At 49.8% G+C, this 54,985-nt stretch carries 71 protein-coding genes and 1 other annotated feature; of the genes, 69 read left to right on the top strand and 2 right to left on the bottom strand.

Going from position 1 to position 54,985, the window contains the following annotated elements:
* Positions 1–72: 72 nt before the first annotated feature.
* The 66 genes from FHT67_RS28455 (at position 73) to FHT67_RS28130 (ending at position 51,246) form a co-directional block, all read left to right on the top strand.
* Positions 73–1,164, top strand: a complete 1,092-nt coding sequence (locus FHT67_RS28455) for a PIN/TRAM domain-containing protein (RefSeq protein ID WP_167202044.1) — start codon at positions 73–75, stop codon at positions 1,162–1,164.
* Positions 1,165–1,213: 49 nt separating this feature from the next.
* Positions 1,214–1,924 carry a 2-C-methyl-D-erythritol 4-phosphate cytidylyltransferase gene (gene ispD, locus FHT67_RS28450; RefSeq protein WP_167202043.1) on the top strand — a complete coding sequence of 237 codons (711 nt, stop codon included), beginning with the start codon at positions 1,214–1,216 and terminating at the stop codon, positions 1,922–1,924.
* Entirely contained in the window at positions 1,921–2,409 is a 489-nt protein-coding gene (ispF, locus tag FHT67_RS28445) for a 2-C-methyl-D-erythritol 2,4-cyclodiphosphate synthase (protein ID WP_015847249.1), read from the top strand. Before ispD ends, ispF begins: the two co-directional genes overlap by 4 nt.
* 31 nt (positions 2,410–2,440) lie before the next feature.
* On the top strand, positions 2,441–3,904 hold the full coding sequence (gltX, locus tag FHT67_RS28440) for a glutamate--tRNA ligase (RefSeq protein WP_167202042.1): 1,464 nt from the start codon (positions 2,441–2,443) through the stop codon (positions 3,902–3,904).
* 551 nt (positions 3,905–4,455) lie between these two features.
* Positions 4,456–5,118 carry a serine O-acetyltransferase gene (gene cysE, locus FHT67_RS28435; RefSeq protein WP_132313304.1) on the top strand — a complete coding sequence of 221 codons (663 nt, stop codon included), beginning with the start codon at positions 4,456–4,458 and terminating at the stop codon, positions 5,116–5,118.
* Complete coding sequence (cysS, locus tag FHT67_RS28430) at positions 5,115–6,527, top strand: cysteine--tRNA ligase (protein ID WP_167202041.1); 1,413 nt, start codon at positions 5,115–5,117, stop codon at positions 6,525–6,527. The genes cysE and cysS overlap by 4 nt, the downstream gene beginning before the upstream one ends.
* 36 nt (positions 6,528–6,563) lie before the next feature.
* Positions 6,564–7,061, top strand: coding sequence for a Mini-ribonuclease 3 (locus tag FHT67_RS28425; protein WP_243711833.1), 498 nt, complete (start codon positions 6,564–6,566; stop codon positions 7,059–7,061).
* 23 nt (positions 7,062–7,084) lie between these two features.
* Positions 7,085–7,813 (top strand): 23S rRNA (guanosine(2251)-2'-O)-methyltransferase RlmB, encoded by a 729-nt coding sequence (rlmB, locus tag FHT67_RS28420; protein ID WP_041614742.1) that lies wholly within the window; start codon positions 7,085–7,087, stop codon positions 7,811–7,813.
* A gap of 3 nt (positions 7,814–7,816) precedes the next feature.
* On the top strand, positions 7,817–8,341 hold the full coding sequence (locus tag FHT67_RS28415) for an NYN domain-containing protein (RefSeq protein WP_132313308.1): 525 nt from the start codon (positions 7,817–7,819) through the stop codon (positions 8,339–8,341).
* A 231-nt stretch (positions 8,342–8,572) separates the two neighbouring features.
* On the top strand, positions 8,573–9,223 hold the full coding sequence (gene sigH, locus FHT67_RS28410) for an RNA polymerase sporulation sigma factor SigH (RefSeq protein WP_015847243.1): 651 nt from the start codon (positions 8,573–8,575) through the stop codon (positions 9,221–9,223).
* A 325-nt stretch (positions 9,224–9,548) separates the two neighbouring features.
* Positions 9,549–9,698, top strand: a complete 150-nt coding sequence (gene rpmG, locus FHT67_RS28405) for a 50S ribosomal protein L33 (protein WP_015847242.1) — start codon at positions 9,549–9,551, stop codon at positions 9,696–9,698.
* Between the two features lie 17 nt (positions 9,699–9,715).
* Positions 9,716–9,925 (top strand): preprotein translocase subunit SecE, encoded by a 210-nt coding sequence (gene secE / locus FHT67_RS28400; RefSeq protein WP_091190672.1) that lies wholly within the window; start codon positions 9,716–9,718, stop codon positions 9,923–9,925.
* Between the two features lie 23 nt (positions 9,926–9,948).
* On the top strand, positions 9,949–10,482 hold the full coding sequence (nusG, locus tag FHT67_RS28395) for a transcription termination/antitermination protein NusG (protein WP_015847240.1): 534 nt from the start codon (positions 9,949–9,951) through the stop codon (positions 10,480–10,482).
* 51 nt (positions 10,483–10,533) lie between these two features.
* Positions 10,534–10,959: a 50S ribosomal protein L11 gene (gene rplK / locus FHT67_RS28390; RefSeq protein ID WP_015847239.1), complete on the top strand. Its 426-nt coding sequence runs from the start codon at positions 10,534–10,536 to the stop codon at positions 10,957–10,959.
* A gap of 140 nt (positions 10,960–11,099) precedes the next feature.
* Positions 11,100–11,792: a 50S ribosomal protein L1 gene (gene rplA, locus FHT67_RS28385; protein ID WP_132313310.1), complete on the top strand. Its 693-nt coding sequence runs from the start codon at positions 11,100–11,102 to the stop codon at positions 11,790–11,792.
* A gap of 19 nt (positions 11,793–11,811) precedes the next feature.
* Positions 11,812–11,964 (top strand) — a sequence feature (ribosomal protein L10 leader region).
* A gap of 60 nt (positions 11,965–12,024) precedes the next feature.
* On the top strand, positions 12,025–12,528 hold the full coding sequence (rplJ, locus tag FHT67_RS28380; RefSeq protein ID WP_167202040.1) for a 50S ribosomal protein L10: 504 nt from the start codon (positions 12,025–12,027) through the stop codon (positions 12,526–12,528).
* A gap of 91 nt (positions 12,529–12,619) precedes the next feature.
* Positions 12,620–12,979, top strand: a complete 360-nt coding sequence (gene rplL / locus FHT67_RS28375; protein ID WP_127497473.1) for a 50S ribosomal protein L7/L12 — start codon at positions 12,620–12,622, stop codon at positions 12,977–12,979.
* A 101-nt stretch (positions 12,980–13,080) separates the two neighbouring features.
* Positions 13,081–13,686 carry a class I SAM-dependent methyltransferase gene (locus tag FHT67_RS28370; protein WP_132313312.1) on the top strand — a complete coding sequence of 202 codons (606 nt, stop codon included), beginning with the start codon at positions 13,081–13,083 and terminating at the stop codon, positions 13,684–13,686.
* A gap of 293 nt (positions 13,687–13,979) precedes the next feature.
* The gene (gene rpoB / locus FHT67_RS28365; RefSeq protein WP_127497477.1) at positions 13,980–17,543 is read left to right on the top strand and encodes a DNA-directed RNA polymerase subunit beta; all 3,564 of its coding nucleotides are present in this window, start codon (positions 13,980–13,982) and stop codon (positions 17,541–17,543) included.
* Between the two features lie 74 nt (positions 17,544–17,617).
* Positions 17,618–21,265, top strand: a complete 3,648-nt coding sequence (gene rpoC / locus FHT67_RS28360; protein WP_481856740.1) for a DNA-directed RNA polymerase subunit beta' — start codon at positions 17,618–17,620, stop codon at positions 21,263–21,265.
* A 251-nt stretch (positions 21,266–21,516) separates the two neighbouring features.
* Positions 21,517–21,747 (top strand): ribosomal L7Ae/L30e/S12e/Gadd45 family protein, encoded by a 231-nt coding sequence (locus FHT67_RS28355; RefSeq protein WP_132313316.1) that lies wholly within the window; start codon positions 21,517–21,519, stop codon positions 21,745–21,747.
* Positions 21,748–21,903: 156 nt separating this feature from the next.
* Positions 21,904–22,323, top strand: coding sequence for a 30S ribosomal protein S12 (rpsL, locus tag FHT67_RS28350; protein ID WP_132313318.1), 420 nt, complete (start codon positions 21,904–21,906; stop codon positions 22,321–22,323).
* A gap of 64 nt (positions 22,324–22,387) precedes the next feature.
* Entirely contained in the window at positions 22,388–22,858 is a 471-nt protein-coding gene (rpsG, locus tag FHT67_RS28345) for a 30S ribosomal protein S7 (RefSeq protein ID WP_132313320.1), read from the top strand.
* Positions 22,859–22,911: 53 nt separating this feature from the next.
* Positions 22,912–24,987 (top strand): elongation factor G, encoded by a 2,076-nt coding sequence (fusA, locus tag FHT67_RS28340; RefSeq protein ID WP_132313322.1) that lies wholly within the window; start codon positions 22,912–22,914, stop codon positions 24,985–24,987.
* A gap of 115 nt (positions 24,988–25,102) precedes the next feature.
* Positions 25,103–26,293: an elongation factor Tu gene (gene tuf, locus FHT67_RS28335; protein ID WP_127497486.1), complete on the top strand. Its 1,191-nt coding sequence runs from the start codon at positions 25,103–25,105 to the stop codon at positions 26,291–26,293.
* Positions 26,294–26,474: 181 nt separating this feature from the next.
* Positions 26,475–27,533 (top strand): ABC transporter substrate-binding protein, encoded by a 1,059-nt coding sequence (locus FHT67_RS28330; protein WP_132313324.1) that lies wholly within the window; start codon positions 26,475–26,477, stop codon positions 27,531–27,533.
* A gap of 121 nt (positions 27,534–27,654) precedes the next feature.
* The gene (locus FHT67_RS28325) at positions 27,655–28,518 is read left to right on the top strand and encodes an ABC transporter permease (RefSeq protein ID WP_208403675.1); all 864 of its coding nucleotides are present in this window, start codon (positions 27,655–27,657) and stop codon (positions 28,516–28,518) included.
* On the top strand, positions 28,518–29,312 hold the full coding sequence (locus FHT67_RS28320) for an ABC transporter ATP-binding protein (RefSeq protein WP_167202039.1): 795 nt from the start codon (positions 28,518–28,520) through the stop codon (positions 29,310–29,312). The genes FHT67_RS28325 and FHT67_RS28320 overlap by 1 nt, the downstream gene beginning before the upstream one ends.
* Before the next feature lie 388 nt (positions 29,313–29,700).
* Complete coding sequence (gene rpsJ / locus FHT67_RS28315) at positions 29,701–30,009, top strand: 30S ribosomal protein S10 (protein WP_006676490.1); 309 nt, start codon at positions 29,701–29,703, stop codon at positions 30,007–30,009.
* Between the two features lie 39 nt (positions 30,010–30,048).
* Entirely contained in the window at positions 30,049–30,672 is a 624-nt protein-coding gene (gene rplC, locus FHT67_RS28310) for a 50S ribosomal protein L3 (protein WP_132313328.1), read from the top strand.
* 27 nt (positions 30,673–30,699) lie between these two features.
* Entirely contained in the window at positions 30,700–31,323 is a 624-nt protein-coding gene (gene rplD, locus FHT67_RS28305; protein ID WP_132313330.1) for a 50S ribosomal protein L4, read from the top strand.
* Positions 31,323–31,616, top strand: a complete 294-nt coding sequence (gene rplW / locus FHT67_RS28300) for a 50S ribosomal protein L23 (RefSeq protein WP_127497493.1) — start codon at positions 31,323–31,325, stop codon at positions 31,614–31,616. The genes rplD and rplW overlap by 1 nt, the downstream gene beginning before the upstream one ends.
* 17 nt (positions 31,617–31,633) lie before the next feature.
* Positions 31,634–32,464, top strand: coding sequence for a 50S ribosomal protein L2 (rplB, locus tag FHT67_RS28295; RefSeq protein WP_132313332.1), 831 nt, complete (start codon positions 31,634–31,636; stop codon positions 32,462–32,464).
* A 66-nt stretch (positions 32,465–32,530) separates the two neighbouring features.
* Positions 32,531–32,809 carry a 30S ribosomal protein S19 gene (gene rpsS, locus FHT67_RS28290; protein WP_127497498.1) on the top strand — a complete coding sequence of 93 codons (279 nt, stop codon included), beginning with the start codon at positions 32,531–32,533 and terminating at the stop codon, positions 32,807–32,809.
* 42 nt (positions 32,810–32,851) lie between these two features.
* Entirely contained in the window at positions 32,852–33,187 is a 336-nt protein-coding gene (gene rplV, locus FHT67_RS28285) for a 50S ribosomal protein L22 (RefSeq protein WP_015847219.1), read from the top strand.
* Positions 33,188–33,200: 13 nt separating this feature from the next.
* A complete protein-coding gene (rpsC, locus tag FHT67_RS28280; RefSeq protein WP_015847218.1) occupies positions 33,201–33,863 on the top strand; it encodes a 30S ribosomal protein S3 in 663 nt (220 codons plus the stop codon).
* Between the two features lie 2 nt (positions 33,864–33,865).
* A complete protein-coding gene (rplP, locus tag FHT67_RS28275; protein WP_015847217.1) occupies positions 33,866–34,300 on the top strand; it encodes a 50S ribosomal protein L16 in 435 nt (144 codons plus the stop codon).
* Positions 34,290–34,490, top strand: a complete 201-nt coding sequence (gene rpmC, locus FHT67_RS28270) for a 50S ribosomal protein L29 (protein ID WP_091190718.1) — start codon at positions 34,290–34,292, stop codon at positions 34,488–34,490. The genes rplP and rpmC overlap by 11 nt, the downstream gene beginning before the upstream one ends.
* Before the next feature lie 58 nt (positions 34,491–34,548).
* The gene (gene rpsQ / locus FHT67_RS28265; protein WP_015847215.1) at positions 34,549–34,812 is read left to right on the top strand and encodes a 30S ribosomal protein S17; all 264 of its coding nucleotides are present in this window, start codon (positions 34,549–34,551) and stop codon (positions 34,810–34,812) included.
* Between the two features lie 48 nt (positions 34,813–34,860).
* Positions 34,861–35,229: a 50S ribosomal protein L14 gene (gene rplN, locus FHT67_RS28260; RefSeq protein ID WP_015847214.1), complete on the top strand. Its 369-nt coding sequence runs from the start codon at positions 34,861–34,863 to the stop codon at positions 35,227–35,229.
* A 68-nt stretch (positions 35,230–35,297) separates the two neighbouring features.
* Positions 35,298–35,651 carry a 50S ribosomal protein L24 gene (rplX, locus tag FHT67_RS28255; RefSeq protein WP_208403667.1) on the top strand — a complete coding sequence of 118 codons (354 nt, stop codon included), beginning with the start codon at positions 35,298–35,300 and terminating at the stop codon, positions 35,649–35,651.
* A gap of 31 nt (positions 35,652–35,682) precedes the next feature.
* A complete protein-coding gene (gene rplE, locus FHT67_RS28250; protein ID WP_091190722.1) occupies positions 35,683–36,225 on the top strand; it encodes a 50S ribosomal protein L5 in 543 nt (180 codons plus the stop codon).
* Positions 36,226–36,251: 26 nt separating this feature from the next.
* Positions 36,252–36,437: a type Z 30S ribosomal protein S14 gene (locus tag FHT67_RS28245; protein WP_015847211.1), complete on the top strand. Its 186-nt coding sequence runs from the start codon at positions 36,252–36,254 to the stop codon at positions 36,435–36,437.
* 31 nt (positions 36,438–36,468) lie between these two features.
* Entirely contained in the window at positions 36,469–36,867 is a 399-nt protein-coding gene (rpsH, locus tag FHT67_RS28240) for a 30S ribosomal protein S8 (RefSeq protein WP_015847210.1), read from the top strand.
* 30 nt (positions 36,868–36,897) lie between these two features.
* Positions 36,898–37,440, top strand: coding sequence for a 50S ribosomal protein L6 (rplF, locus tag FHT67_RS28235; protein WP_132313334.1), 543 nt, complete (start codon positions 36,898–36,900; stop codon positions 37,438–37,440).
* A 61-nt stretch (positions 37,441–37,501) separates the two neighbouring features.
* Complete coding sequence (gene rplR, locus FHT67_RS28230; RefSeq protein ID WP_132313336.1) at positions 37,502–37,870, top strand: 50S ribosomal protein L18; 369 nt, start codon at positions 37,502–37,504, stop codon at positions 37,868–37,870.
* Between the two features lie 30 nt (positions 37,871–37,900).
* A complete protein-coding gene (gene rpsE, locus FHT67_RS28225; RefSeq protein WP_015847207.1) occupies positions 37,901–38,398 on the top strand; it encodes a 30S ribosomal protein S5 in 498 nt (165 codons plus the stop codon).
* 13 nt (positions 38,399–38,411) lie between these two features.
* Entirely contained in the window at positions 38,412–38,591 is a 180-nt protein-coding gene (gene rpmD / locus FHT67_RS28220) for a 50S ribosomal protein L30 (protein ID WP_015847206.1), read from the top strand.
* A 44-nt stretch (positions 38,592–38,635) separates the two neighbouring features.
* Complete coding sequence (gene rplO, locus FHT67_RS28215; protein WP_015847205.1) at positions 38,636–39,076, top strand: 50S ribosomal protein L15; 441 nt, start codon at positions 38,636–38,638, stop codon at positions 39,074–39,076.
* Positions 39,077–40,378, top strand: a complete 1,302-nt coding sequence (gene secY, locus FHT67_RS28210) for a preprotein translocase subunit SecY (protein ID WP_167202038.1) — start codon at positions 39,077–39,079, stop codon at positions 40,376–40,378.
* An 89-nt stretch (positions 40,379–40,467) separates the two neighbouring features.
* A complete protein-coding gene (locus tag FHT67_RS28205; protein ID WP_167202037.1) occupies positions 40,468–41,118 on the top strand; it encodes an adenylate kinase in 651 nt (216 codons plus the stop codon).
* Entirely contained in the window at positions 41,118–41,876 is a 759-nt protein-coding gene (gene map, locus FHT67_RS28200; protein WP_132313342.1) for a type I methionyl aminopeptidase, read from the top strand. Before FHT67_RS28205 ends, map begins: the two co-directional genes overlap by 1 nt.
* Positions 41,877–41,882: 6 nt before the next feature.
* On the top strand, positions 41,883–42,164 hold the full coding sequence (locus FHT67_RS28195) for a KOW domain-containing RNA-binding protein (RefSeq protein WP_015847201.1): 282 nt from the start codon (positions 41,883–41,885) through the stop codon (positions 42,162–42,164).
* Between the two features lie 2 nt (positions 42,165–42,166).
* Positions 42,167–42,382 (top strand): translation initiation factor IF-1, encoded by a 216-nt coding sequence (gene infA, locus FHT67_RS28190; protein WP_015847200.1) that lies wholly within the window; start codon positions 42,167–42,169, stop codon positions 42,380–42,382.
* Positions 42,383–42,427: 45 nt separating this feature from the next.
* Complete coding sequence (rpmJ, locus tag FHT67_RS28185; RefSeq protein ID WP_003333770.1) at positions 42,428–42,541, top strand: 50S ribosomal protein L36; 114 nt, start codon at positions 42,428–42,430, stop codon at positions 42,539–42,541.
* Between the two features lie 18 nt (positions 42,542–42,559).
* A complete protein-coding gene (gene rpsM, locus FHT67_RS28180; RefSeq protein ID WP_015847199.1) occupies positions 42,560–42,928 on the top strand; it encodes a 30S ribosomal protein S13 in 369 nt (122 codons plus the stop codon).
* A 20-nt stretch (positions 42,929–42,948) separates the two neighbouring features.
* Positions 42,949–43,344, top strand: coding sequence for a 30S ribosomal protein S11 (gene rpsK, locus FHT67_RS28175; protein WP_015847198.1), 396 nt, complete (start codon positions 42,949–42,951; stop codon positions 43,342–43,344).
* Positions 43,345–43,470: 126 nt separating this feature from the next.
* Positions 43,471–44,415, top strand: a complete 945-nt coding sequence (locus FHT67_RS28170) for a DNA-directed RNA polymerase subunit alpha (protein WP_015847197.1) — start codon at positions 43,471–43,473, stop codon at positions 44,413–44,415.
* 48 nt (positions 44,416–44,463) lie between these two features.
* Positions 44,464–44,829 (top strand): 50S ribosomal protein L17, encoded by a 366-nt coding sequence (gene rplQ, locus FHT67_RS28165; protein WP_091190749.1) that lies wholly within the window; start codon positions 44,464–44,466, stop codon positions 44,827–44,829.
* A gap of 389 nt (positions 44,830–45,218) precedes the next feature.
* A complete protein-coding gene (truA, locus tag FHT67_RS28160; RefSeq protein ID WP_167202036.1) occupies positions 45,219–45,965 on the top strand; it encodes a tRNA pseudouridine(38-40) synthase TruA in 747 nt (248 codons plus the stop codon).
* Positions 45,966–46,163: 198 nt separating this feature from the next.
* Positions 46,164–46,601: a 50S ribosomal protein L13 gene (gene rplM / locus FHT67_RS28155; RefSeq protein ID WP_132313346.1), complete on the top strand. Its 438-nt coding sequence runs from the start codon at positions 46,164–46,166 to the stop codon at positions 46,599–46,601.
* Positions 46,602–46,619: 18 nt separating this feature from the next.
* Entirely contained in the window at positions 46,620–47,012 is a 393-nt protein-coding gene (gene rpsI / locus FHT67_RS28150) for a 30S ribosomal protein S9 (RefSeq protein ID WP_015847193.1), read from the top strand.
* 197 nt (positions 47,013–47,209) lie between these two features.
* Positions 47,210–47,905 (top strand): phosphoadenylyl-sulfate reductase, encoded by a 696-nt coding sequence (locus FHT67_RS28145; RefSeq protein WP_167202035.1) that lies wholly within the window; start codon positions 47,210–47,212, stop codon positions 47,903–47,905.
* Between the two features lie 63 nt (positions 47,906–47,968).
* The gene (sat, locus tag FHT67_RS28140) at positions 47,969–49,138 is read left to right on the top strand and encodes a sulfate adenylyltransferase (RefSeq protein WP_167202034.1); all 1,170 of its coding nucleotides are present in this window, start codon (positions 47,969–47,971) and stop codon (positions 49,136–49,138) included.
* A gap of 136 nt (positions 49,139–49,274) precedes the next feature.
* On the top strand, positions 49,275–50,054 hold the full coding sequence (cwlD, locus tag FHT67_RS28135) for an N-acetylmuramoyl-L-alanine amidase CwlD (RefSeq protein ID WP_481856741.1): 780 nt from the start codon (positions 49,275–49,277) through the stop codon (positions 50,052–50,054).
* A 97-nt stretch (positions 50,055–50,151) separates the two neighbouring features.
* Complete coding sequence (locus FHT67_RS28130) at positions 50,152–51,246, top strand: Mrp/NBP35 family ATP-binding protein (RefSeq protein ID WP_167202032.1); 1,095 nt, start codon at positions 50,152–50,154, stop codon at positions 51,244–51,246.
* Positions 51,247–51,341: 95 nt separating this feature from the next.
* Here the strand turns inward: FHT67_RS28130 and gerD are convergent, their stop codons facing one another.
* Positions 51,342–52,049 (bottom strand): spore germination lipoprotein GerD, encoded by a 708-nt coding sequence (gene gerD, locus FHT67_RS28125; protein ID WP_347813066.1) that lies wholly within the window; start codon positions 52,047–52,049, stop codon positions 51,342–51,344.
* A 185-nt stretch (positions 52,050–52,234) separates the two neighbouring features.
* Here gerD and FHT67_RS28120 point away from each other — a divergent pair, with 185 nt between their 5' ends.
* Positions 52,235–52,858, top strand: a complete 624-nt coding sequence (locus FHT67_RS28120) for a KinB-signaling pathway activation protein (RefSeq protein ID WP_165930844.1) — start codon at positions 52,235–52,237, stop codon at positions 52,856–52,858.
* Between the two features lie 3 nt (positions 52,859–52,861).
* Here the strand turns inward: FHT67_RS28120 and pdaB are convergent, their stop codons facing one another.
* Positions 52,862–53,686 carry a polysaccharide deacetylase family sporulation protein PdaB gene (pdaB, locus tag FHT67_RS28115; RefSeq protein WP_132313355.1) on the bottom strand — a complete coding sequence of 275 codons (825 nt, stop codon included), beginning with the start codon at positions 53,684–53,686 and terminating at the stop codon, positions 52,862–52,864.
* A 117-nt stretch (positions 53,687–53,803) separates the two neighbouring features.
* Between pdaB and FHT67_RS28110 the strand changes: the two genes are divergently transcribed.
* Complete coding sequence (locus tag FHT67_RS28110) at positions 53,804–54,427, top strand: stage II sporulation protein M (RefSeq protein ID WP_132313357.1); 624 nt, start codon at positions 53,804–53,806, stop codon at positions 54,425–54,427.
* A 135-nt stretch (positions 54,428–54,562) separates the two neighbouring features.
* Positions 54,563–54,784 (top strand): hypothetical protein, encoded by a 222-nt coding sequence (locus FHT67_RS28105; protein ID WP_015847185.1) that lies wholly within the window; start codon positions 54,563–54,565, stop codon positions 54,782–54,784.
* Positions 54,785–54,985: the final 201 nt, after the last annotated feature.

Genomic DNA, 54,985 nt, shown 5'->3' with positions numbered 1-54,985 from the left:
TGAAAAATCATTCACGAACCTACGGTTTAGCCCGTCCATTATTGGAACATAATTGTAATGGAGGTGGTATTTATGATGAAACGAATTATTCAAATGGCCGGTCTATTATTTGGCGGATTGGCCGGGCTGGAAGTAGAAGGAAAAACGAATGGCATAGAAGGCTGGACGCAATCGTCGCTTGGTATTTGGCAAGGAACTAGCATGTATTATTTCGCGATTGGAGCACTTTTTGGACTTCTTGTTGCGAGCATGGCTGCAGGACGGATTATGAAGTTTATGCAGCGCGGTATTGAGCAAACGGCCGAAATGCCGATGAAGGATTTGCTGGCCGGCAGCGGCGGGCTTCTTGCGGGACTGCTCTTGTCCGCGCTTTTGTACCCGGCGGTGGCAAAGCTTGGAGGTCCGGGGCTGCTGATTCCGGCAGTGATGTCCCTGTTCTTCGGTTACGTGGGTCTTCGAATCGGCTTAAGCAAGAAAGACGAGCTGGCGGCAGCGGCATCGGCGATGCTGGAGCAGCGCAAGGCAGTACCGGCGGCTAGTGAAGCGGGGGGCTTTGAAGAGCATAAAATTTTGGATACCAGCGTCATTATCGACGGCCGGATTGCGGATATCTGCAAAACCGGATTTATCGAAGGAACGCTGGTCATTCCGGAATTCGTGCTTGAGGAGCTGCAGCATATCGCGGACTCTTCGGATCTGCTGAAGCGAAACCGGGGACGCCGCGGACTTGATATTTTGAACAAAATCCAAAAGGAATTGGATGTTCGGGTGCTTATCTACGAAGGAGACTTTGAAGAAATAAGCGAGGTGGACAGTAAATTAGTCAAGCTTGCGAAAGCCCTTAAAGGCAAGGTTGTTACCAATGACTTCAATTTGAACAAGGTATGCGAGCTGCAAGGGGTATCGGTACTGAACATAAATGATTTGGCTAATGCAGTGAAGCCCGTCGTCCTGCCCGGTGAGGAAATTATCGTACAAGTTATCAAGGACGGCAAAGAGCATGGGCAAGGCGTCGCCTATCTGGACGACGGTACGATGATCGTTGTGGAAGGCGGACGCGATTATATCGGCAACACGATGGAAGTGCTCGTCACGAGCGTTCTGCAGACCTCGGCAGGCAGAATGATATTCGCAAAGCCTAAGCTGTTGGAAAAAGCGCTGTAACCTTGTATAGTAGGGAGTAGTTGTTTATACGTACGAGGGAGATTAGGCGATGAATGCACATTGGGGAGCGGTTGTCGTTGCGGCCGGACGCGGTTCGCGGATGGGAACCAAAGAAAGCAAGCAGTATTTGCCGCTGCACGGAAAGCCGATACTCGTGCATACGCTGGAATTGTTCCAGTCGATGGACGAGATTGCAGATATAGCGCTTGTGGTTGGCGCGGATGACGTGGAACGCTGCACCGGGCTTGTAGAAGAGTACAAGCTTGGGAAGGTGACGGCCGTGGTGGCCGGGGGAAGCGAGCGCCAGCATTCGGTCTTTGCGGGGATCAAGGCGTTGTCGCCGGCTGCCGAATGGGTAATGGTGCATGACGGCGTGCGTCCGCTCGTCACGCGGAAGGCGATACGAGCCTGCTGCGAGAAAGCCGAGTGGAGCGGCGCTGCCGTCCTGGCCGTACCGGTTAAGGATACAATCAAACAGGTAGACGACACGGGTCTGATCGTTTCAACGCCGGACCGCCGAAGCTTGTGGGCGATACAAACGCCGCAAGCTTTTCGTCGTGATTTGCTGACCGCGGCGCATGAGCGCGCGGCGGCGGAGCATTTTCTCGGCACGGACGATGCCATGGTGGTGGAGCGCACGGGTGCGCCCGTCGCTATTGCGGAAGGCGACTATACGAATATCAAGATCACGACGCCGGACGATCTTCCGTGGGCGGAGTTTTTGTTGGAGACACAGAGGAGAGAGGGGAACAAGCAATGATTCGAGTAGGACAAGGCTTTGACGTGCATCAGCTGGTGGAGGGTCGTCCCTGCATTATCGGGGGCGTGACGATTCCTTATGAGAAAGGGCTGCTGGGTCATTCCGACGCGGACGTGCTGCTGCATGCGATTACCGACGCGATTCTCGGGGCGCTTGGTCTTGGCGATATCGGCAAGCACTTCCCGGATACATCCGAGGAATTCAAGGACGCCGACAGTTTGAAGCTGCTTGAGCATGTATGGGCGCTTGCGAAGGAGCGGGGCTACAAGCTTGGCAATTGCGATTCGACGATTATTGCCCAACGTCCGAAGATGGCGCCTTACATTCCGCAAATGGCGGAGATTATCGCGCGCGCGTTGGAAGCGGACATCGAGCAAGTGAACGTGAAGGCGACGACGACCGAGCAGCTTGGTTTTACCGGCAGAGGCGAAGGAATTGCCTCCCAATCGGTTGTCTGCTTGATTCAGGATGTTATAATCAAGTAGTGGTTTAGTTATACGAGAGGGGTTATTAGCGATGACACAAGAAGTGAGAGTCCGTTATGCACCGTCCCCGACGGGTCATTTACATATCGGTAATGCCAGAACGGCCTTATTCAATTATTTGTATGCGCGCAGCCAAGGCGGCAAATTCATTATCCGCATTGAAGATACCGACGTGAAACGCAACGTGGCGGGCGGGGAAGAAAGCCAGCTGAAATACTTGAAATGGCTTGGCATCGACTGGGATGAGAGCATTGATATTGGCGGTGGCTACGGTCCGTATCGTCAGACCGAGCGCCTTGAAATATACAAAGAATATTGGCAGGACCTGATTGACCGCGGTCTTGCTTACCGCTGCTATTGCACGGAAGAAGAGCTCGAGCGGGAGCGGGAAGAGCAGATGAGCCGCGGCGAGACGCCTCGTTATTCCGGACGCCACCGCAATCTGACGGAAGAACAGCGCCAGGCGTTTGAAGCCGAAGGCCGCGTAGCCAGCGTGCGATTCCGCGTGCCGGAGGGCAAGACCTTCGCGTGGGACGATATGGTTAAAGGCTCCATCAGTTTCGATACGGCCGAGATGGGCGACTTCGTTATCGTGAAGAAGGACGGCATCCCGACCTACAACTTTGCCGTTGTCATCGACGACTACCTGATGAAGATCAGCCACGTGCTGCGCGGCGAGGATCATATCTCCAACACGCCGCGTCAGCTGATGATCTACGAAGCGCTGGGCTGGGAAGCTCCCAAGTTTGCTCATATGACGCTGATCGTGAACGAGAGCCGCAAGAAGCTCAGCAAACGCGACGAGTCGATCATCCAGTTCATCGAGCAATACGATGATCTTGGCTATCTGCCTGAAGCGTTGTTCAATTTTATCGCTTTGCTTGGCTGGTCGCCGGAAGGAGAGCAGGAGATTTTCTCTCATGACGAGCTGGTTAACGTATTTACGGCTGAACGCCTGAGCAAGAGCCCTGCCGTATTCGACACGCAGAAGCTGAGCTGGATGAACGGCGAGTATATGAAAAAGATCGACCTCGAGCGCCTTGTCGACCTTTGTCTGCCGCATTTGCAGAAGGCCGGCCGCGTGGCCGAACAGCTGGATGCCGCTGGCCGGGAATGGGTGACGGCGCTGGCAGCTCTCTACCAAGAGAAGCTCCGCGCCGCATCGGACATCGTAGAGCTTACGGAGCTGTTCTTCCGCGATACGGTGGAGGATGAAGAGGAAGCCAAAGCTGTGCTTGCCGAAGAGCAGGTACCGGCTGTCCTGACAGCGTTCCTTGGCAGGATCGAAGAGAGCGAGGCATCGGCCTTTACCGTTGACGGCATTAAAGACTGGATCAAAGCGGTTCAGAAGGAAACCGGCTTCAAAGGCAAGCAGCTGTTTATGCCTATCCGCGCTGCGCTTACGGGGCAGACGCATGGCTCGGACCTGAACCAGTCTATCGCCTTGCTTGGCCGCGACAAAGTCATTAACCGCCTCAAGAACCGTTTGGGCTAAGCATTGCCGGGGCGGACAAGGTTGACAAGCGGTGTTATAAATTCCTTGTCACCCTTACGGGGATTCGCTATACTGTTACTAATTACAATTCGATGACTCAAAAAGCCATGAACAGGAAAAGTACGTTTTGCCGGATTTACAGAGAGGACAATCAGCATTTGCCTATTGCCAGTCTAAGGAATGGCAGGTAGGGATGCGGGCTGCAAGTTGTCTAGTTCGGGGGGCGGAAAATTGCACCTGGGAGCTTTGTTCCGATCCGTAATCCTACCGCTTCGTATACCGGAGCCGGCGGAGCGGGGTAGGCAGCAACGTATCAGCCAACGTTACAGGCTTTAAGACGGACAGCCGGGTTAGGCTGGGCTTAAGCTCGTTATCGGGCTGCGGTCCGCAAACCGGTCTCGTTCAAGCAGAGTGGAACCGCGACGTTACACGCCCGCCTCTGCAGCATTTCAAATGCTGCGGGGGCTTTTTTGTTTTTCAGGCATTTAGCTTCACCTTGTTAGCTTTGTTTCGCTGTGGGGGGCCGCAGCACGGGGGAGAGGAGAACACGCATGTTTCGCCATATTAGATCAGACATTAAGGCAGTATTTGAGAACGACCCGGCCGCGCGAAGCCGGTTTGAGGTTGTCTTTACGTATTCGGGTCTGCACGCGATATGGGCGCACCGGATCGCGAATAAATTTTTCCGTAGAGGATGGTTTACGGTTGCGCGGATTATTTCTCAGTTCAGCCGTTTTATGACGGGCATCGAGATTCACCCGGGAGCCACGATCGGAGAGCGGTTGTTCATCGACCACGGAATGGGTATAGTGATTGGAGAAACATGCGAGATCGGCGATGATGTCGTTATTTACCAAGGCGTAACGCTTGGAGGAACGGGCAAGGAAAAAGGCAAACGCCATCCTACCATCGGCAACAATGTCGTTATCGGTTCCGGCGCGAAAGTATTAGGCTCGTTCCGCGTTGGCGATAATTCGAATATCGGATCCAATGCCGTCGTCCTGCGCGAGGTGCCCGACAACTGTACGGTCGTGGGAAATCCGGGCCGCGTCGTAAGGCGCAATGGCGAACGGGTTGGAGACCGGCTGGACCATAAGCAGCTGCCGGACCCTGTCATCGAGATGTTCCGCGAAATGCAAAAGGAAATAGATCGTTTAAAGGCCGAGGTCGAGAGGCTTCGCGAACCTGTAGCTGGAGGAGAAACGAGATCATGAACGTTCAAATTTATAATACGCTGACCCGAACAAAGGAAGCATTCGTCCCGCAGGAGCCGGGAAAAGTAAAAATGTACGTCTGCGGACCAACGGTTTATGACTATATTCATATCGGCAACGCGCGTCCGGTTATTTTCTTCGATGTCGTGCGCCGTTACTTGGAGTACGCGGGTTATGACGTGAACTACATCGTGAACTTCACGGACGTAGACGACAAGCTGATCAAGAAAGCGGAGCAATCGGGGCTGACGGTTCCGGAGGTTGCCGATAAATTCATTAACGCGTTTAACGAGGATATCGCTTCGCTGGGCGTGCACAAGGCAACGCTGAACCCGCGCGTGACCGAGCATATCCCGGCGATCATTGCGTTTATTCAAGGCCTTGTCGACACAGGCTATGCTTATGCAAGCGAAGGCGACGTCTATTACCGCACCTCGAAGTTCGAGGAATACGGCAAGCTGTCGCATCAGAATCTGGAGGAGCTGCAATTCGGCATCCGGATCGAGGTTGGCGAGCGCAAGGAAAATCCGCAGGACTTCGTCCTGTGGAAGGGCGCAAAGCCTGGCGAAATCAACTGGGAAAGCCCATGGGGACCTGGACGCCCCGGCTGGCATATCGAATGCTCGGCGATGGCGCGCGAATATTTGGGCGATACGCTTGATATTCACGGTGGCGGCCACGACCTGCAGTTCCCGCACCATGAGTGCGAGGTTGCCCAATCCGAGGCGCTGACGGGCAAGCAGCTTGCGAACTACTGGATGCATAACGGCTACATTCATATCAACAATGAAAAGATGTCCAAGTCGCTTGGCAACGGGATTACGGTTAACGAGCTGGTGAAGCGCGTAAAGCCGGCCGCTATCCGTTACTTTATATTGTCGACGCATTACCGCAGCCCGCTTAACTTCACGGACGAGACCATCGCCCAGGCCGAGAACAGCGTAGAGCGGATCGCGAATTGCGAGGCCAACCTGAAGCACCGGCTTTCCGCGTTCGGCGGTCAAGCGGAGGGTGCGGCTCCCGGGGAGCTTGCCGGCAGAATCGCTCAGCTCAAGGCGCAATTCGAAGCGAAGATGGGCGACGACTTCAATACGCCGGATGCGATTACCTCCGTATTCGAGCTGGTTACGGAAGCGAATCAGTACATGAACCGCGCGGACGCTTCGGCCGAAGGCATCGCCGCATTGCTGGCAGCGCTTGAGGGGATGAACGCGGTACTGGGCCTGCTGCCGGAAGCGGGGGCGGATGCCGAGTTGCTGGATGACGAGATAGACGCGCTGATTGCAGAGCGAACGGAAGCTCGTAAGACGAAGAATTGGGCAAGAGCGGACGAAATCCGAAATCTGCTCACCGAAAAAGGCATTGCGTTAGAGGACACTCCGCAAGGGATTCGCTGGCGGCGCCTGTAGGGCTCTGCCGCAAAATCGATTGGAGGACGTGTCATATTGAACAGCAATGAACGGGAACAGGCAAGCTTAGAGGAAGCGGGACAAGGAAGCGGAGCGGGAGCGGGGCTTCTGTTCCACCGTCCGGCCAAGAAAACGCAGCTTATTAATCCGGTTGTGCTCGCTTATGTAGGAGACAGCGTGTTTGAGTTGTTGGTCCGGCAATACCTGGTATCGCTGCCCAATCATAAATCGCATCATCTTCATAAGGAAGCGACTAAGATCGTATCGGCGAAGGCGCAGCGCAAGCTGCTGGAAAAGTGGCAGCCGATGCTGACGGAAGAGGAAGCGGATATCGTCAGGCGCGGCCGCAATACGAAATCCGGAGCGCCGCCAAAGAACGCGGACCCGGCCGATTACCGGCAGGCTACCGCGCTGGAATGCCTGGTCGGGTATTTGTACTACGAAGGACGGATTGACCGTCTGCATGAATTGTTTGCGGCAGCTGTCACGCCGCAGGCGGAGGGCCATCAGGAAGAGAAGGAGGGACAAGCGTGAGCGAACGTTACAACCAAGAAGAAATGATTGCGGGCAAGCATCCCGTTATGGAGGCGCTTCGTTCCGGACGCGATATCAATAAGATCTGGATCGCCGAGGGTGCGCAGAAGAGCCTGACCCAGCCAATCGTGGCCGAGGCCAAGCAGCATGGCGTCATCGTGCAGTTTGTGGACAAGCGCAAGCTGGATACGATGGTGGAGGGCGTACAGCATCAGGGCGTTGTTGCGCAGGCGGCGGCTTTCGCTTACGCGGAGATCGAGGATCTGCTTGCAAGAGCCCGCGAGCTGAACGAAACGCCGTTTCTGCTTATTCTCGACGAGATTGAGGATCCGCATAATTTGGGTTCTATTTTGCGTACGGCAGAATGTACCGGCGTCCATGGGGTCATTATTCCGAAGCGCCGTTCGGTTGGCCTGACGGCAACCGTGCTGAAGACGTCCGCTGGCGCGGCCGAGCATGTGCCGGTAGCGCGGGTGACGAACCTTGCCCAAACCATCGACCGCTTGAAGGAAGAGGGCGTATGGGTAGCGGGGACGGACGTAAGCGCTCCGCAGGATGTCTATAAGACGAAATTTGATCTGCCGCTTGCGATTGTAATCGGGAACGAAGGCAAAGGAATGGGCCGCTTGATTAAAGAAAAATGCGATTTTCTGGTCAAGCTGCCGATGCACGGCCGTCTTAATTCTTTGAACGCATCCGTGGCAGCTGGCGTTTTGATGTACGAAGTGGTCAGGCAGCGTCGGAGCGTATAGCCGGTGAATCGGCGCAATGATATTTTGCTGGTGGACGGCTATAATATGATCGGCGCCTGGCCCATGCTTGAGAAGCTGAAGGAGATCGAACTGGAGGAAGCGCGGGACAAGCTGCTTGACATGCTGGCCGATTACCAAGGCTTCTCGGGCATGACGGTGTATGTTGTTTTTGATGCCCATCAAGTGCCCGGACTCGGCGCAACTTACCGGCATCATAAGCTGACGATTGTCTATACGAAAGAGAAAGAAACGGCGGACGAATGCATTGAGCGGCTGGTTACCGAATTAACGGCCAGACGGCGCAATGTATTTGTCGCCACTTCCGATCTCGTCGAACAGCATGTCGCTTTTGGCAAGGGGGCTCTTCGGTTATCGGCTCGCGAGCTGCTGATCAATATCCAGCAGAATCGAAAGCAAATCGAGCTGACTTTGCGGGAGGACATACCGGTCAAGCGCAACACGCTCGACGGCAATCTCAGCCTTGAGGTGCGCACAAAGCTGGAGCGGCTTCGGCGCGGCGGCAAATAGTCGTATTTTTTATCCATAAAGTTACAGAATTTCTATTAAAACGACTCTATCCTAGCGGCAAATCGGTTGACGGTGTAAGATTACATAATGTATACTGGCTCTATATTTAGTGATGAGAACGGCGGTTTTATCGCTATTTTGTCTTGTTTAAATTCGTTGTGGCAGGAAGCCATGGAGATAGGTTGCATATGAATCTAGCGGCGTACGCCTTGCAGGCCGGAGGGATAGTTCGTGAGCATCGACCTCAAAAAATGGAGTACGCTTGAGTATGACTGCAGTTCTGACGAGGATATCGTGGAAGCGGTTCGTAACGGCGACAGTCTGGCTCTTGAATATTTGATCAACAAATATAAGAACTTTGTCCGTGCCAAGGCGCGTTCTTACTTCCTGATCGGGGCAGACCGGGAAGATATCGTGCAGGAAGGCATGATCGGACTCTATAAATCTATCCGCGACTTTAAAGGGGACAAGCTTGCTAGCTTTAAAGCTTTTGCGGAGCTATGCATTACGCGGCAGATTATTACGGCGATAAAGACGGCTACCCGGCAGAAGCATATTCCGCTTAATTCTTATGTTTCTTTGGACAAGCCTATTTACGACGAAGATTCTGACCGTACTCTTCTTGACGTGATTTGCGGTACCCGGGTTTCCGATCCGGAGGAGCTTATCATTAATCAGGAAGAATTTGTTGGTCTTGAGGACAAGATGTCGGAGATTCTGAGCGATCTGGAGCGGAAGGTGCTTATGCTCTATCTGGACGGCAGATCGTATCAGGAAATTGCCGTTGACCTCGACAGACATGTCAAATCGATTGACAATGCCCTGCAGCGCGTAAAGCGCAAACTTGAGCGTTACTTGGAAGTTCGGGATCTTAGCGGATAAGCTATTAATCTTAATACGTGCTGAAGCGATATGAGCTGTTCTCTCGTCCGGTTATCAGGCCGGAGGCGGAGGGCAGCTCATTTTAAGTTTTAAAAGCGGGAATTGTGACGATAATGGTAGAGACGAGCGTCCTGGTGTCGCCATATTTCCATAATATTCGCTATGGCCCAGTCTATGTTTCCATTGACATTGGAATAGGCCGTGTGATAAATTGTTTTAGGTAGGCCTTGATGTGAGGCTTTGTTTTGTATTGGGGCCGAAGTTGCAATGTCATATACATATGGCGTTGTGAACCGTTATTTAGCAGTTCGGGAGGTGTAATTCAATGCGGGTAATAATCACGTTGGCATGCACAAACTGCAAACAGAGAAACTATGCGAGCAGCAAGAACAAACGCAATCACCCCGACCGCATCGAGTTGAAGAAGTTTTGCAAGTTCTGTAACGAGCAGACTCCTCATCGCGAGACGAGATAGTCATTGGAGGTGTTGACGTGGCATTTTTGGCTAAACTGAAGCAAAGCTTCGGAACAACGTTTAGTTTCTTTGCCGACAGCTGGGCAGAACTTAAGAAGGTTCGCTGGCCAAACCGTAAAGAGTTGACAAGCTATTCGATCGTCGTACTTCTAACGATCGCGTTTGTGACGATTTACTTTTGGCTTCTTGACATCGGGATCTCGTCTCTAGTTGAACTGATTGTTTAAGAAGGGTCCAAAGGTGGATTGGAATGGAAAAAAGATGGTATGTCGTACACACTTACGCCGGTTATGAGAACAAAGTGAAGGCCAATTTGGAACGTCGCCTCGAATCGATGGGCATGGAAGATAAGATCTTTCGCGTTCTGGTTCCGATGGAAGAAGAAGTGGTAGAGAAGGACGGTAAGAAAAAGACCGTTCAACGTAAAGTCTACCCCGGCTACGTCCTAGTGGAGATGGTTCAAACTGACGATTCATGGTATGTTGTTCGCAATACGCCGGGCGTCACAGGATTTGTAGGGTCAACAGGTTCCGGTTCCAAGCCAATCGCGCTTATGCCGGACGAAGTAGAACAAATTCTGAAGCACATGGGCATGGAAGAGCCTAAGCCGAAGATTGAATTCGACCTGAAGGAAACCGTGCGCGTCAAAGTAGGTCCTTTTGCGGATTTCGTTGGTACGGTAGAAGAAATTCTGCTCGACAAATCCAAGCTTAAGGTACATGTCAACATGTTTGGCAGGGAGACCCCGCTAGAGCTGGACTACACTCAAGTGGAGAAGATATAATAATATCCGGTTTCCGTAGTTTGGAATTACTTGTGTAAGGAGGTGTAAGTCATGGCAAAAAAGGTTATCAAAATGGTCAAACTGCAAGTTCCTGCAGGTAAAGCTAATCCGGCTCCGCCGATTGGTCCGGCACTTGGTCAAGCAGGCGTTAACATTATGGCGTTCTGTAAAGAATTCAATGCTCGTACTGCAGATCAAGCGGGATTGATTATCCCGGTTGTTATCACAGTGTTTGAAGACCGTTCCTTCACTTTCGAAACGAAAACTCCACCGGCAGCAGTATTGCTCCGCGTTGCGGCAGGTATCGAAAAAGGTTCCGGTGAACCAAACAAAAAGAAAGTTGCTACGGTTAAACGTTCGAAAGTTCGTGAAATCGCCGAGCAAAAAATGCCTGACCTGAATGCAGCTTCCGTTGAGGCAGCGATGCTTATGATTGAAGGTACTGCACGCAGCATGGGTGTTACAATCGTTGACTAATTGTGTGACTGACCGCTTGCGGTCGGTTATCACATGGGCAGCCGAACAGGCGCAGCCCGGCGAAGCATTATGCTTCGTTTAAGTGGGAGGAGTCCCAATAGGGGAATTTTCCGCTACAACCACAAAGGAGGAAAACTCAAATGGCTAAACACGGCAAAAAGTATGTAGAAGCTGCTAAGCTGATTAACAGCGAAGCTACTTACGAGTCTTTGGAAGCAATCGAGCTTGTGAAGAAAGCCGCTACAGCGAAATTCGACGAGTCCGTTGAAGTAGCTGTGCGTCTGGGCGTTGACCCTCGTAAACAAGACCAAGCGGTTCGTGGCGTTGTTGTACTTCCGCATGGTACTGGTAAAACAAAACGTGTTCTGGTATTCGCGAAAGGCGATAAAGCAAAAGAAGCTGAAGCTGCTGGCGCTGATTTCGTTGGCGATTCCGACATGATCAACAAAATCCAACAAGGCTGGTTCGAATTCGACGTCTGCGTAGCAACGCCGGACATGATGGCTGAAGTTGGTAAACTGGGTCGTATCCTCGGCGGTAAAGGCCTTATGCCTAACCCTAAAGCGGGTACGGTAACATTCGACGTTACTAAAGCTGTTCAAGAAATCAAAGCTGGTAAAATCGAATACCGTCTTGATAAAGCAGGTCAAATCCATGCTCCTATCGGCAAGGTTTCCTTCGACGCAGAAAAACTTAACGAAAACCTTAAGTCTCTGATCGATGCTCTGAACCGTGCTAAACCGGCAGCAGCTAAAGGGGTTTACCTGAAAAACATCTCCGTTTCTTCGACAATGGGCCCTGGCGCTCGCGTCAACGTAGCGGCTTACCGCTAAGTTTCACGAGAACGGAAATTAAATTCGAATACGCATACCGTAGACAGTAGGTGCCGCAAGGCTTAATTTCCTACCGAGGTGTTATGATAAATACAGCTTGCGCGTGATTAACTTCACGGCAGCGATATATCATGGCCTTCGCAGTCGCTGTGGAGGCCTTTCTCATGCACCCTAGGCTTTAGGAAGCTCGTCATATAAACGGGATGTACAACTATTACAGGAGGTGTACAGTTTGGCTAACGTTAAAATCATCCAAGAGAAACAACAAGCGGTTGAAGAAATCACATCGAAGCTTCGTGAGAGCTCCAGCACTGTTGTTGCTGACTACCGCGGATTGAACGTTGCGCAAGTAACTGAACTTCGTAAACAACTGCGTGAAGCAGGTGTTGAGTTCCAAGTTCTGAAAAACTCGCTCGTTCGCCGTGCGACTGAAGCTGCGGAATTGTCCGATCTGAACAGCATTCTGGTTGGTCCTACAGCCATTGCTTTCAGCGTGAACGATGCTGTAGCACCAGCGAAAATCTTGAACGATTTCGCTAAAAAGAACGACGCCCTGAAACTTAAAGGCGGCGTTGTTGAAGGTAAAGTAGTAGGTGCGCAAGAGATTAAAGCACTGGCGGAACTTCCGTCCCGCGAAGGCTTGCTCTCCATGCTCCTCAGCGTCCTGCAAGCTCCAATGCGCAACTTCGCGCTTGCGGTTAAAGCAGTCGGCGAGCAAAAAGAAGCACAAGCTTAAGTTAAACCGTCGTTTATGTAAACGAACAGCCGACCTTCCCCGGAAGGCGGCGTAAAACCAAAAAAAATCAACCACTTTCGGAGGTATAACCATGTCTAAAGAGCAAATCTTAGAAGCAATCAAAGTTATGACTGTTCTTGAACTGAACGATCTTGTTAAAGCAATCGAAGAAGAATTCGGCGTTACAGCTGCTGCACCAGTTGCAGTAGTAGCAGGCGGCGCAGCAGAAGTTGCTGAGCAAACTGAATTCGACGTTATCCTTAACAACGCTGGCGCTTCCAAAATCAACGTAATCAAAGTGGTTCGCGAAATCACTGGTCTGGGCCTGAAAGAAGCTAAAGACCTGGTTGACGGCGCTCCTAAACCAATCAAAGAAAAAGTTGGCAAAGAAGAAGCAGAAGCGGTTAAAGCTAAGCTTGAAGAAGCTGGCGCTGCTGTAGAAGTGAAGTAATTTCGCTTCAAGCTATAATAACGGGCCCCTTGAAACGTCACGTTTCAAGGGGTTCGTTGCATGTTCAAGACTTGTAGCTCAAGAGGCAGGAGGCCAAAAGAATGTCGGACCACTATTACTCCCAAACGCCGGGAGTGAAGCATGATAGGCAAGTGCATGAAGCAAAGCTTCGGGGATTCGCTCTGCGGTTTGTGACGGATGCTGGCGTATTCTCGAAATCTGGCGTCGATTATGGCAGCCGCGTGCTGCTGGATGCGCTCGTTCTGGAGCCGTCTGCTAGAGTGCTTGATGTCGGGTGCGGTTACGGGCCCATCGGATTAACCGCGGCTAAGCTTGCGCCGGAGGGGCATGTAACCATGATCGACATTAATGAACGTGCGGTTGAACTGTCGAAAGAGAATGCAAAGCTTAACGGCATTACGAATGTTACGGTTGTCCAAAGCGATATCTATGAATCGGTGAAGGATAACCGTTACGATGTGATCTTGACCAACCCTCCTATCAGGGCAGGCAAACAGGTCGTCCATCGTATTTTTGAAGAGGGGTACAACCTATTAAATCCCGGCGGCAAGATGTGGGTCGTTATTCAGAAGAAGCAGGGCGCACCTTCAGCGGAGGCCAAGCTGGAAGCGCTGTTTGGCGATGTGGAAGAAGTAACGAAGGAAAAAGGCTATCGGATATTTTTAGCAACAAAATCTATGGCTTGATTTTCTTGACTTGACTTTTCAGATATGATAGTATTATTAAATGTCAGCATTAAATTGGGCTCAATCTCTTTAGCTAACTAAAATGTCAAGTGCGAATTTTGGCGCGGAATGCATATTTCTTGCACATTTGACGTATAATGTTTACATTTTGGGCAAAATTACTTGATATGGAACCATCGCGCCGCGCTGCGTTTGGTTGGCTGCCGGAACACGCTCTTTTTTCGAACTATTCGATAAGGGCTTTTCTTTATTTAAAGTAGTGACGCAGTAGATATCGATGCTGTGAGACAGACATGAGGGGTGAGGTTAAGTTGGCAGGACAACTTGTTCAGTATGGTCGGCGCACGCGGAGAAGTTACGCCCGGATCAACGAGGTGCTGGAAGTCCCGAACCTGATTGAAATCCAACAAAAATCGTACGAAAAATTCTTGGATAACGACTTGCTTGAGTTGTTCCAGGATATTTCGCCGATTCAGGACTTTACGGGCAATCTATCGCTTGAGTTTATCGACTATAGCTTGGGCGAACCGAAATATTCGGTCGATGAATCAAAGGAACGCGATGTGACGTACGCTGCTCCACTGCGCGTTAAAGTACGGCTCTTCAACAAAGAAACCGGCGAAGTGAAGGAACAAGAAGTGTTCATGGGCGACTTCCCGCTGATGACAGAGACCGGTACGTTCATTATTAACGGGGCGGAACGTGTTATTGTCAGCCAGTTGGTTCGATCCCCAAGTGTGTACTTCAGCACGAAGGTTGATAAGAACGGGAAGAAAACATACACGGCAACGGTAATTCCGAATCGCGGAGCTTGGCTCGAGCTTGAGACGGATGCTAAGGACATCATTTACGTTCGTATTGACCGGACCCGGAAAATACCGGTGACGGTGCTTTTGCGCGCTCTTGGTTTCGGAACCGACGCTGAGATCTTAGAATTGCTCGGCCATGACGAGTATATTCGCAACACGCTGGATAAAGACAACACAGATTCGACGGAGAAAGCGTTAATTGAAATCTATGAACGCCTTCGTCCAGGCGAACCGCCTACTTTGGACAATGCGAAGAGCTTGCTTGTTGCTCGTTTCTTTGATCCAAAGCGTTACGACCTGGCTAACGTCGGCCGTTACAAAATAAACAAAAAGCTTCACATCAAGAACCGACTGTTTAACCAACGTCTTGCTGAGACGCTGGTTGATCCGGGTACGGGCGAGATTATCGCGGAAGCTGGCCAAATGATTGACCGCCGCCTGCTGGACGAGATCCTCGACAAGCTGGAGAAGAACGTCGGCTTCAAAACCTACCATGTTGCTAATGGTGTGCTGGATGCTGATAGCATTCCACTTCAAGCGATCAGTGTATACTCGCCGCTTGACGACGCGAAGGTTATCAAGGTCATCTCCAATGGCGTTATTGATAAATCCGTTAAGCATATTACGCCGGCGGACATCATTTCGTCCATCAACTATTTCATCAACCTCCTTCACGGAGTAGGCAATACGGACGATATCGACCATCTGGGCAACCGTCGTCTGCGTTCTGTAGGCGAACTGCTTCAGAATCAATTCCGTATCGGTCTTTCCCGTATGGAGCGCGTTGTGCGCGAAAGAATGTCGATTCAAGATGCTAACGCGATTACGCCTCAAGCCTTGATCAACATTCGCCCTGTAATCGCATCGATCAAAGAGTTCTTCGGCTCCTCTCAGCTCTCGCAGTTCATGGACCAAACGAACCCGCTGGCGGAACTGACGCACAAACGTCGTTTGTCTGCTCTCGGTCCGGGCGGTTTGACGCGTGAGCGCGCTGGCTTCGAAGTGCGGGACGTCCATCACTCCCACTACGGGCGTATGTGTCCAATCGAAACGCCGGAGGGTCCGAACATCGGTCTGATCAACTCCTTGTCGACGTTTGCACGCATTAACGAGTATGGCTTCATCGAAGCGCCTTATCGTTGGGTAGATCCGAAGACGGGCATCGTAACCGAGCAAATCTCGTATTTGACGGCTGACGAAGAAGACAACTACGTAGTAGCGCAAGCGAACGCGAAGTTGACGGAAGAAGGCAAATTTGTCGATGACAGTGTCATCGTACGTTACAATAAGCAAGCAGATAACATCTTGACCATGCCAAGCGAACGCGTTGACTATATGGACGTATCGCCTAAGCAGGTTGTGTCGGTTGCGACGGCGCTCATTCCATTCTTGGAAAATGACGACTCCAACCGTGCGCTCATGGGATCCAACATGCAGCGTCAGGCCGTTCCGCTTCTTATTCCTAAAGCGCCACTCGTTGGTACGGGAATGGAACACAAATCGGCGAAAGACTCCGGTGTATGTATTGTATCCAAATATGACGGTGTTATTGAACGAGTATCGGCAAACGAAATTTGGCTGCGCCGTACGGAAATGCTGGATGGCAAGCAAGTGGTTGGCGATCTCGTGAAACATAAGCTGCATAAGTTTATGCGTTCCAACCAAGGAACATGTATTAACCAACGTCCGCTTGTGCGCAAAGGCGAAGTGATCAAGAAAGGCGATATTCTCGCTGACGGTCCTTCTACGGAGCAAGGCGAATTGGCGCTGGGCCGCAACGTTGTCGTTGCGTTCATGACTTGGGAAGGCTACAACTACGAGGATGCGATTCTTCTTAGCGAGAAGCTGGTGAAAGAGGATGTTTACACCTCCATTCACATTGAAGAATACGAATCCGAAGCCCGCGATACGAAGCTTGGACCGGAAGAAATTACGCGCGACATTCCGAATGTCGGCGAAGAAGCGCTGAAAAACCTCGACGAACGCGGCATTATCCGCGTTGGTGCAGAGATCGGCGCCGGCGATATCCTCGTTGGTAAAGTAACTCCTAAAGGCGTTACGGAGCTGACGGCGGAAGAGCGCCTTCTTCACGCAATCTTTGGTGAGAAAGCTCGTGAAGTGCGCGATACATCGCTTCGCGTACCGCATGGTACCGACGGTATCGTCGTAGACGTTAAAGTATTTACCCGCGAGAACGGCGATGAGCTTCCACCGGGCGTGAATCAGCTGGTTCGTGTATATATTGCTCAAAAACGTAAAATTTCCGAAGGCGACAAAATGGCAGGACGCCACGGTAATAAAGGGGTTATCGCCCGCATTATGCCGGAGGAAGATATGCCGTTCTTGCCAGACGGCACGCCGGTCGAAGTCGTGTTGAACCCGCTCGGCGTACCATCGCGGATGAACATCGGTCAGGTACTCGAAGTCCATCTTGGTATGGCTTGTAAGCGTCTTGGTCTTCATGCCGCAACGCCGGTATTCGACGGCGCGCGCGAGTATGACGTATTCGATACGATGGAAGAAGCCGGCATGCAGCGTAACGGTAAAACGATTCTGTACGATGGACGTACGGGTGAATCGTTTGAACGCGAAGTTACGGTTGGCGTCATGTACATGATCAAACTGGCGCACATGGTCGACGATAAAATTCATGCCCGCTCGACGGGTCCTTACTCTCTCGTTACGCAGCAGCCTCTGGGCGGTAAAGCTCAATTCGGCGGCCAGCGCTTCGGCGAGATGGAGGTTTGGGCGCTTGAGGCCTATGGCGCAGCCTACACGCTTCAAGAGATTCTTACGGTCAAATCCGACGACGTGGTCGGCCGCGTGAAGACGTACGAATCGATCGTGAAGGGCGAGAACGTTCCGGAGCCAGGCGTTCCAGAATCGTTCAAGGTATTGATCAAAGAGCTTCAGTCCCTTGGTATGGACGTCAAGATCCTTACCGAGAATGAAGAAGAGATCGAAATGAAAGAAATCGATGACGAAGATGACGGAACAAGCGATAAGCTTAACCTCAACTTAGAAGGTGCCGAAGCCGGCGCTGAATAAGCTTTGAATAAAAGGCTGCTCGTCCTTCTTAACCGGAGGGCGTGCAGCCGCCAATTTGTACGACATAGCCATACATGACGAAGGAGGGTTGCTCCTTGTTGGACGTGAACAACTTCGAGTATATGAAAATCGGGCTTGCCTCGCCTGATAAAATTCGCTCTTGGTCCCGCGGAGAAGTCAAAAAACCGGAGACGATCAACTATAGGACGTTAAAACCGGAGAAAGAGGGTCTTTTCTGCGAAAAGATCTTCGGGCCTACAAAAGACTGGGAATGTCATTGCGGTAAATACAAACGTGTTCGTTATAAAGGCGTTGTCTGCGACCGCTGCGGCGTTGAAGTTACACGCGCGAAAGTACGCCGCGAGCGTATGGGCCATATCGAGCTTGCTGCTCCAGTATCTCATATCTGGTACTTTAAAGGCATTCCAAGCCGTATGGGCCTTGCGCTTGATATGTCGCCTCGTTCCCTCGAGGAGATCATTTATTTTGCATCCTATGTTGTGACCGATCCAGGTGATACGCCGCTTGAGAAAAAACAGCTGCTGTCGGAGAAAGAATACCGCAGCTACCGTGAAAAATACGGTTATGGCTTCCAAGCGAGCATGGGTGCCGAAGCCGTTAAGAAATTGCTTCAGGACATTGATGTAGAGAAAGAACTGGAGACACTGAAAGAAGAATTGCGTACGGCCCAAGGCCAACGACGCAATCGTGCGATTAAGCGTCTTGAAGTCATCGAAGCCTTCCGTAACTCCGGCAATGAGCCGGAATGGATGATTCTCGACGTGCTTCCGGTTATTCCGCCAGAGCTTCGTCCGATGGTGCAGCTGGACGGCGGACGTTTTGCAACGTCTGACCTGAACGACCTGTACCGCCGCGTTATCAACCGTAACAACCGTCTGAAACGCTTGCTTGACCTGGGCGCTCCGGACATTATCGTTCAGAACGAGAAGCGCATGCTGCAAGAAGCCGTTGACGCTCTCATCGATAACGGCCGTCGCGGCCGTCCGGTAACAGGCCCGGGCAACCGTCCTTTGAAATCTCTCAGCCACATGCTGAAAGGTAAACAAGGCCGTTTCCGTCAGAACTTGCTCGGTAAACGGGTTGACTATTCTGGTCGTTCCGTTATCGTCGTAGGTCCAAACCTGAAAATGTTCCAATGCGGTCTTCCGAAAGAAATGGCGCTGGAGCTGTTCAAGCCTTTCGTTATGAAAGAGCTTGTGAACAAAGGTCTGGCTCACAATATCAAAAGCGCAAAACGCAAAGTTGAACGCGTAAGCCCGGAAGTTTGGGACGTTCTTGAAGAAGTCATCAAGGAGCATCCGGTTCTTCTTAACCGTGCCCCTACGCTTCACCGTCTCGGTATCCAGGCGTTCGAACCGATTCTGGTTGAAGGCCGCGCCATTAAGCTTCACCCGCTCGTATGTACCGCTTATAACGCGGACTTCGACGGTGACCAAATGGCCGTCCACGTACCGTTGTCGGCAGAGGCACAAGCCGAAGCACGACTCCTGATGCTCGCATCGGGTAACATTTTGAACCCGAAAGACGGCAAGCCGGTTGTTACGCCATCCCAGGATATGGTTCTCGGATCATACTACTTGACGATGGACAACAAAGAAGCAAAAGGCTCCGGCTCGGTGTTCGCTACCGTGAACGAAGCAATCTCCGCGTATCAACGCGGTATTGTATCGCTTCATGCGCGCGTATTCGTGCCTGCTAAAGTACTGAAGAAAACCATCTTTACGGAGCAGCAGCAGAACTCCCTGATTTGTACGACTGTCGGTAAAGTCATTTTCAACGAAATCTTCCCGGAGGATTTCCCTTACATCAACGAAGCTTCCAAAGTGAACTTGCTGCAAGGTACGCCGGATAAGTATTTTGTTTATGAAAAAGGCAGCGACTTGAACAAAATCATGAATGAGTTGCCAATTGCCGGCGGTGTCGGCAAGGAGTATCTCGGCAACATCATCGGCGAGTGTTTCCGTATCTACCATACAACTTTGACATCGGTTATTCTTGACCGGATCAAGCAGCTTGGCTTTACGTACTCCACCCGTGCCGGCATTACCGTTGCGGTAGCGGACGTTGTCGTTCCGGAGGAAAAAGTCGAGATTCTGAAAGAATCGGATGCTAAAGTAGCAGTCGTTATGAATCAGTACCGTCGCGGTCTGATTACAAACGACGAACGTTATGACCGTGTTATCGAAATTTGGAGCAAATCGAAAGACCAAATTACCGATATCCTCATGAAATCGATGGACCGTTACAATTCCATCATGCTCATGGTGGACTCCAAAGCACGGGGTAACAAATCGCAGATCGCCCAGCTTGGCGGTATGCGCGGTCTGATGGCGAACCCGTCCGGCCGTATCATCGAGTTGCCAATCAAATCGAACTTCCGTGAAGGCCTTACCGTCCTCGAGTACTTCATCTCGACGCACGGTGCGCGTAAAGGTCTGGCCGATACGGCGCTTCGTACAGCTGACTCGGGTTACTTGACCCGTCGTCTCGTAGACGTTGCGCAGGACGTTATCGTCCGCGAAGACGATTGCGGTACCGACAAAGGCTTTACGGTTAGCAAAATTCAAGACGGCAAAGAGGTTATCGAGGATCTGTACGACCGTATCGAAGGCCGTTACTCGTTCGAAACGATTCGTCATCCGAAAACGGGTGAGGTTATCGTTAAGAAAAGCGAGCTGATCGACTCCGGCAAAGCCGATGCGATTATCGATGCAGGTATCGAGAAGCTTCAAATCCGTTCCGTTCTTAGCTGTCGCGCGCGTCATGGCGTATGTAAAGTATGCTATGGCCGTAACTTGGCGACTGGCAAGCACGTAGAGATCGGCGAAGCGGTTGGCATTATCGCTGCGCAATCCATCGGCGAACCGGGAACACAGCTGACGATGCGTACATTCCATACCGGCGGCGTTGCCGGCGACGATATTACGCAAGGTTTGCCGCGTATCCAGGAGCTTTTCGAGGCGCGTAATCCGAAAGGTCAAGCGATCATTACCGAGCTCGACGGTGTAGTTAAAGAAATTCGCGAGGCGAAAGACCGCCGCGAAATCGAAGTGCAAGGCGAAGCGGAAACGAAAGTCTACGCGATTACGTACGGCTCGCGTATCCGCGTAACCGAAGGCCAGCAAATCGAAGCAGGCGACGAGCTTACAGACGGTTCGATCGACCCTAAAGATATGCTGCGCATTAAAGGTATCCGCGGCGTGCAAAACTACATTTTGCAAGAAGTACAGCGCGTATACCGTAACCAAGGCGTAGAAATCAACGACAAGCACGTTGAGGTTATGGTTAAGCAAATGCTTCGCAAAATTCGTATTGTCGACGCAGGCGACACTACGCTTCTTCCAGGCGCATTTGTTGACATCCACGAATACGAAGCGGCTAACCGCGAAGCGATCTTTGCGGGTCTCGAGCCTGCGGTTGCGAAGCCGGTATTGCTTGGTATTACGAAGGCGTCCCTTGAGACAGATTCGTTCTTGTCCGCGGCATCGTTCCAAGAAACGACCCGCGTCCTGACCGACGCTGCTATCAAAGGCAAAGTCGACCAATTGCTAGGCCTGAAAGAGAACGTTATTATCGGTAAGCTGATCCCAGCTGGTACGGGTATGAACCGTTACCGCAGCATCAAGCTGGTAGGCCTTGAAGACGAGCCGGAAGCAACTGCAGAAGGCGAATTGGAATCCGAACCCGTAACGATCGAATAGGAACCGCATATTGTTGCAATAGATGAGGAGAGCGCGGCATTCGGCAGGGATGGTTGGTCTTCCCTGTTGATGCCCGCTCTTTTACATGTATAATAATTGATGGGCCTTACCTTTAACCGTGTAAATGAGTTAACCAAAACTTTGCAATCGGACAGAGTACATTACAGCTTGACACTTCTAGTTGTAGGTGATACTATATCGAAGTGTGCCTAATTGTATGATCGCTCTACCGCAAAAGGAAAGGTGATTTCATGCAGTTTAAGGTTGGCGCGAAACAGACGACTAAGATGCTTGAACAGAGTAAAGCTATCGAAGTCTATGTGGCTCGTGATGCAGATCCGCGGATGAGAGAGAAGATCGTTCATCTGTGCGAGCGGTTGAGTGTTCCGGTCAAGTGGATAGATACGATGCAAGAACTCGGGGAAACCTGCGGGATTGATGTCGGAGCCGCTATGGCAGCGCTCATACTTGATGAAGAATAAAGTAGACTCTATTTTTGTTGGTGCAGAATTGAAAGATGATGGACTGACAGAAATTTTTATTTGTTCTTTTATGAACCGCCTGGATCTGTGGGCTTAATTAATTGGGTAAAATGTCTTGCCATTAATAAGACATAATCATGGGAAGGGGGTGGCAACATGCCAACAATTAACCAGCTGGTCCGCAAAGGCCGCCAAGCTAAAGTCGTAAAATCCAAATCGCCTGCTTTGCAAAGAGGTTTTAACGCCTTGAAACGTGAAGCAACGAACATCAGCGCTCCGCAAAAACGCGGTGTGTGCACTCGTGTAGGTACAATGACTCCGAAGAAACCGAACTCCGCACTTCGTAAATACGCGCGCGTACGTTTGACGAACCGCGTAGAAGTTACGGCGTACATTCCAGGTATCGGTCACAACCTGCAAGAACACAGCGTTGTATTGATCCGTGGTGGACGCGTAAAAGACCTTCCGGGTGTACGTTACCATATCGTTCGCGGCGCATTGGATACTGCGGGTGTTAACAACCGTAACCAAGCTCGTTCGAAATACGGTACTAAACGTCCTAAAGTTAAAAAATAATATTAGCAACTAGTTCGGATAAATATTCGGATATTGCGACTAACTAAGAAAGGGGGACTTTCTCATGCCACGCAAAGGTCCTGTTACAAAACGCGACGTATTGCCGGATCCGGTTTACAATAGCAAACTGGTTACCCGCCTTATCAACCGCATCATGATCGACGGCAAACGCGGCGTTGCTCAAACGCTGTTGTATGATGCTTTCACGCTGATCCAAGAACGCACGGGTAAAGATCCAATGGAAGTGTTCGAAGAAGCGTTGAAAAACATCATGCCTGTACTCGAGGTTAAAGCTCGTCGTGTCGGCGGTTCTAACTACCAAGTACCGGTTGAAGTTAAACCAGAGCGTCGTACATCGCTTGGTCTCCGTTGGCTCGTGAACTATTCGCGTAACCGCGGCGAAAAAACGATGGAAGAGCGTCTGGCAGCTGAAATCATGGACGCATCGAACAACACTGGCGCATCCGTGAAGAAGCGCGAAGACACACACAAAATGGCAGAAGCGAACAAAGCGTTTGCTCACTACCGTTGGTAGGATTCTAACCAAAATGTTTGAGTTTAACTCAAAACACGAGAGGAGACAAATTCATGTCTAGAGAGTTCTCCTTGAATAATACGCGTAACATCGGGATCATGGCGCATATCGATGCTGGTAAAACAACAACCACTGAGCGTATCTTGTTCTATACAGGCCGTACTCATAAAATCGGTGAAGTGCATGAAGGCGCTGCAACGATGGACTGGATGGAGCAAGAGCAAGAGCGCGGTATCACAATTACGTCTGCCGCGACTACTGCTCAATGGAAAGGCAACCGCATCAATATTATCGACACCCCGGGGCACGTTGACTTCACAGTAGAAGTTGAACGTTCCCTGCGCGTATTGGATGGGGCCGTTGGCGTATTCAGTGCCAAAGAAGGCGTTGAGCCACAGTCTGAAACGGTATGGCGTCAAGCTGACCGTTACGGCGTTCCACGGATCGCTTACATCAACAAGATGGACATCATCGGTGCAGACTTCCTAAATGTTGTTAAAGACATGCGCGAGCGTCTGCAGGCGAATGCTGTCGCGATTCAATTGCCGATCGGCGCTGAGAGTGATTTCCTCGGCGTTGTCGACATTATCGAACGCGTAGCTTACAAGTACAAAGACGATCTCGGAAGAGATCCTGAGCAAGTTGAGATTCCTGCCGAGTTGGTTGACCAAGTAGAAGAGCTTCGCACGGAGCTGATCGAAAAGGTAGCCGAGCTGGACGAAGAATTGACTATGAAATATCTGGAAGGCGAAGAAATTACGATTCCAGAAATTAAAGCAGCGCTTCGCAAAGGCGTTTGTGAAGTTAAGATCTTCCCGGTTATCGCAGGTTCCTCGTACCGTAACAAAGGTGTTCAAATGATGCTGGACGCAGTAGTAGACTACCTGCCATCCCCGCTCGACGTACCTGCTATCAAAGGTACACTCGAAGACGGCGAAGAGTCGGTACGTCATTCTTCCGACGAAGAGCCGTTCGCGGCACTCGCGTTCAAAATCATGACTGACCCTTACGTTGGTAAATTGACGTTCTTCCGTGTATACTCGGGTATCCTGAAGTCCGGTTCGTATGTTCTTAACGCAACTAAGAACAAACGTGAGCGGATCGGACGTATCCTGCAGATGCATGCGAACAGCCGTCAAGAGATTTCGGAAGTTTACTCCGGCGATATCGCTGCTGCAGTAGGTCTGAAAGATACCATTACAGGCGACACGCTGTGCGATGAGAAGAACCCGATCATTCTTGAATCGATGAACTTCCCTGAGCCGGTTATCTCGGTAGCTATCGAACCAAAAACGAAAGCTGACCAAGACAAGCTTGGTATCGCAATCTCCAAACTGGCTGAAGAAGATCCAACGTTCCGTGCTCACACGGATGAAGAAACGAACCAAACGATCATCTCCGGTATGGGTGAGCTTCACCTTGAAATCCTGGTTGACCGTATGCTTCGCGAATTCAAAGTTGAGACTAACGTTGGTAAACCTCAAGTAGCTTACCGCGAGACGTTCCGTACTGCGGCTAAAGTTGAAGGTAAATTCGTTCGTCAGTCCGGCGGTAAAGGTCAATATGGTCATTGTTGGGTTGAATTCACTCCGCAAGAGCCAGGTCAAGGCTTCGTATTCGAGAATAAAGTTGTTGGTGGATCGATTCCTCGTGAATTTATCGCTCCAATCCAAGCTGGTATCGAAGAGTCGATGAAGAACGGCGTACTCGCTGGCTTCCCGCTCGTTGATGTTAAAGCAACTGTATTCGACGGATCGTACCATGACGTTGACTCCTCGGAGATGGCGTTCAAAATCGCTGGTTCCATGGCGCTTAAAGCTGCTAAGGAAAAATGTAACCCAGTTCTTCTTGAGCCAATCATGAAGGTTGAAGTTACAGTACCAGAAGAGTACATGGGCGACGTTATGGGCATGCTGAACTCCCGTCGCGGTCGTATCGAAGGTATGGATACTCGTGCAGGCGCACAAATCATCCGTGCTAAGGTACCTCTTGCAGAGATGTTCGGTTACTCCACAACTCTTCGTTCCGGTACGCAAGGCCGTGGCGTATTCTCCATGGAGCTCTCGCACTATGAAGAAGTACCACGTTCGATCTCGGAAGAGATTATCGCGAAAAACAAAGGCGCTTAATTTTTAAGCCCTTAAATTCATACCTTTGGTATGCAAGGCCGGGCACAAATACCTTTAGGCATTTGTGTTTGGCCCACACATAAAATTTCAGTTATATTAAGGAGGATTAAGTTCAATGGCAAAGGCTAAATTTGAACGTAATAAACCGCACGTAAATATCGGTACTATCGGTCACGTCGACCATGGTAAAACTACTTTGACTGCTGCTATCACTACTGTACTTTCCAAAAAATACGGTGGCGCGGCAATCGCTTTCGACCAAATCGACAAAGCTCCTGAAGAGCGCGAGCGCGGTATCACGATCTCGACAGCTCACGTTGAGTATGAGACTCCTAACCGTCACTATGCTCACGTTGACTGCCCAGGTCACGCCGACTACGTTAAAAACATGATCACTGGTGCTGCTCAAATGGACGGCGCTATCCTGGTTGTATCCGCAGCTGACGGCCCTATGCCGCAAACTCGCGAGCACATCCTTCTGTCCCGCCAAGTAGGCGTACCTTACATCGTTGTATTCCTGAACAAATGCGACATGGTTGAAGACGAAGAGCTTCTTGAACTGGTTGAGATGGAAGTTCGCGACCTTCTTAACGAGTACGAGTTCCCAGGCGACGACACTCCAATCATCCGTGGTGCAGCTCGTGAAGCTCTGCAAAACCCAGATGGTCCTTGGGCTGACAAAATCGTTGAACTGTTCGAACAAGTTGACACTTACATCCCAACTCCTGAGCGCGACACAGCTAAGCCTTTCCTGATGCCTGTCGAGGACGTATTCACAATCACTGGCCGCGGTACAGTTGCTACTGGCCGTATCGACCGTGGTGTGGTTAAAGTTGGCGACGAGGTTGAAATCGTTGGTCTGGCTGAAGAAACTCGCAAATCCGTTGTTACGGGCGTAGAAATGTTCCGTAAACTGATGGATTCCGCTCAAGCGGGCGACAACATCGGCGCACTGCTTCGTGGTGTAGACCGTAAAGACATCGAGCGTGGTCAAGTACTGGCTAAACCGGCTTCGGTTAAACCACACACTAACTTCACTGCTCAAATCTACGTTCTGACTAAAGAAGAGGGTGGCCGTCATAAGCCTTTCTTCACTGGTTACCGTCCACAATTCTATTTCCGTACAACTGACGTAACAGGTATCATCAACCTGCCAGAAGGTACAGAAATGGTTATGCCTGGCGACAACATCACAGTTACTGTAGAACTGATCGCTCCAATCGCGGTTGAAGAAGGAACTCGTTTCTCCATCCGTGAAGGCGGCCGTACTGTAGGCGCTGGCGCTGTTGCAACTATCCAAAAATAATTAGGTGCGGCATTAGCCGCGCTTTAAGAAACCCTCTGCCTCGGCAGAGGGTTTTTTAATTTCCAGATAAAACCCACCATTGACGTATATCTTTACATGCCATTAGAATTAATGGATAAGCGTCTATCGACGTTATTCGAAGTATTCAGACAAATATCCAACTGGGAGGGGCAAACTAAAAATGAAAAAGAAATGGTTGGTACCGCTTGCTTTAGTACTTTTGCTCGTTACAGCAGCATGTGGAAACAGTGGCAAAAGCAACAACGAAAACAGCAGCTCCGGCAACGCCGCAAACGCAGCTAATTCGGATGCGAAGAAATCGTATAAGATCTCGATTTCTCAGATTGTTGAACATCCTTCGCTCGACGCAACGAAGGAAGGTTTTCTTGCAGCGTTGAAGGATGCCGGTTTTGTTGAAGGGGATAATTTGACGGTAGACTTTAACACCGCGCAAGGCGATCAAACGAATAACCTGTCGATCGCTCAAAAAATCGCCGGCGCAAAAGCCGATCTGGCTCTCGGTATCGCAACTCCATCGGCACAGGCGCTTGTGCAAGCCTACACGAATGCGGGCAACAAGGGTCCGGTATTGTTCGCAGCCGTAACGGATCCGCTTTCCGCTGATCTGGTTTCCGATCTGGATGCTCCCGGAGGCAACGTAACTGGCGCTTCCGATACGAATCCAGATGCGGCCGTACAGCTGATGGATTTCATTGCAGCTAATTTCCCTAACGTGAAGAAGGTTGGCTTGGTTATCAACAAAGGCGAGAGCAACGCGGTTGTTATGGCTGCTACCGCTAAAGAAGCACTTGCTAAACACAACATCGAATTGATCGAGGCACCGGTTACAAACACTTCCGAAGTAAAACAAGCCGGTGAATCGCTGATCGGTAAAGTAGACGCCATGTACATCACGCTTGATAACGTAGTCGTATCCGGCGTAGACGCGCTATTGCAATTGGCGAAGCAAAACCATATCCCGTTCTTCTCCAGTGACCGCGATACGGTTGAGAAAGGCGCTTTTGCTACTGTAGGCTTCAAATACTACGACCATGGATACCAAGTAGGCCAAATGGCCGCTGAAATCCTGAAGGGTAAAAATCCGGGCGAGATGAAAGTGACGAAGCCGGACAAGCTGGATCTGATTCTGAACCTGAAGGCGGCTGCCGATGAAGGTATCACGGTAACGGACGCCATGAAAGCCGGAGTTAAAGATCCGGATAACAATATCATTCAATAACAAGTTGAGAACGGGGTAAACGCTCCCTTGCGTTCATCCCGTTCTCTTATTATGTGGAGGAGGTGCCCCGGTGCCAGTATGGTTAAATGGTGCTTTTGAGCTAGGTTTGCTTTATTCCTTAATGGCTCTAGGCGTCTATATTACATTTCGCATCCTTGATTTTCCCGATCTCACGGTTGACGCAAGCTTTACAACCGGAGCAGGGGTAGCAGCAGTTCTGATAACGAACGGCACTTCGCCATGGCTCGCATGCCTTGCGGCATTTGGCGCCGGAGCTGCCGCAGGTGCGATTACAGGCTTGCTGCACACGAAAGGCAAAATCAACGGATTGTTATCCGGTATTCTAATGATGATCGCGCTCTATTCCGTCAACATGCGGATTATGGGCAAGCCGAACATCGGACTTATGGGATCGGATATCTCGACTGTTTTTTCGGGAGTCAAGGTACTTGTGCTTATGCCGATTGTCGTTGTTATTATTAAGGTACTGCTTGATTTGTTCTTCAAGACGGATCTTGGTTTGAGTCTTCGCGCAACAGGCGACAACGAGCGGATGATCCGCAGCTTTGGCACCAATACAGACACGACAAAGATTATGGGCATTGCTTTATCGAACGGTTTGGTTGCATTGTCGGGTTCTTTCGTAGCCCAGCAAAGCGGATTCGCCGATATTACGATGGGTGTCGGGATGATCGTTATCGGTCTCGCATCGGTTATTATCGGTGAAGCTCTGTTTGGAGCAAAAACCGTATTCCGGGCGACGCTCGCCGTTGTACTAGGCTCGATTGTCTACCGCATTATTATCGGCCTTGCTTATCAAAGCGATTTCTTCGAAGCATCCGATCTTAAACTGATCACAGCGGTTATCGTCATTATCGCGCTTGTCTTCCCGTCTTTGCAGAAATCGTGGAAACAAAAGAGATTGGCCCAAAAACGCACAGCGTCTCTTTTGAATAGCGTTGAACAAAAAGGGGGCGGACGCTGATGCTGGAAATATCCAAGGTATCAAAGCTTTTTAACCCGGGGACATTAGATGAAAAGACGGCACTCGTGAATACGAACCTGGCGATGAAGCCGGGAGATTTCATTACGGTTATCGGCAGTAATGGCGCGGGCAAGTCGACACTGATGAATATCATTTCAGGCGTAATGAAGCCCGACATAGGAGAGGTCCGAATCGAGGGCAAAAATATTAGCAATCTGCCGGAATTCCGCAGAAGCAAATGGATTGGCCGCGTGTTCCAGGATCCTATGGCCGGTACCGCGCCACGGATGTCCATTGAGGAGAATCTGGCGATGGCCTATACACGAGGGAAGCAGCGCGGTTTCTCGCTTAGCATCAACCGTGGACGGCGCGCTATTTTCCGGGAGCAGCTTTCTCGTCTCGGTATCGGACTCGAGAATCGCTTAAGCGCCAAGGTTGGCCTCTTGTCCGGCGGTGAACGTCAGGCGCTTAGCCTTCTGATGGCTACCTTTACGAAACCGCAGATTCTTTTGCTCGACGAGCATACGGCTGCTCTTGACCCGGCACGTGCGGAGCTCATCACGACATTAACCGAAACGCTTGTGCGCGAGATGAACCTGACAACCTTGATGGTTACTCACAACATGGAACAGGCGATCCGTCTCGGCAACCGGCTCATCATGATGGATAAAGGCAGAATCATTCTTGAGGTTAACGAAGACAGGAAAAAAGATCTGACGGTAGAACGTCTGCTTGGCGAGTTCGAACAGATCAGCGGCAAAAAAATGGCCGACGACCGTGTCGTCCTTGGCTAATCGTTCTTTCAAGAGACGCAATGGCGAATTTCGCTGTTGCGTTTCTTCTATTATATAGAAGCTATTTATTAGGTCAAAAATGGATTTGAGAGTTTGTACATAATCGTGTAATATAGGCGAAGTGGAAAACACGGTTCGTCCAAGGCGGCGGACGCGGGAAAGTCGAACATAAATCGTTGTTGCGCCAAGCTGAGTAAAGATAGGAAAAGAGATAACTTTTCCCTTGCATTTGCCCAGCTGTTTCGGTATAATATTGACTGTTGGTCTGTGACGTTGCGATGATGTGAGAGGTTGCCGACACACCCGGCCCCTTTGCCATGGGGCATGTGCCGGGTTTTCTCACGGAGTATGTCCGATAATAAATTGGGCGATAGAAGGAGGGACTTATATGGCAAAGCAAAAGATTCGTATTCGCTTGAAAGCATACGATCACAGAATTCTTGATCAATCCGCTGAGAAAATCGTGGAAACAGCAAAACGTTCCGGTGCAGGCGTATCCGGGCCGATTCCGCTTCCTACGGAAAAGCAAGTCATCACAATTCTCCGTGCGGTGCACAAGTACAAGGATTCCCGGGAGCAATTCGAAATGCGTACACATAAACGCTTGATCGATATTGTTAACCCAACGCCGCAAACGGTTGATGCGTTGATGCGCCTGGATTTACCATCCGGTGTAGATATCGAAATCAAACTGTAATAAGCATAACTGATCATTGAAAGGAAAAGAGGTGTCAACATGAAAGGTATCTTAGGGAAAAAACTTGGTATGACGCAAGTGTTTACCGCTGAAGGTAACGTCGTTCCTGTAACGGTTATCGAAGCTGGTCCTTGTGTAGTTCTCCAGAAGAAAGATCAAGAGAACGATGGTTATGAAGCCGTACAACTCGGTTTCTCCGATAAGAAAGAAGCTAGAGCGATCAAGCCGGAAATCGGCCACGCAAAGAAAGCTAATGCAGCTCCTAAGCGCTACGTTCGTGAAATTCGCGGAATTAACTTGGGCGAATATGAAGTTGGCCAAGAAGTGAAGGCTGATTTGTTCGCAGAGGGCGAGTTTGTTGACGTAACAGGTATTTCGAAAGGTAAAGGCTTCGCCGGCGTTATCAAACGTTGGGGACAAAGCACGGGTCCTATGGCTCACGGTTCCCGTTACCATCGTGGTCCTGGTTCCATGGGTTCGATTCAAGCGAACCGCGTACCAAAAGGGAAACACCTTCCTGGTCACATGGGTCATGAGACAGTTACGATTCAAAAACTCGAAATTATCCGTGTAGACGCTGAGCGCAATGTGATCCTTGTTAAAGGCTCCATTCCAGGTCCTAAAAACGGTTTCGTAAAAGTAAAACAAACAGTTAAGAACTAATTGCTTACAAGAAAGGAGGAACAAGAAATGCCTAAAGTTACAGTATTTAACGTGAGTGGCTCTGAAGTTGGTGAAATCGAATTGGCCGACAGCGTATTCGGTATCGAGCCTAACTCTCATGTTCTGCATAGCGCTGTACTGCTTCAGCAAGCTGCTGAGCGTGCAGGCACGCACAAAACAAAAGGACGCTCCGAAGTACGCGGCGGCGGTCGTAAGCCTTGGAAACAAAAAGGTACTGGCCGTGCTCGTCAAGGTAGCATTCGTTCGCCACAATGGGTTGGCGGCGGTACAGTATTTGGACCGACTCCGCGCTCTTATGGCTTTAAACTTCCTAAGAAGGTTCGCCGTCTGGCGATTAAATCCGCATTGTCTTCCAAAGTGATCGCTAACGAGATCGTCGTTCTTGATCAATTGGCATTCGCGGCTCCTAAAACAAAGGAATTCGCAGCAATCTTGAACAACCTGAAAGCTGATCGCAAAGCGCTTGTTGTTTTGCCAGCTTATGATGACAATGTAGCATTGTCCGCTCGCAATATCCCAGGCGTGAAATTCGTCGCTGCTGACGGCATTAATGTTCTGGACGTATTGGTGCATGACAAGCTCATCATCACGAAAGAAGCGGTAGAGAAAGTACAGGAGGTGTTTGCATAATGAAAAATCCTCGCGATATTATCAAACGCCCTGTTATTACGGAGCGCACTAGCGACTTCATGGCGGTTAAACGCTACGTGTTCGAAGTTGACCTTCGTGCGAACAAAACCGAAATTAAAGATGCTATCGAGCAAATCTTTAAAGTAAAAGTAACGAGCGTTAATACAATGCGTGTTGCAGGTAAGCCGAAGCGTTACGGCAAGTACAACGGCTACCGTCCTGATTGGAAAAAAGCAATCGTTCAGCTGAGCGCTGACAGCAAAGAGCTTGAGTTCTTTGAAACGTCTGTATAGAAAAGGAGGGAAACAAAGTGCCAATCAAAAAGTATAAACCGACTTCCCCGGCTCGTCGTAACATGTCCGTTTCGACTTTTGAAGAGATCACAACAAGCACACCGGAGAAATCCTTGCTTGCTCCGCTTTTCAAAAAAGCTGGTCGTAATAACCAAGGTAAAATTACAGTTCGTCACCATGGCGGCGGACATAAACGTAAATACCGTATCATCGACTTCAAACGTACAAAAGATGGTGTTGTAGGTAAAGTTGCTTCGGTCGAGTACGATCCAAACCGTACTTCCAACATCGCTCTGATTCACTACGTTGATGGTGAGAAAGCTTACATCATCGCACCTAAAGGTCTGAAAGTCGGCGATCAAGTTGTTTCCGGTCCTGATGCTGACATCAAAATCGGTAACGCTTTGCCACTTATCAACATTCCAGTGGGTACAGTTATCCACAACATCGAACTGAAACCAGGCAAAGGCGGACAATTGGTTCGCGCGGCTGGTACAGAAGCTCAACTTCTTGGTAAAGAAGGCGACTATGTATCGATCCGTCTGTCCTCCGGCGAAGTTCGTCGTATTCTGAGCACTTGCCGTGCAACAATCGGTTCCGTTGGCAACGAAGATCACGAACTCGTGAAAATCGGTAAAGCCGGCCGTTCCCGTTGGATGGGCAAACGTCCTGAAGTTCGCGGCGTAGTAATGAACCCGAACGATCACCCACACGGTGGTGGTGAAGGCCGTGCTCCAATCGGTCGTAAATCCCCTATGTCTCCTTGGGGCAAACCGACTCTTGGTTTCAAAACACGCAAGAAGAAAAAAGCATCGAGCCAATATATTATTCGTCGTCGTACGAAGTAATAATCGCTTGGTTGCAAGCTGCGTGACCGATGGTCGCGCTACGTTTCCGCGAAGGGAGGACTCCAAATGGGTCGCAGTTTGAAAAAAGGTCCGTTTATCGACGGCCACCTGCTCAAAAAGGTCGAGGAATTGAACGAAACGAACAAGAAAGTCGTGATCAAGACTTGGTCCCGTCGCTCGACAATTTTCCCACAATTCATCGGTCACACCATTGCAGTCTATGACGGCCGCAAGCATGTACCGGTTTATGTAACGGAAGATATGGTTGGACACAAGTTCGGTGAGTTTGCACCGACTCGTACCTACAAAGGCCATGACGATGACAAGAAAACAGGTAAGAGATAATCTGCCTGAATTATTTTTTAATGTATGAGAGGAGGTTCATCCATGCCAGAAGCTAAAGCGCACGCTAATTTCGTACGCATTGCTCCTCGTAAAGCGCAGCTGGTTGCGGACTTGATCCGTGGCAAGCAAGTAGGTGAAGCGATCGCGATTTTGCGTCATACACCGAAATCTGCTTCCCCAATCCTGGAGAAGTTGCTGAACTCTGCTATTGCTAACGCTGAGCATAACTACCAATTGGACGTGAACAAACTGGTTATCACGCAAGCATTCGTGAACCAAGGTCCGACAATGAAACGTTTCCGCCCTCGTGCAATGGGACGCGCAAGCCGGATCAACAAAAGAACCAGCCACATCACATTGGTTGTATCTGAAAAATAAGGAGGGATAACGTGTGGGTCAAAAGGTAAATCCGGTCGGTCTTCGTATCGGGATTATCCGTGATTGGGAATCCAAATGGTACGCTGGCAAAGACTTCGGCGATCTTCTGTTGGAAGACGTGAAAATTCGTGAATACCTGAAGAACAAACTGAAGGATGCAGCAGTATCCCACATCGAGATCGAGCGCGCGGCTAACCGCGTTAACGTAACGATTAACACTGCTAAGCCAGGCATGGTTATCGGCAAAGGCGGTTCTGAAGTAGAAAGCCTTCGTACGGAGCTTGGCAAAATCACTAAAGGCAAAAAAGTTCACATTAACATTTCCGAAATCAAACAAGCAGATCTGGACGCTATTCTTGTAGCTGAAAGCATCGCGCAACAACTGGAGCGTCGTGTTTCTTTCCGTCGTGCTTTGAAACAAGCGATCCAACGTTCGATGCGTGCAGGCGCTAAAGGGATTAAGACTGCTGTCAGCGGTCGTCTCGGCGGTGCTGAAATTGCTCGTTCGGAAGGCTACAGCGAAGGTACAGTACCGCTTCATACACTGCGCGCAGACATCGACTACGGCACAGCTGAAGCACATACAACTTACGGCCGTATCGGCGTAAAAGTATGGATCTATCGCGGCGAAGTCCTTCCAGCTAAGAAGAAAGCTCCCCAGGAAGGAGGCAACTAATCATGTTGGTACCTAAACGTGTCAAACACCGTAAGCAACAACGCGGAAATATGAGAGGTCGCGCTAAAGGCGGCACTGAAGTAGCTTTCGGCGAATACGGCTTGCAAGCTCTTGAACCAACTTGGATTACGAACCGTCAAATCGAAGCGGCTCGTATCGCAATGACTCGTTATATCAAACGTGGCGGTAAAGTGTGGATTAAAATCTTCCCTCATAAACCGATCACTCAAAAGCCTCTCGAAGTTCGGATGGGTAGCGGTAAAGGTAACGTTGAGAAATGGGTTGCAGTCGTGAAACCAGGCAAGATCATGTTCGAACTGGCTGGTGTTTCCGAAGAAGTCGCTCGTGAAGCGATGCGCCTCGCGTCCCACAAACTGCCGATCAAAACGAAGTTCGTGAAACGCGAAGAAGTAGGTGGTGAAGCAAATGAAAGCTAGTGAATTTCGCAACCTAACCTCTGCTGAGATTGAACAAAAAATCGCTGGTTTTAAAGAAGAGCTTTTCAACCTTCGTTTCCAACTGGCTACTGGCCAACTGGAAAGCCCGACACGTATTCGTGACGTGCGTAAGAATATCGCTCGCGCTAAAACCATTTTGCATGAAAGACAACTCGGTATCAGCAGCTAATTTAGCTGTCCTTGACTCTTGACTTAGGGTTACCAAGGTTTAAGGAAGGAGGAAGAACATGAGCGAACGTAATGCCCGCAAAGTTCAAATCGGTAAAGTCGTTAGCGATAAAATGGACAAAACAATCGTAGTTGCTGTTGAAACATACAAAAAACACGATCTGTACCATAAACGCATCAAATACACGAAAAAGTTCAAAGCGCATGATGAGAACAATCAAGCGAAAATTGGCGATATCGTGAAAATCATGGAGACTCGTCCACTTTCGAAAGACAAACGCTTCAGACTGGTAGAAGTTGTTGAAGTGGCAGTTGTCCTTTAAGATGTTATAATCAGTGAATGAGCATTTTCCCGGAAGGAGGACGTTGAGATGATTCAACCATTTACTCGTTTGCGTGTTGCTGACAACTCCGGAGCTAAAGAACTGATGTGTATTCGTGTTCTTGGCGGTACTGGCCGTCGCGTAGGCGCTATCGGTGACCTGATTGTGTGCTCTGTAAAACAAGCAACACCAGGCGGCGTTGTCAAAAAAGGTGACGTTGTTAAAGCTGTTATCGTTCGTACGAAGCGTGCAGTTCGTCGTAAAGACGGTTCTTACATCGCATTCGATGAGAACGCAGCTGTAATCGTTAAAGAAGATAAGAGCCCGCGCGGTACTCGTATTTTTGGACCTGTTGCCCGTGAGCTTCGCGATAAAGATTTCATGAAAATCGTATCGCTTGCACCAGAGGTTATCTAAGACAAGTGCCCTGGTTTAACAGGGATCGCGATATAGCCTGAAAGCTTAGTGAGCAGGAGGTGTAATCAATGCCAAGACTGAAAAAGATTCTTGAATCGCACAACAACAAGCTGCACGTTAAAAAGGACGACACGGTTATCGTCATCTCCGGTAAGGACAAAGGCAAAAAAGGCCGTGTAATCGCTGCGTATCCGCGTGAGAACCGCGTACTCGTAGAAGGCGTGAACTTTGTTAAAAAGCACACTCGTCCGTCCCAAGTGAACCCACAAGGCGGAATTATCGAGCAAGAAGCTCCAATTCACGTTTCCAACGTGATGCACATTGATCCGAAGAGCGGTAAAGTTACTCGTATCGGATACAAAGTGCTGGACAACGGCAAAAAAGTCCGGGTCGCAAAACGTTCCGGCGAAGTGATCGACTAATCGTTACTGTAGGAAAGGAGGTCCATAAAAAATGGCAGCAAGATTGAAAGATAAATTTCTTAACGAAATTACGCCTGCATTGATGCAGAAGTTTAACTATACGACTGTAATGCAAGTGCCGAAGATCGAGAAAGTTGTCATCAACATGGGTGTTGGCGAAGCGGTTGCTAACTCCAAAGTGCTTGATGTCGCTGTCGACGAGCTTCGTCAAATCTCCGGTCAAAAGCCGGTAGTAACTCGTGCGAAGAAGTCCATCGCGGGCTTTAAGCTTCGTGAGAACATGCCAATCGGGGTTAAAGTAACACTGCGCGGCGAGCGCATGTACTACTTCCTTGACAAGCTGTTCAACATCTCGCTTCCACGCGTACGTGACTTCCGCGGTGTATCGACGAAAGCATTCGACGGTCGCGGTAACTACACGCTTGGCCTGAAAGAGCAACTCATCTTCCCAGAGATCGAGTATGATAAAGTTGATAAAGTTCGTGGTATGGACATCGTCATCGTCACGACGGCAAAAACGGACGAAGAATCTCGTGAACTGCTTACCCAAATGGGCATGCCGTTTGCGAAGTAATCCACTTCTAGGAGGTGTAATACCAAGTGGCAAAAACTTCGATGAAAGTGAAGCAACAACGTACACCGAAATTTCAAGTGCGTGCCTATACGCGCTGTGAACGTTGCGGCCGTCCGCACTCTGTTTTGCAAAAGTTTAAAATTTGCCGGATTTGTTTCCGCGAATTAGCATACAAAGGCCAGATTCCTGGCGTTAAAAAAGCAAGCTGGTAATCAGCCTAGTTCGGGAAGGAGGTTAACACAAATGGTTATGTCTGATCCGATTGCAGATATGCTGACACGTATTCGCAACGCGAATGTCGTTCGTCACGAAACCGTGGAATTGCCCGCTTCGAAAGTTAAGAAGCAAATCGCAGAAATTCTGAAACGCGAGGGCTTCATCCGCGATGCTGAATATATCGAAGACAACAAACAAGGGATTATCCGTATTTTCTTGAAATACGGCCCTAACCAAGAGCGCGTTATCACTGGTCTGAAACGTATTTCTAAACCAGGTCTGCGCGTTTACACGAAATCGACTGAAATCCCTCGCGTTTTGGGTGGTCTGGGAATTGCTATCATTTCCACATCCAAAGGGGTTATGACCGATAAAGAAGCACGCCAAGGCAAAGCAGGCGGCGAAGTCGTTTGCTACGTTTGGTAATTAACTAGTCACAAGATTGGAGGTGTAACAATGTCCCGTATTGGTCGCAAACCGATCCAAGTGCCTAACGGCGTTAACATTAACTTGGAGAACTCGGTTATTACTGTAAAAGGACCGAAAGGATCCCTTACTCGTGAAATTCACAAAGACATGAAAGTGAACATCGCTGAGAACGAGATCGTAGTCGAACGTCCTTCTGACAATAAATTGCATCGTTCTTTGCACGGCACAACTCGCAGCATCATCGCTAACATGGTGAGCGGTGTTACCGAAGGTTTCTCCAGAAACCTTGAGCTGGTAGGCGTAGGTTACCGTGCGAATAAAACTGGCGATAAGATCGTTCTTAACGTTGGTTATTCCCACCCAGTGGAGATTGTTCCCGAGGCTGGCATTGAGTTCGAAGTACCATCGAATACGAAAATCACTGTTCGTGGTATCGACAAAGAGCGCGTAGGCGCTGTTGCTGCTCAAATCCGCTCCGTTCGTGAGCCAGAGCCTTACAAAGGCAAAGGTATCAAGTACGAAGGCGAACGCATCATCCGCAAAGAAGGTAAAGCTGGTAAGAAGAAATAAGCAGTCTGATTGGGCTGCTTAAAATAGCGGTATAAGGCAGAAGGAAAGGAGTGAACCTTGAATGATTACGAAAGGCGATAAAAACAAGGCTCGTCTGAAAAGACACTTGCGTGTTCGTAAAAAAATCAACGGAACGGTAGCTCGTCCACGTCTCTCTGTATTCCGTTCGTCGAAGCATATCTATGCTCAACTGATCGATGACGTACAAGGCGTAACGCTTGCATCCGCATCCACAGTGGATAAAGAACTGGCAGAAGCTATCGGCAACGGCGGCAGCGTTGAAGCAGCTCGCAAAGTTGGCGAATTGATCGCAAAACGCGCTCAAGCGAAAGGGGTATCCCAAATCGTATTTGACCGTGGTGGTTACTTGTATCATGGCAGAATTCAGGCGCTTGCTGAAGCAGCACGCGAAGCTGGTCTGGAATTCTAGTCGAATTTACTTATAAGGAGGTTAATCGACTTGCGTGTAGATCCAAATACGTTAGAACTGACTGAAAAAGTTGTCCACATCAACCGCGTTGCTAAAGTTGTTAAAGGCGGACGTCGTTTCAGCTTTAGTGCACTCGTAGTTGTCGGCGACGGCAAAGGCTACGTAGGCGCAGGGATCGGTAAAGCGGGCGAAGTACCTGATGCGATTCGCAAAGGTATCGAAGACGCTAAGAAAAACCTGATCCACGTTCCACTCGTAGGAACAACAATTCCCCATCTTGTAGTTGGACATTTCGGTGCAGGTGAAGTTCTTCTGAAACCGGCATCCAAAGGTACAGGTGTTATCGCCGGCGGTCCTGTTCGTGCAGTGCTCGAACTGGCTGGTGTAGGCGATATCCTGACGAAATCGCTTGGTTCTTCGAACTCCATGAACATGGTTAACGCAACGCTTGAAGGTCTTTCCCGCCTGAAGCGCGCGGAAGATGTTGCGAAGCTTCGTGGAAAAACTGTCGAAGAGCTGTTAGGTTAAGGAGGGGAATAGGATGGCAAAATTGCAAATCACCCTCGTTCGCAGTGTGATCGGCCGTAACGAGAAACAACGCGCGACTGTTGAATCCTTCGGCTTGAAGAAAATTCACCAATCCGTTGTTTTGAACGACAGCCCGGCTGTTCGCGGCATGATCAATGCCGTAAGCCACTTGATCAAAGTAGAAGAAGTGTAAGCAACTCGCTTGCTATAAGAAATAAATAAGGAGGTGCAAGAACGATGAAATTGCATGAACTCGCACCAGCACCAGGCTCCACGCAAGTGGCAAAGCGCAAAGGTCGCGGTATTGGCTCCGGTAACGGTAAAACATCTGGTAAGGGTCATAAAGGTCAAAACGCTCGTTCCGGCGGCGGTGTACGCCCTGGTTTCGAGGGTGGCCAAAACCCATTGTACCGTCGTTTGCCGAAACGCGGTTTCAATAACCGTTTCCGCACTGAGTACGCTATCGTTAACATTGAAGAGCTGAACAAATTTGCAGCAGGTTCCGAAGTTACTCCAGAAGTTCTTCTTGAGCAAGGGATCATCAAAAATCCTTTGGCGGGCATTAAGATCTTGGGTAATGGCGAAGTTAAGGTTCAATTGACTGTAAAAGCAAACAAGTTCTCTCAATCTGCGGTAGAGAAAATCCAGGCTGCCGGCGGTAAAACCGAGGTGATCTAATTGTTTAACACCGTGTCCAACATTTGGAAAGTGGCGGATTTGCGCAAGCGGATCCTTTTCACCCTTTTCATACTGCTTGTTTATCGCATCGGAGCTTTTATTCCGGCGCCAGGCGTTGACAAAGATGTATTCAAACAGGTTGACCAATCCGGTGTGAATCTGTTCGGTTTGCTTAACACGTTCTCCGGCGGTGCGTTGTACCACTTCTCCATTTTCGCGATTGGTATCGCTCCTTACATTACGGCTTCGATCATCGTACAGCTGTTATCGATGGACGTTATCCCTAAATTCGCTGAATGGGCGAAGGAAGGCGAGAACGGGAAGAAAAAGCTCGCGCAGATTACACGTTACGGCACGGTAATCCTTGGTTTATTGCAAGGTTTTGCAACAGCAATCGGCTTCAATCGTCAATACAACTACGAAATGGTTCCTAATGCGAATTTTGTCGATTACTTGCTCATCGCTCTCGTTTTGACAGCGGGCGTATCATTCCTGATGTGGCTTGGCGAGCAAATCACGGAGCGCGGTATCGGCAACGGTATCTCGATTCTGATCTTTGCCGCTATCGCAGCAAGCATTCCGCAGCATATTCGTACGATCTATTCGACAGAATTCGCGTCGCAAGACGGCAATATGTTCTGGAGCATTGGCAAAGTTGTACTGATCGCAGTGGCGATTGTACTGATTATTGTAGGGGTAATCTTCGTACAACAAGGCATCCGTAAGATTCCGGTTCAATATGCTAAACGCGTAGTTGGCCGGAAGATGTATGGCGGTCAATCGACTCACATACCAATGAAAGTGAACGGCGCAGGTGTTATTCCGGTCATTTTCGCAATTTCGTTATTGATGTTCCCGGCAACAATCGCCCAGTTCTGGTCTGGTGCCGCTTGGGCGAATTGGATCATGCATAATCTGACGTACACGCAGCCGCTTGGCATGGTACTGTATGTTCTGCTGATCATCGGGTTCACGTTCTTCTATACATTCGTACAGATCAATCCGGTTCAGATGGCGGATCAGATGAAGAAGAATGGCGGTTACATCCCAGGCATTCGTCCTGGCAAACCAACTTCCTCTTATTTGACTCGCGTATTGTCGCGGATTACGCTGACGGGTGCGATTTTCCTGGCCGTTATCTCCTTGTTGCCAGTGGTGTTCGGCGAAATCGCCGGATTGCCTGCTTCGGTAAGACTTGGCGGTACCTCGCTTCTTATCGTAATCGGCGTTGCGCTTGATACGATGAAGCAAATTGAGAGCCAGTTGATAAAACGCCATTACAAAGGGTTTATCAATAAATAACAATAGGTTCCGACCGGGATTCCGTAACGTCGCAGGCGCGATGGACGGAACCCGCACGAGCCTATTGTGCTTAAAGCGAGGAAGAATGAATGAACATTTTATTCATGGGTCCTCCGGGGGCCGGTAAAGGGACGCAGGCAGAACGTATCGTTGAAGAGTTTGGCATTCCGCACATCTCGACTGGCGATGCATTCCGTCTTGCGATGAAACAGGGGACTCCGCTCGGTCTTAAAGCGAAAGAGTTTGTCGATCAAGGCTTGCTCGTTCCCGATGAGATTACGAACGGTATTGTCAAAGAACGTCTTGCTCAAGACGATTGCAATAAAGGTTTCTTGCTTGACGGTTTTCCGCGTACGCTGCAGCAAGCCGAAGCGCTTGATGTTATGCTTACCGAACTGAACCGCAGCATTGACCATGTTGTTAATTTGAAGGTAGACCGCGGCTTGCTGCTTGCCCGTCTGACTGGCAGACGCATTTGTAAAGCCTGCGGATCGACATACCACGTAATGTTCAACCCACCGAAACAAGAAGGCGTCTGCGACAAATGCGGCGGCGAATTGTACCAACGGTCGGATGACACGGAAGAGAAAGTCGGAACGCGTCTTGACGAGTATATCTCGAAAACCGCGCCGCTTCTTGACTACTACAACGGTAAAGGTCTACTTCGCGAAGTCGACGGCGAGAAGGAAATCGATACGGTTACGGCCGAGATTGTTTCCTGCTTGCGAGGTTCATTGTAATGATCATTTGCAAATCCGATTCGGAGCTGCGATATATGAGGGAAGCCGGCCGCATTGTAGCGGAGACGCACCGGATTATGGCTGAAGCGGTAAAGCCCGGGGTTACGACCCTGGAGCTCGATCAGCTGGCCGAGGCGTACATTCGCAGCCAAGGCGCTGAGCCATCCTTTAAAGGTTACAATGGTTTTCCTGCCAGCATTTGCGCTTCTGTAAATGACGAGCTGGTACACGGTTTTCCCGGACCTCGTAAGTTGAACGAAGGCGATATTATAAGCATCGACATTGGAGCCGAGTACAAAGGCTATCATGGCGACTCGGCCTGGACTTATCCGGTCGGCAACGTATCGGATGAAGTCAAGCGGTTGCTTGAGGTGACAGAAGAGTCTCTGTACGCAGGGGTTAATCTGATCCGCCCAGATGTTCGTTTATTTACAATATCGCATGCGGTTCAACAGGTTGCCGAAGCGGCGGGCTTTTCGATTGTACGGGAATTTGTCGGACACGGTATTGGCAAGGACCTCCATGAGGAACCGCAAATTCCGAATTACGGCATTCCGGATCGCGGGCCGCGTCTTAAGCCAGGAATGGTGCTTTGCATCGAACCTATGGTCAACATCGGCGAACGTTACGTTCGCACGCTTGAAGACAATTGGACGGTCGTAACGGAAGACGGCTCTTGGTGCGCTCACTTCGAGCACACGGTTGCCGTAACGGAGGACGGATTCGAAATTTTGACGAAACTACCGCAGTCGGTGTAATCTGTTATGGATAAGCAACCGCAAATCGGTCAAATCGTTAAGGTGCTTCGGGGCAAAGATGAGAACAGCTATGCTGTTATTATTGAAATTGTTGACGAACGCTTCGTACTGATCGTCGATGGCGATAAGCGGAGGTTTGATCAACCGAAGAAAAAGAACGTTCTGCATCTCGAGTTACAACCCGCTATAAGCAGCGAAGTTACAAGCAGCTTGCTTGAAACGGGCAGGGTGACCAATGCCAAGTTACGTTATGTGATTCAGAAGTACGCACATGCGAAAGGAGAATGACGGTGGCTAAGGAAGACGTCATTGAGGTCGAAGGTACGGTAATCGAACCGCTGCCGAATGCCATGTTCAAGGTGGAGCTGGAGAACGGTCATCAAATTCTCGCACATGTTTCCGGTAAGCTCAGAATGCATTTCATCCGTATTCTGACTGGGGACAAAGTGGTTATACAGTTATCGCCTTATGATTTATCAAGAGGGCGCATCACCTATCGGAAGTAGGCCGCCTCGCGGTTTGCTCTCGAAGGATTCGGGAGGTAATTCACAATGAAGGTTAGACCTTCGGTAAAGCCGATTTGCGAAAAATGCAAAGTCATTCGTCGCAAAGGTAACGTTATGGTAATTTGTGAAAATCCGAAACACAAACAAAAACAAGGATAAAAGGAGGGACAATGGCTTATGGCACGTATTGCTGGTGTAGATATTCCGCGTGATAAACGCGTTGAAATCGCCCTGACGTACATTTTCGGTATTGGCAAAACAACTTCGCAAAAGATTCTGGCTTCTACTGGCGTGAACCCTGATACTCGCGTTCGCGATCTGACAGAAGACGAACTTGCTAAATTGCGCGAAGCAATTGACAAATCCGTTAAAGTGGAAGGCGACCTTCGTCGTGAGATTTCGCTTAACATTAAACGTCTGATTGAGATCGGCTGCTACCGTGGCGTTCGTCATCGTCGTGGCTTGCCTGTTCGCGGTCAACGTACGAAAACAAATGCGCGTACGCGTAAAGGTCCTCGTCGGACTGTAGCTAACAAGAAGAAATAATAAAGGGGTGAAATAGGGCAATGGCTAAACCTAAAAAAGTCGTTCGTACAAAACGTCGTGACCGGAAAAATATTGAGTCGGGCGTAGCACACATCCGTTCGACATTCAATAACACGATCGTAACGATCACTGACCCTCATGGCAACGCAATCTCTTGGGCAAGCTCCGGTAACCTGGGCTTCAAGGGTTCGCGTAAATCCACGCCTTTCGCAGCGCAAATGGCAGCTGAAGCAGCAGCTAAAGCAGCGATGGAGCATGGCATGAAAGCTGTTGAGGTTATGGTTAAAGGTCCTGGCGCAGGCCGCGAAGCAGCGATCCGTTCGCTTCAAGCAGCTGGTCTGGAAGTTAACCTGATTAAAGACGTAACGCCAGTTCCTCACAACGGATGCCGTCCGCCGAAACGTCGTCGCGTATAGTTGGATCCGCTGTGGTATCAAATAACAACAACTTGTGAATAATGGTTGTGAAGGTTTGGCATACTACGAGATTTGACTAAACAATACGAATGGTAACGGAGCGACGTTTGAAGGAGGGTACTATTAGTGATTGAGATCGAAAAGCCGAAAATCGAGACCGTAGATTTGAATGAGGATGGAACTTACGGGCGTTTCGTAGTAGAACCGCTCGAGCGTGGATATGGCACGACGCTTGGAAATTCGCTTCGCCGAATTTTGTTGTCCTCGCTGCCGGGTGCGGCAGTAACATCCGTTCAGATCGACGGAGTGCTTCACGAGTTCTCTACGGTTCCTGGAGTGATCGAAGACGTAACTGAGATCATTTTGAACTTGAAAGGCCTCTCGTTGAAAATCCACTCCGATGAAGAAAAGGTGTTGGAAATCGACGCTGAAGGCGAAGGAATCGTTACGGCAGGGGATATTCGAGCAGACAGCGATGTCGAGATTTTGAACCCTGATCTTCACATCGCAACCTTGGCCTCCGGCGCGCGGCTCCATTTGCGAATTTTTGCCAATCGCGGACGTGGTTACGTCCAGGCGGACCGTAACAAGCGGGACGATCAACCGATTGGGGTTATTCCCGTTGATTCGATTTACACGCCAATTACCCGTGTCAATTACAGCGTTGAAAATACCCGCGTTGGTCAAGTAACCAACTACGACAAGCTTACGCTTGAAGTATGGACTGACGGCAGTATTAGACCGGAAGAGGCTGTAAGCCTTGGCGCTAAAATTTTGACAGAGCATTTGGACCTGTTCGTCGGATTGACCGATGAAGCCAAAGACGCGGAAATCATGGTCGAGAAGGAAGAGGACAAGAAAGAGAAAGTTCTGGAGATGACAATCGAAGAACTGGATCTGTCTGTTCGTTCCTACAACTGCTTGAAACGTGCAGGCATTAATACCGTTCAAGAGCTGATCACGAAATCCGAAGAGGACATGATGAAGGTTCGTAACCTGGGCCGTAAATCCCTCGAGGAAGTTCAAGAGAAGCTGGAAGAGCTGGGCCTTGGCCTGCGCATGGAAGAGTAGTAGCTTGAACATCTAGAACAGACTATAGGCAAGGGAGGGGAAAACAAAATGGCATATCAAAAATTGGGCCGTGACGCTAGCGCGCGGAAAGCATTGTTCCGTGACCTCGTTACTGACCTGTTCCTGTATGAGCGCATTCAAACAACAGAAGCTAAAGCGAAAGAGGTTCGTTCTATCGCTGAAAAGCTGATCACGAAAGCGAAAAAAGGTGACTTGCACGCTCGTCGTCAAGTAGCTGCATACGTTCGTCGTGAAACTGTTGATGGAGAGCAAGATGCAATCCAAAAGCTGTTCTCCGAGCTGGCCACCCGTTACTCGGAACGTGCGGGCGGATACACACGGATTTTGAAACTGGGACCTCGCCGTGGCGACGCTGCGCCTATGGTGTACCTGGAACTGGTTGACCGTGCGTAACACAAGCGTAATCAGCTCGCCGCTCTAAGCGGTTGAGCTACGTTTCGCGGTGAGAAAGGGTGGACCCTTGAGGCCACCTTTTTTTATTGCCTGCAGTGAAAAGAGCTATGGGAGTGTTAGATGTGCTGCATGAAAGGTTTGTTCTCCGATCGCTGTTGTTCACAGATTTCTTCATCACAACACGCTTAAGCGGTTGAAATCTGTGAACAAAGGCGAACGCTACGCTTCTCCGGACAAAACCTTTCATTCCGCACACGACTTCCCCGATAGCACACCTTTTCAAACAGGCAAAGAAAAGAGAGAGACCGAAAAGGGACCACCCTTTTGAATGATTAAGGGGATTGAATGTTAATTGCGTTTGTTGTTAACAGATGGGGAAGTGATGAAGGATGAGGAATATAGCAGCGACGGTAAGCTACGACGGGACCGACTTTAACGGGTTTCAGTCGCAGCCTTATGGACGGACCATCCAGCAGGAAATCGAGCTCGCAATCAAGAAGCTGACCGGCGAGGATATTATTATCCTTGGATCGGGCAGAACGGACGCAGGCGTGCATGCGATGGGACAAGTGTTCAACTTCCATACGGAATCCACGATTCCGGCGGAACGTTGGGCCATTGCCCTGAACACGCGCCTGCCGAAGGATATCGTTATTCTCGAAGCGCATGAAGTGCCGGAAGCCTTTCACTCCCGGCGTTCTGCAAAGCGGAAGACGTATCGCTACACGATTGACATGGGGAAGTTTCCGGATGTATTCTACCGGCGCTATGCGTTCCATCATCCTACACCGCTTAATGTCGAAGCCATGCAGAAGGGGCTTAGCTTCCTTGTTGGGGAACATGACTTCACATCGTTTACGTCTATACACTCGACTAAGCCGCATCATGTTCGGACCATCTACGAGGCTTATTTCGAGCGTGAAGGGCAAATGCTCCATATGTATATGACAGGCAACGGATTTCTCTATAACATGATCAGAATCGTGATGGGTACGCTGCTTCATGTCGGCCACGGAAAGCTGAAGCCGGAAGATATGGCGCGCATTTTGAAAGGCCGCAAGCGTTCTTTGGCCGGCCCTACGGCGATGCCTCACGGATTAATGCTGATGAAGGTTGAATATCCGGAAGAAATGTAATTTACATTTAATAACTTCTTGATTTAGGCCATTATCTATAGTAGAATATAACTTGTGCTTTCTTAGTGGCTCTCCCACAGCCCCGACTAAGATTGTCGCAAACTTGGCATGCAACACCTGAAATTAACAAATGTAAATTACGTTCTGAAACGTTGTTTAATAAAACTTTAACTGTAATGGAAATAAGGAGGATCATCCATGCGTACCACCTATATGGCTAAGCCAAATGAAGTTGAGCGTAAATGGTACATCATCGATGCGGCAGGCAAAACGCTTGGTCGTCTGGCTAGCGAAGCTGCAAGCCTGATCCGCGGCAAGCACAAACCGCAATTTACGCCACATGTTGACACTGGTGATTTCGTTATCGTAATCAACGCTGACAAAATCGTTCTGACCGGTAAGAAAATGCAAAACAAAATGTACTATCGTCACTCGGGCTACTCTGGCGGTTTGAAAGTAACGCCAGCTCACGAAATGATCGCTAAAAAAGCGGATCGCGCTATCGAATTGGCTGTTCACGGCATGTTGCCAAAAACTCGCCAAGGTAACGCAATGAAGCTTAGACTTAAAGCATACGCTGGTTCGGAGCATCCGCATCAAGCACAAAATCCAGAAGTTTACGAACTTCGCGGCTAATAAGGGGAGGACAGTTTCATGGCACAAGTACAATACTATGGAACCGGTCGTCGTAAACACTCTGTTGCACGTGTACGTCTGGTGCCAGGTGAAGGACGAATCATTGTTAATAAACGCGACCTGAACGAATACTTTGGTCTGGAAACATTGAAGCTGATCGTTAAGCAGCCATTGGTTCTGACTGAAACTTTGAATAACTACGACGTTATCGTTATCGCTAACGGCGGCGGTATGTCTGGTCAAGCTGGCGCTATCCGCCACGGTATCTCCCGCGCTCTGCTCAAAGCAGACCCTGAGTTCCGTCCAGCTCTGAAACGTGCTGGCTTCCTGACTCGTGACCCACGCATGAAAGAACGTAAAAAATACGGTCTCAAAGCTGCTCGTCGCGCTCCACAGTTCTCGAAACGTTAATATCGGAACCAAACACCTTCTCTGGTTGCAGAGAAGGTGTTTTTTTGTTTTTCCAAGTGTGCATGTTCAACTGGATACATGGACAGGACTTTATTTCATTTTGGTGAAAACTTATTATTGATCATTTAAGTATTAGAACGTATACTTTACTTAATAGCATATGATTTTACTTGGAATTACAAATGGAGGGCAAAACCATGAACCTGTTCGAAAAAGAAGCATTGGTTAAGCAAAAAGCGGAAGAGCTTGAAAACGCAACGCCACAAGAGATTTTGGCCTATGCAGTTGAAGCATTCCCTAGAATTACGTTTGCATGCAGCTTTGGCGCTGAAGACGTTGTACTGGTCGACATGCTGCAAAAAATCAGCCCGAAAACAGATATTTTCTACCTGGATACAGACTTCCACTTCAAAGAAACTTACGAGACGCGTGACCGAATGGTTGAACGTTACCCTGGCATTCCATTTGTTCAAGTTAAACCATTGATTACGCCCGAAGAGCAAGCTGAGCAGCATGGTCCTGAATTGTGGAAATCGGACGCTAATGCTTGCTGTAACATCCGCAAGGTAGAGCCGTTGACGAGAATTCTGTCCAAATACGAAGCATGGATTACGGGGATTCGACGTGACCAAGCTCCAACGCGAGCCAATGCGAAGAAAGTTGAATATGATACAAAATTCGGTTTGATTAAATTCAATCCAATTGCCGGTTGGACCTCGGAAGACGTATGGAATTACATCCGTGAGAACGATGTTATTTACAATCCGCTGCATGACAACAACTACCCAAGCATTGGCTGCGAGTATTGCACGCGCCAAGTAATGCCAGGAGAAGACCCTCGCGCAGGACGTTGGTCCGGTCAAGAGAAAACCGAATGCGGTCTGCATAAATAAGATCGATAAGCACTTCAAACAGCCGGCAATTGTGGTTTCGCATACCCAAGGAGGCTAACAACAATGAGTCAGATTTTACCGCATGGCGGCGAGCTTGTTAATCGTCTCGCTACTGGCGAGCAGCGCGAGGCGCTTTTGAATGAAGCGAAGGATTTGAATACGATCGTCATTAATAAATGGGCCGTATCTGACCTGGATCTTATCGCCGTTGGGGCGTTTTCGCCTCTTTCCGGCTTCATGAACGAGGCGGACTACCGCTCGGTTGTAGAGAACATGCGTCTTGCTGACGGCTCGGTGTGGAGCATTCCGGTTACACTCGCTGTAGAAAACGCAAAGGCTGCCGAGCTGCAGGCGGGCACGCGTGCTGCCCTCGTAGGGGAAGACGGCGTTACTTACGCGATTATCGATGTAGAGAGCATCTACGCCGTGGATCAGAAGGCAGAAGCGATTAACGTATTCAAGACGGACGATCTGGCGCATCCAGGCGTTCAAAAGCTGCTTTCCCGTCCATCTACTTATGTTGGCGGCGCCATCACGGTTCTGAACCGTCCACAGCCTGAGAATTTTGTAGAGTTCTATTTCGACCCGTCGGAAACTCGCCGCATATTTGCCGAAAATGGCTGGAAAACTGTTGTTGGCTTCCAAACGCGCAACCCGGTTCACCGTGCGCATGAATATATTCAGAAGACAGCCATGGAAATCGTTGACGCTCTCTTTCTGAACCCGCTTGTGGGCGAGACCAAGTCCGATGACGTTCCCGCGAACGTACGGATGAAGAGCTATCTGACTCTGCTCGAGAACTACTACCCGCAAGACCGTGTATTATTAGGCGTGTTCCCGGCGGCTATGCGTTACGCAGGCCCACGCGAAGCGATCTTCCATGCGCTTGTTCGCAAGAATTATGGCTGCAGCCACTTCATCGTAGGCCGCGATCACGCCGGTGTAGGCGACTACTATGGAACATACGAAGCGCAAGAGCTGCTTAAAACGATCCCTGCCGAAGATCTTGGCATTACGCCTCTATACTTCGAGCACAGCTTCTTCTGCACGAAATGCAGCAGCATGGCGACTACGAAGACTTGCCCTCACGGCAAGGAAGACCGCCTGACGCTGTCTGGTACCAAAGTACGCGCGTTGCTGCGGAATGGCGTTTGCCCGCCGCCGGAATTTTCCCGTCCGGAAGTCGCGAAGATTCTCATTGAAGGCATGGCACAGCAGCCGGCTTCATTTTAATAAATAGGGTTAAGAGGAGTCCAACTCCAGCTTGGCCATCATAAACAACCACCTCGTCCCATATAAATGATAAGGAGATCATTTGTATGGAAACGGGGTGGTTTTATTTATGCGCCGAAAACGTTTAGTCGTTTGGATGACCTATAAAGGGGCGCTCCGCATTGCGGGCGGCATGGCAGCGCTTGTGTTGACCTGGATACTGCTTACCCAAGGCAGCGAGCCGGTATCCCGGACCTGGAGTTATTGGACGCTGCCTTTATCGGGCAAAACAATTGCGATCGATGCGGGGCATGGCGGCGTTGACGGTGGTGCGGTAAGCAAGGAGGGGGTAGTCGAAAAGGATCTGAACCTCGCGATTGCGCTGTACCTCAGAGATTATTTGCAGCAGGCGGGAGCTATTGTACTGCTCACCAGAGAAGGGGATTACGATCTGGCTGCGCAGGATACGAAGGGGTATTCCAAGCGCAAGACGGAGGATTTGCTGCAGCGAGTCGCCAACATCAAGGAAAGTAAGCCAAGCCTTGTTGTCAGCATTCATATGAACAGCATTCCGTCTGCGAAGTGGTCGGGAGCCCAAACGTTTTTTAACCCTGCCAATCATCCGGACAACCAGGTGCTTGCCACGTTTATACAAAACGAGATCCGTCGCAATCTGGAGAACACGAGCAGGGTAGCCGTAAAGGATAAAAATAACGTGTACCTTCTTAAAGCGTTGAATGACATTCCTACGGCGCTTGTTGAAGTCGGATTCCTGTCCAACCCGGGCGAAGCCGCGCGTCTGGCCGATTCGAATTACCAGCGGCAGGTGGCCGCCTCGATCTATCAGGGTATTCTCCGGTATTCCTCGGGGGAAAAGCTGAGCGCGAATTCGGCGACGGACGCCGCATCGGACATGGAGGCGGAACCTGCCAATTAAACATGTCCCGCTTAATATGTTATAATCATTTTAAATAAGCAGCTTTATTTACGCTTACACCTACAACTACTCTCTTACATAAAGGTGGGACTCATTCATGTTGACACGTGAACAAGCTCTGGAAGCCGTCGGTTCCGTGACGGCCCCATATAGCGCGGACGCCGTTGCCGTCCGCGATGTTGTCGTGAAGGACCGTCAGGTATCGATGACGGTCTTGACAGCCAGCGAGGACATTCGTCCCTCGCTGGAAACCGCGCTGCGCGAAGCGCTCGCGCGGGCTGGCGCCGAAACCGTGCATTGCCGGTTTCGCGCGCTGGAGGGCGGCGCAGGCGCAGCTGCCGCGCCGCAAGGACAAGCCGGCGGCAAAGCCCGGCCGGCCGCGGCAAACGGCCCCGTGCAAGGGCACGGGGCCGGGATCGAGAGCCCGCTGCTTGCCGCTGGCAGCGGGGTGCAGTTCATCGCAGTCGCCAGCGGCAAAGGCGGCGTCGGCAAATCGACGGTGACCGTCAATCTCGCGGTCGCCTTAGCCCGCAAGGGCAAACGCGTCGGCATCATCGATGCCGATATTTACGGTTTTAGCGTGCCCGATATGATGGGCATCGAGACACGCCCCCAGATCGTGAACGAGCGCGTTATCCCGATTGAACGGTTTGGCGTCAAAGTCATGTCGATGGGCTTCTTTGTCGAAGACAACAGCCCGATCGTATGGCGCGGGCCGATGCTGGGCAAGATGCTTCGCAACTTCTTTGCCGAGATCGAATGGGGCGAGCTGGATTACCTGCTGCTTGACCTGCCTCCGGGTACGGGCGATGTGGCGCTCGACGTCCATCAGATTATTCCGCAGAGCAAAGAGATTATCGTAACGACGCCTCATGCGACTGCTGCCTTTGTAGCGGCCCGCGCAGGGGCTATGGCCATCAAGACTGAGCACGAGATTATTGGCGTTGTGGAGAACATGTCCTATTACAAATGCAGCAAATGCGGTGAGCCGGAGTACATCTTCGGGCGCGGCGGCGGTGCCCGCCTTGCGGAATCCCTGCATGCCGAGCTCCTTGCCCAAATACCGTTGGGGCAGCCGGATAACCATATCTCCGAGCCGGATTTCTCGCCTTCGGTGTATAAAGCTGACACCGAGACGGGCGCGATATATCTGGATATTGCGGAACAAGTCATTCAAAAGTGTTCCCAATGATTTATGAAATGAAAAGCCCGGACCGGGAGAGAGCAAAGGCTCTCGACCCCGTCCGGGCTTTTTGTTCAGCAATGACAATCTCATCTATATCACGGTTAGGTTGAAGAATCCGAGCCGTCTCCTTCACCGCCGCCTTCGCCGTCTTGCTTATCTTGGTCGGAGGAGCCTTCATCGCCACCGCCGCCTTCTTCTTGCGATTTCTTGTCAACCTTTTCGTCCGGCTTAGGTTTAAGCTCTTCCTGTACCGCTTTTTTCATTAGATCGAGAACTTCCAGACGGAAGAGAGGGTTTTGCATCGATTCCTGCATTAGAGACATGACTTGTTTTTTATATTGCGTGCTTTGCAGCACTTCGAGAATCATTTTGTCCATTTCGGGCGTTTTGAACGCTTTGATCATTTGCTCCTGGTACGTCGGGTCCTTCATCAATTCCTTGTGGATATCCTTATTTTGCTTGTTTACGGCTTTAGCGAATTCGCCGGCAAAACGGGTATCCGTCATTAATGTCCGGATAACCTTGTCATATTCCGGAGAAACCATGACATCCTTTACCGCAAGGCGTACCTGTTCTTGATCCTGTACAGACAACAGCTTGGTTCCGCTGCCGTTGTAGCCGGACATTTGCTGGGCGGATTCCTGCAAGGCTTTTTGAGCGTCTTCGGTTTTCAGGATGTCAATAACCATCGATTTCATATCCTTGTAGCTGATCTGTTGGTTATTGCTTCCTGAAGATTCCGCACCGCAGCTTGTTAAGACAAATGTTAGGGCGGAAAGCGCCGTTAATAAAGCCAATCGCATGCGCATGCTCCCACGATCTCCCTTCTATGATTACCATTGCTGAATTTAAACGTAGTATGCGTTAATGTTCACGGGATTATCATGGCTTCGCAGTTAGCTTTTTATGACGAACGTGGTAAAATAATGGTTGGCACAGGTAAGTGCTTACAATGGCACAGTCCTCGCCAAACATGAAGGAGGATAACGGAATTATGAATTTGAAAAGATGGTTTTTTCTTTTTTGGACCTGCATGGCCGTCGGGGCTGTCGTTACCATCGTTAGCGGGTCGATCATGCAATGGACGGACCAGTCCTTCGGATTTATGGGGCTTGAGGCAGCCGGATTCAACGCCTTTATGATGGCGATGGTCGGCTTATTGATAGGCGCATTCAGCCAAATGGGGTTCTTTGCATACTTGACCCTGAATTACATTGCATTAAGCATTTTCCGCAAAAGCTATCTCTGGAACGCTCTCCAGGGTTATACGACGTTATTTGCCGTATTTGGCCTCGGTTACATGCTTTACGAGCAGCGGACCAACAATTGGTTCTTCTGGGTACTGCCGCTTGTCCTTTTGGTCTGCTCGTTGGCAGTTGCCTACGTCAAGATCAAGCAAACAAAGCCAAGCGCATTTGTGCCCACCACGTTTCTGATGTTCTTCGTGACCTTCGTGGAAGCATGGCCGGCTCTGCAAGGGGAAACCAACATTTCGGCTATCGTCTTTATGATTATCCCTTTGTTTGTCTGCAATGCTTACCAAATCTTAATGCTGCACCGCTTGCTTCATAAAAATACAACGACCGACTCTGCAACATCCGCAAAGCCGGTCGCGTAATAATCAATAGCCAGTATCCGCAGCTGCCATAGCATCCTCGAGTCCAAGCATCGTAAGAGAGGTCGTTTTGTCCTGTACGGCACGGCCTTCCGACTCGGTTTGGTTAATCAGCTCCGATACGGTTACGAATTCGTAGCCTTTCGCGCGAAGCTCATCGATGATGACAGGCAGTGCTTCATGCGTTTGCTTCACCGAATCGCTGGCATGCATAAGAATAATGTCTCCGTTATGCGCACGGCTTACGACACGGTTGATAATCTTGTCCGTTCCAATGTTCAGCCAGTCCATGGAGTCGGTATCCCATTGAATAACCTTGTAGTTGAGCTCTTCCGCGATACGGAGCACCCGTTTGTCGAAATCTCCGTTAGGGAGGCGGATGAGGTTCGGCTGCTTGCCTGTCAGGTCGGTGAGAATCGAATGCGCGGTTGTGATCTGCGTACGGATCTCTTCATCGCTAAGCTTACTGTAGTTATCGTGCTTGTGGCCATGGCTGCCGATCTCAAAGCCGTCATTCACGATATCCTTGACGATGTCGGGATGGGACTGGCTCCAAGGGGAGGATAGGAAGAAGGTTGCCTGCGTAACCCCTTTGTCTTTCAATACCTTCAGAATCGGTTCCGTACGCTTGTCCCCCCAACTGATGTCGAATGTCAGGGCTACTACTTTCTTATCCGTAGGGACACTGTATATAGCGGCCGGCTGTTGTGGTGAGAATACCGTGATGTTGTCTCTTTCTGCGTAAATAACCCCTACAGAGAAGACCAGTGCGAGAACAAGAAGGAAGTTGCGTTTTAATTTTCGTCCGTTCAGTACATAAAAAAAGTTCATCTGTTAAGGCTCCTTTCTATTGGAAGCTTGTTCTAGTACAATCCTATGCTCGTACATCCAAGATATTCATGCTTGTTCAACCGAATAAACAAGAAGTTGCAAAAGGAGGGGAGAGGCATGTTTCGCTGGTCTGAAATAAAAGCCCATTTCAAAATCATGAATCCCTACATCGCGTTTGGATTCATTTTGTTTTTTGCAGGGCTTGTCGTCGGGGGTACTAACAGCGCATTCAGCGATTATCTCGAGCAGCAGCTGAGGGCACTCGGCAGTGTGGCGGAATCACTGGATAATGCGGAGAATCCAACGCTTGCCTTTATGGTCTTTATCTTTTTAAACAATGCGATCAAGTCCATTTTCATCATCTATATAGGGGCGGTCTTCGGGATCATCCCGATTTTCTTCCTTGTTCTGAACGGCATGGTTGTAGGCTTCCTGCTCCAGCATGTGGCTGAGACGCAGGGAACGGGCGATATGCTTACGGTTGTATTGGGGCTTCTGCCTCACGGCATTATTGAGATTCCGGCGATTGTGGTGGCATGCGCTTACGGCATGAAGTTTGGCGTTCTCTTGCTCAAGGCAATTGGAAGGATCGTTATTCCGGGGAAGGAAGCGGGCAAATCCGGACGGGAAATCGAATATTTCATGATTAGATCCGTTCCGGTGGTCGTTATTTTAACGGTAGCGTTGCTTGTTGCGGCGATTATCGAAAGTACAGTTAGCGTTTGGGTAAGTTCGTTGTAATATTTTTCCGATTAATTGAGCATAACAGTAAGGCGGCGTCGTGATGCGTTATCGCAAGACGCCGCTTTTGCTTTCGATTGCCGCAGCAAAACTTAGCTGCAGGGCCAATACAGCTTAGGAGGGCGCACATTAGTTATGCTAGGAATTCTATTCAACGACAAAGAATGCAAAGAACTCGATTACGTCCTGCGCAAAGAATTGGATGAGATGCTGCTTGATCTGAATGACAACCGTTTAGATGGAGATATTAAGCAAGCTATAACCAGACGGTACAAGATCATTTTCCGTATGTATGCCCGCATTGCATCTCCGAAAGAGCTGTCCCGGTATGCTTTAAATGTGCGAAATTACAGGTAGAAAAATCCAGTAAAAAAAGTTTAAAAAAAGGGTTGCAATCCTATAGACGTCCATGATATATTATCTCTTGTCGCCGCTGAGAAACGCGGTAACGACACGAAAAAAGAATTGTTCTTTGAAAACTGAACAACGAGCGAAACTGCCCCGTTAGAAATAACGGAAAAGCGATAAAACAAGTAATGAGCAAGTCAAACACCATTC

The organism is Paenibacillus sp. BK720, from assembly GCF_011761545.1.
Taxonomy (GTDB): Bacteria; Bacillota; Bacilli; order Paenibacillales; family Paenibacillaceae; genus Pristimantibacillus.
The sequence above is the reverse complement of the archived record's forward strand: the minus strand, read 5'-3'. Positions and strand labels throughout refer to the sequence as shown.

Excerpts from the sequence above, each read along its gene's own strand:
- rpsJ (WP_006676490.1), top strand. The coding sequence starts at position 29,701 with ATGGCAAAGCAAAAGATTCGTATTCGCTTGAAAGCATACGATCACAGA.
- FHT67_RS28145 (WP_167202035.1), top strand. The coding sequence starts at position 47,210 with ATGAACCTGTTCGAAAAAGAAGCATTGGTTAAGCAAAAAGCGGAAGAG.
- rpsL (WP_132313318.1), top strand. The coding sequence starts at position 21,904 with ATGCCAACAATTAACCAGCTGGTCCGCAAAGGCCGCCAAGCTAAAGTC.
- FHT67_RS28355 (WP_132313316.1), top strand. The coding sequence starts at position 21,517 with ATGCAGTTTAAGGTTGGCGCGAAACAGACGACTAAGATGCTTGAACAG.
- rpsI (WP_015847193.1), top strand. The coding sequence starts at position 46,620 with ATGGCACAAGTACAATACTATGGAACCGGTCGTCGTAAACACTCTGTT.
- rpsG (WP_132313320.1), top strand. The coding sequence starts at position 22,388 with ATGCCACGCAAAGGTCCTGTTACAAAACGCGACGTATTGCCGGATCCG.
- rpsM (WP_015847199.1), top strand. The coding sequence starts at position 42,560 with ATGGCACGTATTGCTGGTGTAGATATTCCGCGTGATAAACGCGTTGAA.
- FHT67_RS28455 (WP_167202044.1), top strand. The coding sequence starts at position 73 with ATGATGAAACGAATTATTCAAATGGCCGGTCTATTATTTGGCGGATTG.
- rplQ (WP_091190749.1), top strand. The coding sequence starts at position 44,464 with ATGGCATATCAAAAATTGGGCCGTGACGCTAGCGCGCGGAAAGCATTG.
- fusA (WP_132313322.1), top strand. The coding sequence starts at position 22,912 with ATGTCTAGAGAGTTCTCCTTGAATAATACGCGTAACATCGGGATCATG.
- FHT67_RS28130 (WP_167202032.1), top strand. The coding sequence starts at position 50,152 with ATGTTGACACGTGAACAAGCTCTGGAAGCCGTCGGTTCCGTGACGGCC.
- ispD (WP_167202043.1), top strand. The coding sequence starts at position 1,214 with ATGAATGCACATTGGGGAGCGGTTGTCGTTGCGGCCGGACGCGGTTCG.
- rplD (WP_132313330.1), top strand. The coding sequence starts at position 30,700 with ATGCCTAAAGTTACAGTATTTAACGTGAGTGGCTCTGAAGTTGGTGAA.
- rplK (WP_015847239.1), top strand. The coding sequence starts at position 10,534 with ATGGCAAAAAAGGTTATCAAAATGGTCAAACTGCAAGTTCCTGCAGGT.
- rpmC (WP_091190718.1), top strand. The coding sequence starts at position 34,290 with ATGAAAGCTAGTGAATTTCGCAACCTAACCTCTGCTGAGATTGAACAA.
- cwlD (WP_481856741.1), top strand. The coding sequence starts at position 49,275 with ATGACCTATAAAGGGGCGCTCCGCATTGCGGGCGGCATGGCAGCGCTT.
- FHT67_RS28330 (WP_132313324.1), top strand. The coding sequence starts at position 26,475 with ATGAAAAAGAAATGGTTGGTACCGCTTGCTTTAGTACTTTTGCTCGTT.
- rplX (WP_208403667.1), top strand. The coding sequence starts at position 35,298 with ATGCCAAGACTGAAAAAGATTCTTGAATCGCACAACAACAAGCTGCAC.
- rplV (WP_015847219.1), top strand. The coding sequence starts at position 32,852 with ATGCCAGAAGCTAAAGCGCACGCTAATTTCGTACGCATTGCTCCTCGT.
- rplE (WP_091190722.1), top strand. The coding sequence starts at position 35,683 with ATGGCAGCAAGATTGAAAGATAAATTTCTTAACGAAATTACGCCTGCA.
- rpoC (WP_481856740.1), top strand. The coding sequence starts at position 17,618 with ATGACGAAGGAGGGTTGCTCCTTGTTGGACGTGAACAACTTCGAGTAT.
- rplN (WP_015847214.1), top strand. The coding sequence starts at position 34,861 with ATGATTCAACCATTTACTCGTTTGCGTGTTGCTGACAACTCCGGAGCT.
- rpsK (WP_015847198.1), top strand. The coding sequence starts at position 42,949 with ATGGCTAAACCTAAAAAAGTCGTTCGTACAAAACGTCGTGACCGGAAA.
- nusG (WP_015847240.1), top strand. The coding sequence starts at position 9,949 with ATGGAAAAAAGATGGTATGTCGTACACACTTACGCCGGTTATGAGAAC.
- rplP (WP_015847217.1), top strand. The coding sequence starts at position 33,866 with ATGTTGGTACCTAAACGTGTCAAACACCGTAAGCAACAACGCGGAAAT.
- gerD (WP_347813066.1), bottom strand. The coding sequence starts at position 52,049 with ATGCGCATGCGATTGGCTTTATTAACGGCGCTTTCCGCCCTAACATTT.
- FHT67_RS28205 (WP_167202037.1), top strand. The coding sequence starts at position 40,468 with ATGAACATTTTATTCATGGGTCCTCCGGGGGCCGGTAAAGGGACGCAG.
- rplM (WP_132313346.1), top strand. The coding sequence starts at position 46,164 with ATGCGTACCACCTATATGGCTAAGCCAAATGAAGTTGAGCGTAAATGG.
- pdaB (WP_132313355.1), bottom strand. The coding sequence starts at position 53,686 with ATGAACTTTTTTTATGTACTGAACGGACGAAAATTAAAACGCAACTTC.
- rpmG (WP_015847242.1), top strand. The coding sequence starts at position 9,549 with ATGCGGGTAATAATCACGTTGGCATGCACAAACTGCAAACAGAGAAAC.
- rlmB (WP_041614742.1), top strand. The coding sequence starts at position 7,085 with ATGATTGCGGGCAAGCATCCCGTTATGGAGGCGCTTCGTTCCGGACGC.
- rpsQ (WP_015847215.1), top strand. The coding sequence starts at position 34,549 with ATGAGCGAACGTAATGCCCGCAAAGTTCAAATCGGTAAAGTCGTTAGC.
- FHT67_RS28370 (WP_132313312.1), top strand. The coding sequence starts at position 13,081 with ATGTCGGACCACTATTACTCCCAAACGCCGGGAGTGAAGCATGATAGG.
- FHT67_RS28105 (WP_015847185.1), top strand. The coding sequence starts at position 54,563 with ATGCTAGGAATTCTATTCAACGACAAAGAATGCAAAGAACTCGATTAC.
- rplR (WP_132313336.1), top strand. The coding sequence starts at position 37,502 with ATGATTACGAAAGGCGATAAAAACAAGGCTCGTCTGAAAAGACACTTG.
- rpmJ (WP_003333770.1), top strand. The coding sequence starts at position 42,428 with ATGAAGGTTAGACCTTCGGTAAAGCCGATTTGCGAAAAATGCAAAGTC.
- map (WP_132313342.1), top strand. The coding sequence starts at position 41,118 with ATGATCATTTGCAAATCCGATTCGGAGCTGCGATATATGAGGGAAGCC.
- FHT67_RS28325 (WP_208403675.1), top strand. The coding sequence starts at position 27,655 with ATGGCTCTAGGCGTCTATATTACATTTCGCATCCTTGATTTTCCCGAT.
- rpsH (WP_015847210.1), top strand. The coding sequence starts at position 36,469 with ATGGTTATGTCTGATCCGATTGCAGATATGCTGACACGTATTCGCAAC.
- cysE (WP_132313304.1), top strand. The coding sequence starts at position 4,456 with ATGTTTCGCCATATTAGATCAGACATTAAGGCAGTATTTGAGAACGAC.
- rplW (WP_127497493.1), top strand. The coding sequence starts at position 31,323 with ATGAAAAATCCTCGCGATATTATCAAACGCCCTGTTATTACGGAGCGC.
- ispF (WP_015847249.1), top strand. The coding sequence starts at position 1,921 with ATGATTCGAGTAGGACAAGGCTTTGACGTGCATCAGCTGGTGGAGGGT.
- gltX (WP_167202042.1), top strand. The coding sequence starts at position 2,441 with ATGACACAAGAAGTGAGAGTCCGTTATGCACCGTCCCCGACGGGTCAT.
- rplF (WP_132313334.1), top strand. The coding sequence starts at position 36,898 with ATGTCCCGTATTGGTCGCAAACCGATCCAAGTGCCTAACGGCGTTAAC.
- FHT67_RS28320 (WP_167202039.1), top strand. The coding sequence starts at position 28,518 with ATGCTGGAAATATCCAAGGTATCAAAGCTTTTTAACCCGGGGACATTA.
- cysS (WP_167202041.1), top strand. The coding sequence starts at position 5,115 with ATGAACGTTCAAATTTATAATACGCTGACCCGAACAAAGGAAGCATTC.
- rplA (WP_132313310.1), top strand. The coding sequence starts at position 11,100 with ATGGCTAAACACGGCAAAAAGTATGTAGAAGCTGCTAAGCTGATTAAC.
- rpmD (WP_015847206.1), top strand. The coding sequence starts at position 38,412 with ATGGCAAAATTGCAAATCACCCTCGTTCGCAGTGTGATCGGCCGTAAC.
- rpoB (WP_127497477.1), top strand. The coding sequence starts at position 13,980 with ATGAGGGGTGAGGTTAAGTTGGCAGGACAACTTGTTCAGTATGGTCGG.
- rpsS (WP_127497498.1), top strand. The coding sequence starts at position 32,531 with ATGGGTCGCAGTTTGAAAAAAGGTCCGTTTATCGACGGCCACCTGCTC.
- FHT67_RS28120 (WP_165930844.1), top strand. The coding sequence starts at position 52,235 with ATGAATTTGAAAAGATGGTTTTTTCTTTTTTGGACCTGCATGGCCGTC.
- rplL (WP_127497473.1), top strand. The coding sequence starts at position 12,620 with ATGTCTAAAGAGCAAATCTTAGAAGCAATCAAAGTTATGACTGTTCTT.
- rplC (WP_132313328.1), top strand. The coding sequence starts at position 30,049 with ATGAAAGGTATCTTAGGGAAAAAACTTGGTATGACGCAAGTGTTTACC.
- FHT67_RS28110 (WP_132313357.1), top strand. The coding sequence starts at position 53,804 with ATGTTTCGCTGGTCTGAAATAAAAGCCCATTTCAAAATCATGAATCCC.
- truA (WP_167202036.1), top strand. The coding sequence starts at position 45,219 with ATGAGGAATATAGCAGCGACGGTAAGCTACGACGGGACCGACTTTAAC.
- FHT67_RS28195 (WP_015847201.1), top strand. The coding sequence starts at position 41,883 with ATGGATAAGCAACCGCAAATCGGTCAAATCGTTAAGGTGCTTCGGGGC.
- rplO (WP_015847205.1), top strand. The coding sequence starts at position 38,636 with ATGAAATTGCATGAACTCGCACCAGCACCAGGCTCCACGCAAGTGGCA.
- tuf (WP_127497486.1), top strand. The coding sequence starts at position 25,103 with ATGGCAAAGGCTAAATTTGAACGTAATAAACCGCACGTAAATATCGGT.
- sat (WP_167202034.1), top strand. The coding sequence starts at position 47,969 with ATGAGTCAGATTTTACCGCATGGCGGCGAGCTTGTTAATCGTCTCGCT.